This window comes from Spirillospora sp. NPDC052269 (assembly GCF_040679435.1).
Lineage (GTDB): Bacteria > Actinomycetota > Actinomycetes > Streptosporangiales > Streptosporangiaceae > Spirillospora.
This window is the reverse complement of sequence record NZ_JBFAUU010000007.1, coordinates 309,102-365,641: the sequence shown is the minus strand read 5'-3', so window position 1 is coordinate 365,641 and position 56,540 is coordinate 309,102. Positions and strand designations below refer to the sequence as shown.

At 71.1% G+C, this 56,540-nt stretch carries 54 protein-coding genes and 1 pseudogene (2 of these 55 cut by a window edge); 19 read left to right on the top strand and 36 right to left on the bottom strand.

Annotation, left to right across the window (positions count from 1 at the left end; translation table 11 throughout):
• The 11 genes from AB0L06_RS17880 to AB0L06_RS17830 form a co-directional block, all read right to left on the bottom strand.
• Positions 1-503 carry the beginning of a 4Fe-4S dicluster domain-containing protein gene (locus AB0L06_RS17880; RefSeq protein WP_500232107.1) on the bottom strand. 640 nt of this gene lie to the left of the window's left edge, so the window shows 503 of its 1,143 coding nt (coding positions 1-503); the start codon lies at positions 501-503; its stop codon lies beyond the left edge, outside the window.
• A gap of 20 nt (positions 504-523) precedes the next feature.
• Positions 524-1,012: a hydrogenase maturation protease gene (locus tag AB0L06_RS17875; protein WP_500232106.1), complete on the bottom strand. Its 489-nt coding sequence runs from the start codon at positions 1,010-1,012 to the stop codon at positions 524-526.
• The gene (locus tag AB0L06_RS17870) at positions 1,009-2,304 is read right to left on the bottom strand and encodes a Ni/Fe hydrogenase subunit alpha (protein WP_500232105.1); all 1,296 of its coding nucleotides are present in this window, start codon (positions 2,302-2,304) and stop codon (positions 1,009-1,011) included. Before AB0L06_RS17870 ends, AB0L06_RS17875 begins: the two co-directional genes overlap by 4 nt.
• Positions 2,301-3,119, bottom strand: a complete 819-nt coding sequence (locus AB0L06_RS17865) for an NADH-quinone oxidoreductase subunit B family protein (RefSeq protein WP_500232104.1) — start codon at positions 3,117-3,119, stop codon at positions 2,301-2,303. Before AB0L06_RS17865 ends, AB0L06_RS17870 begins: the two co-directional genes overlap by 4 nt.
• A 2-nt stretch (positions 3,120-3,121) precedes the next feature.
• Positions 3,122-3,994 carry an FAD/NAD(P)-binding protein gene (locus AB0L06_RS17860; protein ID WP_500232103.1) on the bottom strand — a complete coding sequence of 291 codons (873 nt, stop codon included), beginning with the start codon at positions 3,992-3,994 and terminating at the stop codon, positions 3,122-3,124.
• Complete coding sequence (locus tag AB0L06_RS17855; protein ID WP_500232102.1) at positions 3,991-4,473, bottom strand: Crp/Fnr family transcriptional regulator; 483 nt, start codon at positions 4,471-4,473, stop codon at positions 3,991-3,993. The genes AB0L06_RS17860 and AB0L06_RS17855 overlap by 4 nt, the downstream gene beginning before the upstream one ends.
• Positions 4,474-4,537: 64 nt before the next feature.
• A complete protein-coding gene (locus AB0L06_RS17850; RefSeq protein WP_500232101.1) occupies positions 4,538-5,314 on the bottom strand; it encodes a DUF6390 family protein in 777 nt (258 codons plus the stop codon).
• A complete protein-coding gene (locus AB0L06_RS17845) occupies positions 5,311-6,243 on the bottom strand; it encodes a DMT family transporter (RefSeq protein WP_500232100.1) in 933 nt (310 codons plus the stop codon). The genes AB0L06_RS17850 and AB0L06_RS17845 overlap by 4 nt, the downstream gene beginning before the upstream one ends.
• The gene (locus AB0L06_RS17840) at positions 6,240-6,521 is read right to left on the bottom strand and encodes a HypC/HybG/HupF family hydrogenase formation chaperone (protein WP_500232099.1); all 282 of its coding nucleotides are present in this window, start codon (positions 6,519-6,521) and stop codon (positions 6,240-6,242) included. The genes AB0L06_RS17845 and AB0L06_RS17840 overlap by 4 nt, the downstream gene beginning before the upstream one ends.
• Positions 6,522-6,727: 206 nt before the next feature.
• On the bottom strand, positions 6,728-7,174 hold the full coding sequence (locus AB0L06_RS17835; RefSeq protein WP_500232098.1) for a hypothetical protein: 447 nt from the start codon (positions 7,172-7,174) through the stop codon (positions 6,728-6,730).
• Between the two features lie 42 nt (positions 7,175-7,216).
• A complete protein-coding gene (locus AB0L06_RS17830) occupies positions 7,217-7,435 on the bottom strand; it encodes a hypothetical protein (RefSeq protein ID WP_500232097.1) in 219 nt (72 codons plus the stop codon).
• A gap of 127 nt (positions 7,436-7,562) precedes the next feature.
• Between AB0L06_RS17830 and AB0L06_RS17825 the strand changes: the two genes are divergently transcribed.
• From AB0L06_RS17825 to AB0L06_RS17800, 6 genes and pseudogenes are all read left to right on the top strand, one after another.
• The gene (locus tag AB0L06_RS17825) at positions 7,563-8,420 is read left to right on the top strand and encodes a helix-turn-helix domain-containing protein (RefSeq protein ID WP_500232096.1); all 858 of its coding nucleotides are present in this window, start codon (positions 7,563-7,565) and stop codon (positions 8,418-8,420) included.
• A gap of 9 nt (positions 8,421-8,429) precedes the next feature.
• Entirely contained in the window at positions 8,430-8,636 is a 207-nt protein-coding gene (locus AB0L06_RS17820; protein WP_500232095.1) for a DUF397 domain-containing protein, read from the top strand.
• A gap of 446 nt (positions 8,637-9,082) precedes the next feature.
• On the top strand, positions 9,083-9,976 hold the full coding sequence (locus AB0L06_RS17815; protein ID WP_500232094.1) for an alpha/beta fold hydrolase: 894 nt from the start codon (positions 9,083-9,085) through the stop codon (positions 9,974-9,976).
• 37 nt (positions 9,977-10,013) lie between these two features.
• Positions 10,014-10,376: pseudogene (locus AB0L06_RS17810) on the top strand (DUF7134 domain-containing protein); the annotation flags it as partial.
• Positions 10,377-10,474: 98 nt separating this feature from the next.
• Complete coding sequence (locus AB0L06_RS17805; RefSeq protein ID WP_500232093.1) at positions 10,475-11,263, top strand: sensor histidine kinase; 789 nt, start codon at positions 10,475-10,477, stop codon at positions 11,261-11,263.
• A complete protein-coding gene (locus AB0L06_RS17800) occupies positions 11,260-11,919 on the top strand; it encodes a response regulator (protein ID WP_500232092.1) in 660 nt (219 codons plus the stop codon). The genes AB0L06_RS17805 and AB0L06_RS17800 overlap by 4 nt, the downstream gene beginning before the upstream one ends.
• Positions 11,920-11,983: 64 nt before the next feature.
• Here AB0L06_RS17800 and AB0L06_RS17795 read toward each other — a convergent pair whose 3' ends face one another.
• The 5 genes from AB0L06_RS17795 to AB0L06_RS17775 form a co-directional block, all read right to left on the bottom strand.
• A complete protein-coding gene (locus tag AB0L06_RS17795; RefSeq protein ID WP_500232091.1) occupies positions 11,984-13,090 on the bottom strand; it encodes a radical SAM protein in 1,107 nt (368 codons plus the stop codon).
• Positions 13,087-13,272: a 50S ribosomal protein L32 gene (gene rpmF, locus AB0L06_RS17790; RefSeq protein WP_500232090.1), complete on the bottom strand. Its 186-nt coding sequence runs from the start codon at positions 13,270-13,272 to the stop codon at positions 13,087-13,089. Before rpmF ends, AB0L06_RS17795 begins: the two co-directional genes overlap by 4 nt.
• Positions 13,273-13,711: 439 nt before the next feature.
• Positions 13,712-14,854: a phosphodiester glycosidase family protein gene (locus AB0L06_RS17785; RefSeq protein WP_500232089.1), complete on the bottom strand. Its 1,143-nt coding sequence runs from the start codon at positions 14,852-14,854 to the stop codon at positions 13,712-13,714.
• A gap of 291 nt (positions 14,855-15,145) precedes the next feature.
• Positions 15,146-17,185, bottom strand: a complete 2,040-nt coding sequence (locus AB0L06_RS17780; protein WP_500232088.1) for a hypothetical protein — start codon at positions 17,183-17,185, stop codon at positions 15,146-15,148.
• Positions 17,186-17,607: 422 nt separating this feature from the next.
• The gene (locus AB0L06_RS17775) at positions 17,608-18,765 is read right to left on the bottom strand and encodes an ROK family protein (RefSeq protein ID WP_500232087.1); all 1,158 of its coding nucleotides are present in this window, start codon (positions 18,763-18,765) and stop codon (positions 17,608-17,610) included.
• Positions 18,766-18,881: 116 nt separating this feature from the next.
• Between AB0L06_RS17775 and AB0L06_RS17770 the strand changes: the two genes are divergently transcribed.
• From AB0L06_RS17770 to AB0L06_RS17740, 7 genes are all read left to right on the top strand, one after another.
• The gene (locus tag AB0L06_RS17770; protein WP_500232086.1) at positions 18,882-19,610 is read left to right on the top strand and encodes an amino acid ABC transporter ATP-binding protein; all 729 of its coding nucleotides are present in this window, start codon (positions 18,882-18,884) and stop codon (positions 19,608-19,610) included.
• Between the two features lie 212 nt (positions 19,611-19,822).
• On the top strand, positions 19,823-20,761 hold the full coding sequence (locus AB0L06_RS17765) for a glutamate ABC transporter substrate-binding protein (RefSeq protein ID WP_500232085.1): 939 nt from the start codon (positions 19,823-19,825) through the stop codon (positions 20,759-20,761).
• A gap of 36 nt (positions 20,762-20,797) precedes the next feature.
• The gene (locus tag AB0L06_RS17760) at positions 20,798-21,442 is read left to right on the top strand and encodes an amino acid ABC transporter permease (RefSeq protein WP_500232084.1); all 645 of its coding nucleotides are present in this window, start codon (positions 20,798-20,800) and stop codon (positions 21,440-21,442) included.
• On the top strand, positions 21,439-22,314 hold the full coding sequence (locus AB0L06_RS17755; RefSeq protein WP_500232083.1) for an amino acid ABC transporter permease: 876 nt from the start codon (positions 21,439-21,441) through the stop codon (positions 22,312-22,314). The genes AB0L06_RS17760 and AB0L06_RS17755 overlap by 4 nt, the downstream gene beginning before the upstream one ends.
• Before the next feature lie 11 nt (positions 22,315-22,325).
• The gene (locus AB0L06_RS17750; RefSeq protein ID WP_500232082.1) at positions 22,326-23,270 is read left to right on the top strand and encodes an asparaginase; all 945 of its coding nucleotides are present in this window, start codon (positions 22,326-22,328) and stop codon (positions 23,268-23,270) included.
• Positions 23,267-24,010 carry a copper homeostasis protein CutC gene (locus AB0L06_RS17745; protein ID WP_500232081.1) on the top strand — a complete coding sequence of 248 codons (744 nt, stop codon included), beginning with the start codon at positions 23,267-23,269 and terminating at the stop codon, positions 24,008-24,010. Before AB0L06_RS17750 ends, AB0L06_RS17745 begins: the two co-directional genes overlap by 4 nt.
• Positions 24,011-24,326: 316 nt before the next feature.
• Complete coding sequence (locus AB0L06_RS17740; protein WP_500232080.1) at positions 24,327-25,358, top strand: medium chain dehydrogenase/reductase family protein; 1,032 nt, start codon at positions 24,327-24,329, stop codon at positions 25,356-25,358.
• 24 nt (positions 25,359-25,382) lie between these two features.
• On the opposite strand, the gene AB0L06_RS17735 is transcribed toward AB0L06_RS17740, so the two are convergent.
• Both AB0L06_RS17735 and AB0L06_RS17730 read right to left on the bottom strand, forming a co-directional pair.
• On the bottom strand, positions 25,383-27,086 hold the full coding sequence (locus AB0L06_RS17735; RefSeq protein WP_500232079.1) for an alpha-keto acid decarboxylase family protein: 1,704 nt from the start codon (positions 27,084-27,086) through the stop codon (positions 25,383-25,385).
• 94 nt (positions 27,087-27,180) lie between these two features.
• Positions 27,181-27,663, bottom strand: a complete 483-nt coding sequence (locus AB0L06_RS17730; protein WP_500232078.1) for an Lrp/AsnC family transcriptional regulator — start codon at positions 27,661-27,663, stop codon at positions 27,181-27,183.
• Between the two features lie 94 nt (positions 27,664-27,757).
• Here AB0L06_RS17730 and AB0L06_RS17725 point away from each other — a divergent pair, with 94 nt between their 5' ends.
• Entirely contained in the window at positions 27,758-29,194 is a 1,437-nt protein-coding gene (locus AB0L06_RS17725; RefSeq protein ID WP_500232077.1) for a pyridoxal phosphate-dependent decarboxylase family protein, read from the top strand.
• Positions 29,195-29,437: 243 nt separating this feature from the next.
• Here the strand turns inward: AB0L06_RS17725 and AB0L06_RS17720 are convergent, their stop codons facing one another.
• The 6 genes from AB0L06_RS17720 to AB0L06_RS17695 all read right to left on the bottom strand — a co-directional run bounded on the left by AB0L06_RS17720 (position 29,438) and on the right by AB0L06_RS17695 (position 36,087).
• On the bottom strand, positions 29,438-30,769 hold the full coding sequence (locus AB0L06_RS17720; RefSeq protein WP_500232076.1) for a PAS domain-containing protein: 1,332 nt from the start codon (positions 30,767-30,769) through the stop codon (positions 29,438-29,440).
• 267 nt (positions 30,770-31,036) lie between these two features.
• The gene (locus AB0L06_RS17715) at positions 31,037-32,182 is read right to left on the bottom strand and encodes an alpha/beta hydrolase (protein ID WP_500232075.1); all 1,146 of its coding nucleotides are present in this window, start codon (positions 32,180-32,182) and stop codon (positions 31,037-31,039) included.
• Between the two features lie 210 nt (positions 32,183-32,392).
• Positions 32,393-33,652, bottom strand: coding sequence for a ferritin-like domain-containing protein (locus AB0L06_RS17710; RefSeq protein ID WP_500232074.1), 1,260 nt, complete (start codon positions 33,650-33,652; stop codon positions 32,393-32,395).
• Positions 33,649-34,641, bottom strand: a complete 993-nt coding sequence (locus tag AB0L06_RS17705; RefSeq protein ID WP_500232073.1) for an HvfC/BufC family peptide modification chaperone — start codon at positions 34,639-34,641, stop codon at positions 33,649-33,651. Before AB0L06_RS17705 ends, AB0L06_RS17710 begins: the two co-directional genes overlap by 4 nt.
• The gene (gene bufB / locus AB0L06_RS17700; protein ID WP_500232072.1) at positions 34,634-35,524 is read right to left on the bottom strand and encodes an MNIO family bufferin maturase; all 891 of its coding nucleotides are present in this window, start codon (positions 35,522-35,524) and stop codon (positions 34,634-34,636) included. Before bufB ends, AB0L06_RS17705 begins: the two co-directional genes overlap by 8 nt.
• A complete protein-coding gene (locus tag AB0L06_RS17695; protein WP_500232071.1) occupies positions 35,521-36,087 on the bottom strand; it encodes a hypothetical protein in 567 nt (188 codons plus the stop codon). The genes bufB and AB0L06_RS17695 overlap by 4 nt, the downstream gene beginning before the upstream one ends.
• A gap of 794 nt (positions 36,088-36,881) precedes the next feature.
• On the opposite strand from AB0L06_RS17695, the gene AB0L06_RS17690 reads away from it, so the two are divergent.
• Positions 36,882-38,522 (top strand): SulP family inorganic anion transporter, encoded by a 1,641-nt coding sequence (locus AB0L06_RS17690; protein ID WP_500232070.1) that lies wholly within the window; start codon positions 36,882-36,884, stop codon positions 38,520-38,522.
• A 74-nt stretch (positions 38,523-38,596) separates the two neighbouring features.
• Here AB0L06_RS17690 and AB0L06_RS17685 read toward each other — a convergent pair whose 3' ends face one another.
• The 5 genes from AB0L06_RS17685 to AB0L06_RS17665 all read right to left on the bottom strand — a co-directional run bounded on the left by AB0L06_RS17685 (position 38,597) and on the right by AB0L06_RS17665 (position 45,256).
• Positions 38,597-40,099, bottom strand: coding sequence for an ABC transporter substrate-binding protein (locus tag AB0L06_RS17685; RefSeq protein ID WP_500232069.1), 1,503 nt, complete (start codon positions 40,097-40,099; stop codon positions 38,597-38,599).
• Positions 40,100-40,187: 88 nt separating this feature from the next.
• On the bottom strand, positions 40,188-42,311 hold the full coding sequence (locus AB0L06_RS17680; protein WP_500232068.1) for a hypothetical protein: 2,124 nt from the start codon (positions 42,309-42,311) through the stop codon (positions 40,188-40,190).
• Positions 42,312-42,477: 166 nt separating this feature from the next.
• Entirely contained in the window at positions 42,478-43,368 is an 891-nt protein-coding gene (locus AB0L06_RS17675) for a GNAT family N-acetyltransferase (RefSeq protein ID WP_500232067.1), read from the bottom strand.
• Positions 43,365-44,762 (bottom strand): serine hydrolase domain-containing protein, encoded by a 1,398-nt coding sequence (locus AB0L06_RS17670; protein ID WP_500232066.1) that lies wholly within the window; start codon positions 44,760-44,762, stop codon positions 43,365-43,367. The genes AB0L06_RS17675 and AB0L06_RS17670 overlap by 4 nt, the downstream gene beginning before the upstream one ends.
• Before the next feature lie 104 nt (positions 44,763-44,866).
• On the bottom strand, positions 44,867-45,256 hold the full coding sequence (locus tag AB0L06_RS17665) for a RidA family protein (protein WP_500232065.1): 390 nt from the start codon (positions 45,254-45,256) through the stop codon (positions 44,867-44,869).
• A 71-nt stretch (positions 45,257-45,327) separates the two neighbouring features.
• Here AB0L06_RS17665 and AB0L06_RS17660 point away from each other — a divergent pair, with 71 nt between their 5' ends.
• Together AB0L06_RS17660 and AB0L06_RS17655 are read left to right on the top strand one after the other, a co-directional pair.
• Positions 45,328-46,230 (top strand): LysR family transcriptional regulator, encoded by a 903-nt coding sequence (locus AB0L06_RS17660; protein WP_500232064.1) that lies wholly within the window; start codon positions 45,328-45,330, stop codon positions 46,228-46,230.
• Between the two features lie 340 nt (positions 46,231-46,570).
• Positions 46,571-46,993 (top strand): hypothetical protein, encoded by a 423-nt coding sequence (locus AB0L06_RS17655; protein ID WP_500232063.1) that lies wholly within the window; start codon positions 46,571-46,573, stop codon positions 46,991-46,993.
• 172 nt (positions 46,994-47,165) lie between these two features.
• Here AB0L06_RS17655 and AB0L06_RS17650 read toward each other — a convergent pair whose 3' ends face one another.
• The gene (locus AB0L06_RS17650; protein WP_500232062.1) at positions 47,166-48,827 is read right to left on the bottom strand and encodes a M20/M25/M40 family metallo-hydrolase; all 1,662 of its coding nucleotides are present in this window, start codon (positions 48,825-48,827) and stop codon (positions 47,166-47,168) included.
• A 427-nt stretch (positions 48,828-49,254) separates the two neighbouring features.
• Here AB0L06_RS17650 and AB0L06_RS17645 point away from each other — a divergent pair, with 427 nt between their 5' ends.
• Complete coding sequence (locus tag AB0L06_RS17645) at positions 49,255-50,271, top strand: ArsR/SmtB family transcription factor (protein WP_500232061.1); 1,017 nt, start codon at positions 49,255-49,257, stop codon at positions 50,269-50,271.
• A gap of 229 nt (positions 50,272-50,500) precedes the next feature.
• The gene (locus tag AB0L06_RS17640; protein ID WP_500232060.1) at positions 50,501-52,303 is read left to right on the top strand and encodes a bifunctional metallophosphatase/5'-nucleotidase; all 1,803 of its coding nucleotides are present in this window, start codon (positions 50,501-50,503) and stop codon (positions 52,301-52,303) included.
• 53 nt (positions 52,304-52,356) lie between these two features.
• On the opposite strand, the gene AB0L06_RS17635 is transcribed toward AB0L06_RS17640, so the two are convergent.
• From AB0L06_RS17635 to AB0L06_RS17610, 6 genes are all read right to left on the bottom strand, one after another.
• Complete coding sequence (locus AB0L06_RS17635) at positions 52,357-52,800, bottom strand: S26 family signal peptidase (protein WP_500232059.1); 444 nt, start codon at positions 52,798-52,800, stop codon at positions 52,357-52,359.
• Positions 52,797-54,665: an ABC transporter ATP-binding protein gene (locus AB0L06_RS17630; protein ID WP_500232058.1), complete on the bottom strand. Its 1,869-nt coding sequence runs from the start codon at positions 54,663-54,665 to the stop codon at positions 52,797-52,799. Before AB0L06_RS17630 ends, AB0L06_RS17635 begins: the two co-directional genes overlap by 4 nt.
• Positions 54,662-55,249, bottom strand: coding sequence for a TlpA family protein disulfide reductase (locus AB0L06_RS17625; RefSeq protein WP_500232057.1), 588 nt, complete (start codon positions 55,247-55,249; stop codon positions 54,662-54,664). The genes AB0L06_RS17630 and AB0L06_RS17625 overlap by 4 nt, the downstream gene beginning before the upstream one ends.
• A gap of 25 nt (positions 55,250-55,274) precedes the next feature.
• Positions 55,275-55,817, bottom strand: coding sequence for a MauE/DoxX family redox-associated membrane protein (locus AB0L06_RS17620; RefSeq protein ID WP_500232056.1), 543 nt, complete (start codon positions 55,815-55,817; stop codon positions 55,275-55,277).
• 163 nt (positions 55,818-55,980) lie between these two features.
• Positions 55,981-56,184: a hypothetical protein gene (locus AB0L06_RS17615; RefSeq protein ID WP_500232055.1), complete on the bottom strand. Its 204-nt coding sequence runs from the start codon at positions 56,182-56,184 to the stop codon at positions 55,981-55,983.
• Between the two features lie 222 nt (positions 56,185-56,406).
• Positions 56,407-56,540, bottom strand: partial view of a TlpA disulfide reductase family protein gene (locus AB0L06_RS17610; RefSeq protein ID WP_500232054.1) — the 3' portion only. 457 nt of this gene lie beyond the right edge of the window; only the last 134 of its 591 coding nucleotides appear in the window; its start codon lies off the right edge, out of view; it ends in the stop codon at positions 56,407-56,409.

The window sequence follows — 56,540 nt, the reverse complement described above, 5'->3', positions numbered from 1 at the left end:
GTGCCCATGGAGACGCAGAAGCAGGTCTCGCCGGGTTCGGTGCAGTTGACCGCGATGATGAACGCGCCGTTCCGCCGGGCCGCATAGGAGGGGTCGACGTACCGTCCGCCCATCAGGACCCGGTCCTGGACGGCGATGGCGCGCAGGTCGCACGGCCGGACGCCGAGCAGCGCCAGCCGGGCCGGGGCGGGCGGCTGTTCCCGCACCTCGATGTCGTCGCCGGTCCGGTCCGCCTCCCAGAGCTTGACCCGCGACCGGTGCAGGAACGGCTTCCAGGACTGCGGCCCGGCCGCGTGGGCGAAGGCGGCGCCGTCCTGTCTGCGATGTATCCGGTAGCCGCCGGGCGCGAGCCGGACGCCCCACCCGTGCGGCAGCCGGTCGATCGAGTCCAGCTCGTCCAGGACGATGGCCTCGTCGCGGACGGTCGGGCCGATGACGGTGTACCCGGCGCGGCGGAGCGCGTCGTGGAGCGGGCCGAGGCCGGGCAGTTCCAGCGTGGTCATGGCGGTCGGTTCTCCTAGCGTCACGGGTGCCCTGGCGGCGGGCCGGCCTGGTCCCGGATCAGCGAGGCGACGATCCGGTCGGCGACGACGGTGACGGCGGCGGCGACCCGCGGGGTCAGCCCGCGGCCGAAGCCGAAGTCGAGCGCCTCGATGGCCAGCACGCGGAGCCGGACGGGCAGCTGCCCGACGGCCAGGCCGAGGGCGACGGCGTCGCCGAGCCCGAGGGCGTGGCCGGTGACGGGGCGCCTGGCGAGCGCCGCCGTCCGCATGCCGAGGTCATGGATCCGGCCGGGGTCGGGCGGGTCCGCGCGCACCGCGTCCACGACGATCGCGAGGTCGGCTCCGGCCCACAGGCCGATGAGCCGGGCCGGTTCGCCGTCGGTGACCGCGAGCGTCGCCCGCACCCGGCCGCGCAGGGCCTCGACGACCGCCGGGCCCGCGCCGTCGTCGCGGCGGAAGTCGTTGCCGACGCCGATGACGGTCGCCACCGGCGCGTCCTCCCGGGTCACGACCGGTCCACGGTGAGGTCGAGGAAGTGGGTGGAGCAGGAGATGCACGGGTCGTAGTTGCGGATCGCCTGCTCGCACCGGTGGGTCAGCGCGTGGTCGTCCAGATGCAGGCGGGACGAGACGAACCGGCGCAGGTCGTCCTCGATGGCGGCCTGGTTCTGCGAGGTCGGCGGAATGATCCGCGCGGCCCGGATCAGGCCGTCGGAGCCGAGGTCGTAGCGGTGGTAGAGGGTGCCGCGCGGGGCCTCGGTGGCGCCGTGGCCCGTGGCCTCACGGGCCGGGACGGGCACGGCCGGACGGCGCGGCGGCCGGTAGGCGTCGATGAGGCGCAGCGCCTCGTCCACCGCGTAGACGATCTCGACGGCGCGGACCAGGATGCTGCGGAACGGGTTGCGGCACTCGGCGCCGAGCCCGGCCCGGTCCGCGGCCTCCAGCGCCAGCGGCGAGAGCCGGTCGCGGTTGAGGGAGAACCGGGCGAGCGGCCCGGTCATGTAGGCGCCGCCATCGGTGAAGTGGGCGTGCAGCGCGGTCGAGTGAGGGACCTGCTCCTCGACGATGTGCTCCTCGAAGCGGTCGACGGGGAAGGCGCGTCCGGCGGTGCTCCGCAGCGTGCCGGCCTCCAGCGGGTACCGGTCGGCGGTCAGCGCGAGGTACTCGTGGTCGTGGGTGAAGTCGGGGAACTCGAACCCGGCCGCCCACTCCACGGTGGCGAGCGCGTCGTCGCGGGCTTGCCGCAGGGTCTCGGCGAGCGGGGCGAGTTCGGCGCGTTCGGGCGTCCGGTAAAAGCCGCCGACCCGGACGTTCACCGGATGGATGGCCCGTCCCCCGAGGACCTCCATCACCGTGTTGCCCGCCTTCTTCAGCCTCAGGCCCCGTTCGACGACCGGACGCTGGTCGCGGGCGAGTTCGACCGCGCCCGGGTAGCCGAGGAAGTCGGGCGCGTGCAGCAGGTAGACGTGCAGGGCGTGGCTCTCGATCCACTCGCCGCAGTACAGCAGCCTGCGCAGGTCGGCCAGGGCGCCGTCCACGGTCACGCCGCAGGCGTCCTCGATCGCCCGGCACGCGCTCGTCTGGTAGGCGATCGGGCAGATCCCGCAGATCCGGGACGTGATGTCGGGCGGCTCGGTGTGGTCACGGCCGCGCAGGAACGCCTCGAAGAACCGCGGCGGCTCGTAGATGTCGAGCCGCACCTCCTCGACGTCCGTGCCGCGGACCCGGACGTACATGGCTCCCTCGCCCTCGACGCGGGCGAGCGCCCCGACCTTCAGCGTCCGATCGTTGCGGTGCGTCACCGCTCGTCCCCTCCGCCCGGTTCCTCCGGCGGTTCCGGTTCCCCCGATTCGCCCGGCGTCCCCGGGGGTTCACGGAAGGCGGTGACGTTGAAGGTGGACAGCACCCGCTGTGTCTCGTCCTCGGTCATGTCCAGCCACGGCAGCAGCCCCCGGGTGTTGGGGTGGGTGCCGCTCCAGGCGGGAGAGGGGCCGAAGCAGCCGTAGCAGCCGCGTCCGTACGCTGGGCAGATCGCGCCGCAGCCCGCGTGGGTGATCGGGCCCAGGCAGGGGGTGCCATGGGCGACCATGACGCACACGTTTCCGCGGATCTTGCACTCGAAGCACACGCTGTGGGACGGGACGTCGGGCCGGCGTCCGGCGAGGTGGGCCGCCAGCACCTCCACGAGCTGGCGGCGGTCGATCGGGCAGCCGCGCAGCTCGAAGTCCACGGACACGTGCGCGGCGATGGGCGTCGAGCGGGCGAGGGTGGCGATGTACTCCGGACGCGCGTAGACGACGGAGGCGAACTCGGCGACGTCGCCGAAGTCGCGCAACGCCTGGACGCCGCCGGCGGTCGCGCACGCCCCGATCGTGATCAGTCTGCGGGACACCGCGCGCACGTGCCGGATGCGCTCCAGGTCCGCGGGCGTGGTGATCGACCCCTCCACCAGGGACACGTCGTACGGGCCGTCCCCGGCGGCGCTGGACGCCTCCAGGAAGTGGACGATCTCGACGCGTCCGGCGAGGGCGAGCAGCTCGTCCTCGCAGTCCAGGAGGGCCAGCTGGCAGCCGTCGCAGGAGGCGAACTTCCACACGGCGAGCGTGGGGCGTTCCATCGTCACAGCTCCCTGACCGTCATCAGCGGCGCGGCGCGCGCGTACGGCACGACGGGCCCGTCCCGGCAGACCAGCAGCGGGCCGAGCTGGCAGTGCCCGCACCAGCCGATGCCGCACCGCATGTTGCGCTCCAGCGACAGCCGGACGTCGGCGGCCCGCATCCCGAGCCCGGTGAGCGCCTCCGCGGTGACGCGCATCATCACCTCGGGCCCGCAGAGGAACGCGACGGCCCGTCCCGGGTCGACGTCCGCGGCGGACACCAGGGCCGTGATCAGGCCGACGTGACCCGTCCAGCCGGAGACGGGACGGTCCACGGTGACCTCGACCTGGACGCCGCGCGCCCGCCACTCGTCGAGTTCCCGGGCGAACAGCAGGTCGCCGGGGGTGCGGGCACCGATCAGGACCGCGATCCGGCCGAAGGCGCCCCGGTCCGCGAGGGCGTGCAGCACGACCGGCCTCAACGGCGCCAGCCCGATTCCGCCCGCGGCCACGACCAGGTCGCCGCCGCGCGCCGTCTCCATCCCCCAGCCGACGCCGAACGGGCCGCGCAGCCCCATGACCTGGCCCGGCCGCGTCCCGCACACGGCCCGGGTCACCGCGCCCACGGCCCGGACGGTCTGCTCCAGCACCGCCCCCTGCGCGGAGCCGGCCCCCGGGTCCGGTCCGATGCGGCTGACCGAGATCGGCACCTCGCCGACGCCGAACGCGTACATCATCGTGAACTGGCCGGGCAGCGGCGTCTGGATGGGCTCCCCCACGGGCTCCAGCGTCAGCGTGACCGTGTCGACCGTCTCCTCGTGCCGTCCCGTCACCCGGTACAGGACGGGCGCCATCGGCGTACCCGCCGGTGTCACCGGCGTGCCCGCGGATGTCATCGGCGTTCCTCGGGGTGGGCGTAGAGGTCGAGCATCCGGACCCGGGTGGCTTCCAGGCGGTCCAGCATCACCTGCGCGAACCGCAGGGCCAGGTCGCGGCCGAGTCGGGCATCGGCGTCGCACAGCTCCCGTACGGCGGCCCCGTCGAATCTGAAGGCGGTCACCGGTTCGGGGGCGACGGCGCCGAACCGCCAGCGGTGCGGTGGGAACAGCCACGACCAGCCCAGCACGGACGGGGCGGGCACGGACTCGACCACGACCGCGCCCCGTCCAGGGACCTGGAGGTCGAGAGTGACCTTTCCGGAGCGCAGCAGCCAGAACCTCTGAGCGGGTCCGCCCTCGGTGAAGAACCGGTGCCCCGCCGGGACGCCCACGGGCTCGGCGGTGGCCGCCAGCGCGGCGAGGTGCGGCTCGGGCACACCGGCGAAGAAGCGCTCCCCGGCCAGGACGCCGGACGTGACGCCGTCGGTCTCCCCCATCCGGCCCGGCCTCCTCTCGGGAAATGGGTCCGCATCGCCTTCTCAGGAAGGGTCCGCGTTGCTCTCAGGAATGGGCCCGCGTCGCTCCCGCTCGGGAACCGCGGTCGAGTACGGGTGCGGGGCACGCCGCGGTGTTGACCACGGCCAGCTGGCTCACCGTGTAGTGGCGCAACATGACCACGTCGTACGGAGTGAGCCGGTGGCAGATCCAGTCCCAGTGCAGGGCGACCGTGTCACCCGGGCCGACGGCCGGTCCGGGCCCGAGGCCCGCCGTCTCCGCCCGGGGATCACCCAGAGTCAGGGCGAGACCGTCCCACACCAGCGGACGCGACAGTACCGTCGCCGTCCCGTCCTGGACGGACGTGACACGCCCCCACCTGATACGGCAACGGTCCAGAACTCGTAACGCCTCCTCGCAGAACCCCGCCCTGAGCAGCCCCACCCACGGGTAGACGGCGAACACGTGGAAGTTGTGGTGCGGACGTCCTCCGGCCATGGCCAGCGACGCCAGGTCGGCCCGGTGACGGCCCGTCCGCCGTCCGAACCGGTCGTCCAGGTGGGCGGCCAGCAGCCGCGCCCCGACCCGTTCGAGCGGCGGCCCGCCGATCCAGTAGGCCCGCACGACCCGCGCGTCCAGCGGATCGGTGACGCGCGACGCCGCCGCGATCAGCTGGAGGTAGGGCCACGCCCCGCAGAACCGTCCGGCCAACTCGGTCAGGCCCCGGTCGGCGACCCCGGCGGCGGCGTAGTCCCGAACCGCGGTGCTGTCGTCCGGTCCGCAGTACCCGAGCGCATTGGGCGGGTACGCGAACCGGGCGAACAGCACCGGGCCCGGGGTCATGCCGCGGCGCTCTCCGGAACCCGCGCCCGTTCACGCCGCCGCGTCGCCGCCACCACCAGGGCGGCCCCCGCGAACAGCACCGCCAGCCCGCCCGCCTCGGCGGCGGACGGCGCGCTCCCGGTGTCCAGGGCCGACAGCGCCGCGGTCACCAGGGCTCCGACGCTCAACACGGCCGTCACGTCCACGGCCGGCGCCAGCGACAGCGCGACGAACCAACCGGCGACGTAGCAGGCGAGGATCGCGCCGGTCAGCGCCGCCCACCCCCAGGCCCGTCCGTCCAGGCCCGTCAGGACGCGCCACCGGCCGCTCACCGCGTCCCAGGCGACCAGGATCACCGCTCCCAGCGCCATTCGCGACGTTCCGAGCACCAGCGGTTCGACCCGCGGCAGCAGCCGTCTGGCCACGATCACCTCGACCGACCACAGCAGCGTCGCCGCGAGGATCATCAGCTCGCCCGTTCCGAACCGGAACACCGGCAGCCCACCGTCCGCGAACGCCTGCCCCGCCACCAGCAGGGCGACGGCGGCGGCCTGGAGGACCCCGGCCCGCTCGCCCAGCAGCGGCAGCGCGAGAAGCGCCACCCAGACCACCAGCGTCTTCTGCAGGAACGCCGCGTGCGTGGACGACTCGGTGGCGAGCCCCTCGTAGAACAACACGAACGGGACGCTGCCGCCGATGACCGCGATCGCGAGCATCCCCGCGGCCGTCCTCCCCCGCACCGGGAACAGCGTCCGGTCGTCCCTCCGCAGCCTTCCGGATCCGGCGAGGACGACCGTCACCAGCACCCCGGCCGCGACGAGGTTCTTCGCCGTCGTGTAGACCGTCGCGTCCCCGGCGGCCCGTACTCCCCGCGCGTTCAGGAAGATCGCCACACCGCTGATCACCGCGGTGCCGGACGCGAACGCGATCCCGCGCGCGTGCCCGGTCACGGCTCGCGTCCCCTCGTGCCGTCACGCACCGCCGCCAGCTCCGCGGCCTCTTCCGCGGAGATCCTGCGGACGGCGATACCGGTGTGCACGACCAACCAGTCACCCGTCGCCACTGAGACACCCTCCATGTCGAGGATCACCAGGGAGACCCCGGTCCGCGTCTCCCCGCGTACCACCGTGGCCGTGCCGTCACCGGTCGAGACGACCCGGCCGACCTGCTCCAAGCACATCTTCGCACCCCCTGCGGCGACCGTCCCGGCCCACACATGACCGCCCACGGACGAAGGTCCCCAGCCGGCTCCAGCCCTACGGCCAACAGCACACCAAGGCGCTCCCCAGAAACCAGAAAGCCACCGATGCCCAGCGTCCAGGACAGGGACGAGTTGAGGATCGATCGCCGCAGGGCCGGTCAGTCGCGAAGGAGGCAGGGCTGCGGCGGACGGGACCGATTCGCGTGCAGCGCAGCCCTGCTGACCTGCGGAATTCAGGGGCTGTCGATGCGCGCGGTGATGCCCTCGATCGCGTCCTGGGTCTCCGCCAGCGGTACCCGCACCAACTCGTCGTCCGCGCCGCGCCGGGTGTAGTGGGTGTTGGTGATCTCCACGCGCAGCTCCTCGACCGTCACCACCGTGGAGACACCGAGGTCGCTGATGTGCGCGGCGAACAAGCCCCGCATACACAACTCGCACAAGAGGAGACGCCCGGCCTGCCAAGGAGTGAGCACCTCGCGCGAAACCGGCCATCCGTCCGGCAGTGCCAGCGAGAACCACACCACCTTGCCGCTGACGGGGACCGGCCGCAGCCGCGACCGGCTGCGGTGCGTACCCGTCGCCTCGGCAAGCGCGGCCACGATCGCGAGCCCCTTTCCCGATTCGGCGAGGAGGTCCTCGCATACCGGCGCGGGCAACTCGCCGGGGTCGGCGTCGAACACCGATACCACCAAGGCAGGGCAAGGTGCGGTGCGCACCCACACTCACAGCTCGGCGGCCTGTCCACGGGCATGTACCAGGGCGTTCGTGCTCAGCTCCGACACCGCCAGCGTTCCGTCGTCGATCAGGCCGGCCGGAAGGCCCACCTCGCGCATCACGATCGAGAGGGCCGACCGGGCCACCGACGCGCACGTCCGGTCCTGCGGCAGCGGGAACACCCTCGCCTCCCCGGCCACCAGGACGGGCGTTTCACCGCTCAGCATGCCCCACCCCGCAGGCCCTGCGCGCTGCTCGCAGCCGTTGTGCAGCATTTGCCCGGACGTGCGGACGGCTCGGCCTGCACCCTCACCGGCTTCCGCTCCACACCCGGCGCAACGCGCCGCGGCGCGAATGGCACCAGCGTGGGCGGTCCGCCAAGAACAGTTGGCGATGTCGGTCCGGGGACGTCGGCTCGCACGAGAGCTGCGACAGCATCGAGAGCACGCCGGGCTGACCCCAGACCAGGTGGTCACCAGACTCGGGTGGAGTCGATCGAAGATCAGTCGCATCGAGAACGGGCGGACACGACCGGGCGTTGCCGACGTGACTGCGGCGCTCGACTTGTACGGCGTCAACAGCCCTGCCCGGGACGCGCTCGTCCAACTGGCCCGCGACGTGCAGAAACGCGGCTGGTGGACGAACTACGCAGACCTTTGGGACGGCTCCTATGTCGGCCTGGAGGACGAGGCGTCCCTGATCCGGTCGTACCAGGTCCAATTCGTCCCAGGCCTGCTCCAGACACCCGACTACGCCCGTGCCGTGATCTCAGCGGGCCGCCCCGACTCTCCTGAGGCCGTCGACCGCCGCGTGCAGGCTCGGATGGCCCGCAAGTCCCTACTGGCCCGCAGCGACGCACCCGCGCTGGTGGTCGTCCTGGACGAGGGGCTGCTGCGCCGTCCGCTGGGCGGCACGAAAGTGATGCGCGAACAGCTCTACGCCCTCATCGGGGCGTCCCAGGGCGGCAACGTCACGATCAGGGTGCTCTCGACGGAATCGGAGAGCCTCGCCGGAGCCGAAGGACCGTTCGTGCTGCTGTCCTTCGAGACGTCCGACCCCGATGTCGCCTATTCCGAAGGCATGACCGGTTGCATTTACGTCGAAAGCCAGGAGCAGGTCACCCGCTGTAAGGTGACATTCGAGCGTCTGCTCGAGACCGCGCTTTCCCCGGAGGAGTCGGTCGCCCTCATCGAGACCTACGCCAAGGAGTAGCGGGTGCCGATGCCTACCGCCCCTCACACGGCCCCTGTCTGGCGGAAGTCGAGCCGGTCCACCAGCAGCAACGACTGCGTTGAGGTAGCCGAGTTCGAGGACGAGGTCATCGTCGTACGCGATTCGAAGCTCGCGTCCGGGCCCGTCATCTCCCTCTCGCGTGGAGCCTTCACCGCCCTGGTCAGCACCGTCCGCGTCATCACCCGCACGGTTTGACGCGGAGGAGGCACTGCTGGACCGGGTTGCGCCCTGCCTCGTCCAGCCGGGCCTCCTGAGCGGGTTGCAAGGTTCACTCAGCCGCCCACCGCGTCCCTGAACACTTCGCGTACTCCAGCTCCGGCACCATGTGCGGGTGCGTCTCCGGCGGTCATCGAGCCGTCGCGTCCAGCAGTGAGGGACAAGGGCACGACGCGATCGGGTCATGCGGCTGACAAGAGTTCCCTGCGTGCTGGCCTCGGCCACATGTTCTCGAGCGCCACTACTCGAAGTCGGCGGGGTGTTCTTGTCCCCCGTGCGAGCTACCGGGCAATGTCCACTCAATGGTGACGATTCGCGTGCAGTGAACTCCCTAGCGTTTCCGGGGTCGCTGCAGCGCTCGAGCTGCTTTCTCGTATACCGCCGCCGTGTGCGTCACGGCGGCGATTCGCTCCCTGGAGAAGACCATGATTCGCCAGATCAAGACGGCCGCCGTCGCCGCGGTGTGCTGCACCGCCGTCGGCGCGGGCCTCGCCGGTTGTGAGGACGACTCGGCGGCGGACGGAGGCCGTTCTCGCGCGGGCAAGGCCGCCGCCGATCCATTCTCCGGAACCAAGAAGGTCGTCGTCGGTGGAAAGTCGGTGAACGTGTCGTGTTCGGGCGACCTGGCGAAGGGCAGGCCGGTCATCGTCCTGTTGCACGGAGGGGGCGACAGTCTGGACAAGATGGCCGCCGTCCAGAAGACGCTGAGCGAGGGGAACCGGGTCTGCTCCTACGACAGGCTCGGCGCAGGCAAGAGCGACCGGCCGGACGGTCCGCAGGACTTCGCCGGCAGCGGGAAGGTCCTGACCGGGGTCCTCGACCGGATCGCCGGTGACTGCCCGGCCGTCCTGGCGGGGCACTCGCTGGGCGGGCTGCTCGCCGCCCGGTACGCGCCCGGCCACCAGGACAGGGTCAAGGGGCTCGTCCTGATGGACGCGACGCCGCCGACGATGATCCACGATATTTCCACGGTGATCCCCGAGTCCGCCAAGGGGCCGGGGGCCGCGGTCCGCGCGCAGAACCTGGCCATCTTCCAGGGGCAGAATCCGGAGCGGCTCGTCATCACCGATGGACCAGTCCAGTCCGCCGGGGACATTCCGGTGGAAGTGCTCCATCACGGGAAGCAGTACCTCGCCGCCGTCCCCGAGTACGGGCCGCAACTGGAGCAGGCGTGGTCGGCCGGGCAGCGGAAGTGGCTCGCGCTGTCCAGCCGCAGCAGGCTGAGCACCGTCGCGAGGAGCGGGCACTACATCTACCTCGAGCGGCCCGACGTCGCCGTCCAGGCCATCCAGCGTGTCACCGCGCAGGCCGCCCACTAGGCGACCGGCAGCCGGCCGGTCGTCCGTGCCCGCGTCGATGCGTCCCCCATCCCCGGGCGAGCCCCGGCCGGTTCATCCTGAGGCGCGGCGGTTCCGCCGCCGGGACCGCTACCCTCGGCCGGTGATCGTTCTGCCGCGGGTCCCGGCCATGTGGCGGCGCCGGGATGTGACGGTCCGCGATCTCCCGCTCGCGGCGCTGCTCGCCGCCGTCTCGTTCCTGCCGACGTTCCGCGGCCATGAGACGCAGGTCGGCGAGCTTCCGGCCCGTCCCTTCGACGCGTTTGCGGTCGTGGCGCTCGCCCTCCTGTGCCTCCCGCTCGCCGTGCGCCGGCGGTGGCCGATGGCCTGCCTCGCCCTGGTGTCGCTCGGCTTCGTCGTCGCCCAGCTCCGCGGCTACCACATGGTCGCGGGGACGGCGCTGCCCGTCGCGTTGCTGAGCACGGGCGTCCATCTCGGGCATCACAGGCGTGCCACCGTGGTCGCCTGTCCGCGGCGTACGTGCCGCTGGCGGTCGCACTCCACCGGCTCGGCGGGACGGAGCGGCTGGACGGGTACCTGGCGTTCTACCTGGGGCTGGTCGTGGCCTGGGGCATCGGGTCCTGGCTGCGGTCCACGCGTGCCGCCGAGGCCGAGCGCCGCCTCCGGCTCGCCGAGGCCACCCGGGCCGCCGAACGCACCCGCATCGCGCGCGAGCTCCACGACGTCGTGACCCACCACGTGACGGCGATGGTCGTCCAGGCCGAGGCGGCGCGCTACCTGACCGCCGCGCCCGACCGCCTCGACGGGACCCTGAGCGTGATCGGCGACACCGGACGGCGCGCCATCGCCGACCTGCGGCACCTGCTCGACCTCCTCAACCCCGGGCACGGTGCCACGAGCGGGGACGAGGCCTGGACGCCGTCCGCAGGCGACATGGACGCGCTCGTGGGGCAGGCGCGCCAGGCCGGGCAGCCGGTGGAGTTCGTCCAGGGGGGCAGCCCGGCGGAGTCCGCCGGCAGCGCCGAGTTCGTGGCGTACCGGGTCGTCCAGGAGGCGCTGACCAACGCGCTCAAGCACGCCCGCGGCAGCCGCACCGTCACGCGGGTGCGCTACGGCGAAAAGGAGATCACCGTGCAGGTCGGCACCGACGGTCCCGGAGGACGGACCAGGTCCCCCGGCGGGAGCGGACGTGGCCTGGCCGGGCTCCGCGAACGGGTCGACGCCCTCGGCGGCGAGTTCAGCGCGGCCCCGCAGGCCGGCGGCGGCTTCGTCGTGCGGGCGCGCATCCCCACCGGGAGCCGGTCGTGAGCGCACCCGTCCGGGTGCTGGTGTGCGACGACCAGGCACTGATCCGCACCGGGTTCACGACGATCATCGACGCGCAGCCCGACCTGGAGGTGGTGGGCGAGTGCGGGGACGGGCGGTCCGCAGTCGACCTCGCCCGCCGCCTGGACCCCGACATGGTGGTGATGGACGTCCGGATGCCGGTGCTGGGAGGCATCGAGGCGACCCGGCTGCTGGCCGGCGCCGGGGTCGCCGACCCGGTCAAGGTGCTCGTGGTGACGACGTTCAACCTGGACGAGTACGTGTACGAGGCGCTGCGCGCGGGCGCGAGCGGGTTCCTGCTCAAGGACGCTCCTCCGGCGCAGCTCCTGCACGGCATCCGCACCGTCGCGACCGGCGCCGCGCTGCTGGCGCCCGAGGTGACGCGGCGGCTCGTCGGCAGGTACGCGGCCCGGATCCGTCCCGCCCCGGACGCGGCGGACGACGTCCCGCTGACCCCGCGCGAACTGGAGGTGCTCCGTCTCATCGCCGACGGCCTCTCCAACGGCGAGATCGCCTCGACGCTGGTGCTCAGCCACGAGACCGTCAAGACCTACGTGTCGCGCATCCTCACCAAACTCGACCTGCGCGACCGCGTCCAAGCCGTCGTCTACGCCTACCGCAACGGCCTCGTCTCCTGAAACCACGCGAAGGCCGTCTTGCGGCCTGGCCAAGGCCAAGCCGCAAGACGGCTGAATGCGGCTGCTATTGGGGAGTGGGATCCTCCCCTCTGACCGATCCATCCGGACCGGGGGACGCTGTGAGGTACTTGGCGTGGAGTTGGCCGCAGGCGGCGTCGATGGTCGTTCCGAGTTGGCGTCGCCTTGTCGCGTGGACGCCGCGGGAGGTGAGGCCGTCCACGAATTCGTCCACTCGGGTGGAAGACGGAGCCCGGTAGTCTGGTGAGGCACCCGACGCCTCGTTATAGCGGATGACGCTGACGTGGAACAGTTCAGGACGCGACCGTGCGCGGGCCATTTCGGCCAGAGCGGCGAGGTGGTCGTCGCTGTCGTTGACACCGGCGATCAGCAGATAGGCGAGATAGACCTTCCGGCGGCTCACGACGGCATGCCGGTCGAGGATCTCGAGGTTCTGTGCGAGCGGGAAGCGGTCCTCCAGGGGAATGATGCGGGCTCGCTGCCGCGCGAACGGGGAATGGACGGAAAGGGTGACCGTCACCTGCGGATGTTCGTCGACCAGGCGGGCCAGGTTCGGGGCGAAGCCCACGGTCGACACGGTCACCCGGCGTGCGGAGATCCCCGCGTAGCCCGCGTCCGTCAGAAGGGTGAGCGCGTTGAAGACGTGCGGGTTGGCGAGCGCCTCGCCCATCCCCATGAAGGCGACACTCGCCGGCCGGGACAGCCCCTCGCGGGTCCAGTGCGGGTGCATCACCTGGGCGACGATCTCGTCGGCGGTGAGGTTGCGGACCAGGCCGACCGCGCCGGTGGCGCAGAACGTGCAGCCCAGGCCGCAGCCGGACTGCGACGAGACGCACATGGAGTCCCATCCGGCCCGGTAGTGCGACACGACGGTCTCGATGCGGGCCCCGCTCTCCGAGGAGAACAGCACCTTCTCCACCTGTTCGTCCCGTTGGACTTCCAGAGGAGTCAGAGGGTGCAGCTGCGGACCGAATCGCTCCGTGAGGTCGGCGCGCAGAGCGGCGGGTAGTGCATGAACGTCGGCGAAGGTCTCGGCCGTCGAGCTCTGCCAGGCGGCGATGAGCTGACGGAACCGGAACGCGGGAGCACCGGTCTGTGCGAGGTGGTCGTGGATGTGTGACCAGCGGCTTCTCGTGGCCAGGACGGCGCTCACGCGTCACCGCCCGAGGGGGAACTGACCTCGCGGCCCCGGTAGAAGCCGCAGTGCTGGCAGGCCCGGTGCGGCAGGGTGGGCTTGCCGCAGGCCGGATTCGTGCAGGTGGTGAACGTCGGCGCGCTCGCCTTCCATTGGGCGCGACGGCGGCGGGTGCGGGAGCGCGATGTGCGGTGCTGCATGGCTGTGGCCTTTCGTGAATGGTTGCGAAATGTCAGCGGAACTGACGGGACAACCGACCACGGGCCATGACTAAGAAACCCATCTACGCAGAACACTCTGGACGCCGCCCGAATGCCGGACGGAAAGGTGGACGCGTAGGGGTGAGATCGAGGGCGCGCGCGTTCGCAGGCACGAACTCAAGACCGAGGTCTGCGCGGTGCGAACATGCCAGTGAGATTCACGCAGAGGTGTCAACGCTTCGAACGAGCGGACTCACGCTTCTGCGAGAGGGAACAGTCGATCACCGGTGCGGGCGTCGCCCGCCGGGTGAAGGCCACCGGCAGTTCGGTGGCTAGATTCTGTCGACCTCGATCTGCATGACATTCACAATATCAGCCGTGAGTCACTGCTGAGCCTGACCGACCGCCGCGGGCTCAGCAGGCTGCTTCTTCGGTGGAGCTATTTGTAGATGGCGAGGCCGTTGGGGACGGAGCGTTCGTGACCACCGGACGGGTTGTTGCGAACGGTGGCGGCCGGCTTTCCAGGCAGGCGGACGGCCATGGTGGACGAACCCCCGCCGTCCAGGAGCAGCGCGTCGCGGGACCCGATGCGAAGCAGCAGCTCGGCCATGCCCGCGGCCGTCTCGCCGGAGCCGGTCTCGCGACGGCCGTCCAGCACCACCACGTACATTCGGCGTCCGCCCGGAGCGAGCCCGACGGCGGTGCGGGGGCTGCGGGAGCGCGCGTCCAGGCCCAACGTCGGCTGTCCGCCGCGGAGCAGCGGCAGGCCACCGAGCGCGTGGCGGAACCGGAAGGAGCCGGTCAGCGCAGTGGAGATCTGCACCTTCTGGCCTTGACTCAGTGCGCGAAGCTCAGCCGCGCCCGCGTCCCGGCCGAGCAGCAGGCTGGTATCGGGCGGAAGCTGACCGCCGGGATCGGCGCTACCCACCACCTTGCCGTCGCGGACCAGAACGGCGGCGGTGTCGAAGGAGCAAGGCGCATTGCGCATCAGGTCGGTGCCGCAGAACGCGCGGGCGCGCGAGGCCGGACCCCAGGCCGCGGTGTAGAGGCCGACACCGTCGACCGGCAAGGCGAACTGGTTCAGGCCGCGCAACTGGATCGTCTGGGCGCCCGCACGCACCTTCCCGGTCAGGGACAGCCGGGCGATCCGTCCCGCGCCGCGCCGGTCCACACCGATGACCATGCCGGACGTCCCCGGCGGCGCGGCCGGACCGAACCGCTGACCGTCCGGGACGGCGGCACGCACCGCCTGCCCCTCGAACACCTCCGGCCCGTCCGGCGCGAAGGTGGCGGGCACACCAGGATGAGCCTTCTCAGAGATGTCGAAGAAGTCACCATTGACCCCCGCGACTGCGCGCGCCGCGTTCACCATGTCGGACACCCGAGCTCGCGAGACACCGGGCGGCGGGCGCAACAACCCGACCCGCACCCTCTTCAGGTCGATGTCCAGCAGCGTCCCGGTGACCTGCTCGTACCGCACGTCCCGAACAACGACACCGGGAGAGACCCGCACATAGGGCACAGGTGACGCAACAGGCGCCAGGGCCACCGAGAGCATGATCCGCATCAGCACCCGCCCCATGCTGACGCAAGATCACACCCCCAAGCGGCCCATTCGACCGGCCCAGAAAACGTGTCGCCCCACAAGCGCCACGCCCAGGACCTGCGCAGACACGGCCGCACCGCAACGAACCGGAACACTCGACACGTGCCCTGCTGACCGACCAGGACGGCCCGCAATGGAACCAATGGCGACACGGAAGCCGCTCCTGGAGGAGTGAGGGTAAGCAGCGAGTGCTCGTCCCGCTGGGGTTCCCCAGCGGGACGAGAACACGCTCACCCCGTCCCGGAGGCGGACTTCTGAACCACCCGCCTAGCTGACGTCGCGGGTGAGCTTGAGAATCAGGTCGGGGGCCTCCCTGAGGTCGCTCGTCGTCGTGACGAGCTTCATAATCAGCGTCGTGGCGGCGGTCTCGGACAGCGGCTGGCCGATGCCCGCGATCGCCGCGTAGGACCGCATCTGCTCGACAAGCTCGGGGATGAGCTTGGCCTGTTCGTGCAGATTGTCGATGACCGTTTCGAGCTCGATGGTGAGCCGGACCACGGCGTCGGTGGCGCTCTCCGGCGGCGGCGGAGCGGCCTCCGGGCTCTCGTAGGCCCTCATGACGATGCGTCCGCGCTTGGGCGCGACCTTCGGGAAGACGGTGTTGAACCAGTCCCGGTCCGCTTCGACGGCCTCATCGTCCGCCTCGGGCGGCACCGTGGTCCCGGCCTCGTCGACCTTCCGCGGCTGGCGGTTGCCGTCCATCGCGGCGGCGATCTCCCTCAGCAGGCCGACGGCACGGAGCCTGTCCTCGCGCATCGCGTTGAGCGAGTTGGTGACGCTCCGCCGGATGCGCAGCGAGGTCTGCTCGCCGTCCTCGTCCTCGCCGGCGGCGGCGCGGACGGTCTGCGCCCCCATCGAGCCGCGATCGGCCTCGACGATGTCATAGGCAGCCAGCCAATGCGCCGCCCGGTACATCAGGAGCTCCTCGAAGGCCGGCAGGTCGTCCTCAGCGGTGGCCAGGAGATCCGCGAGCGACCGCCCGGAGGAACGGAAGCCCTCCTTGGCGATCGACGGGGGGAGAACGTCCGCGACGCGTGGGTTCCACGGGTCCGGGTAGCTGACCGACGTGAGCGCAGACCAAGCACGCAGCCGCTGGTTGACGTGCTCCCTGGTGAGCTGCGATGGCGAGGGCTCGCTGAGCGCCGCGCGGATGGCCTTCCGCTTCTCCTTCTCACTCTCCACCGGGAAGAACTCCTCGAGAAGCCGCATCGACCGCAGGTCGCGGAGCGCCGACACGGTGGCGTCCTGGGGCACTCCGGCCAGCCGGGTGATCGGCAGTTCACCGGTGAGGACTCCGGCCGTGGTCTCGTCGAGGAGCCCGCCCTCCTGGTACGCGCCGATGATGCTGCGGCCCAGGGCCCTCGCCCGGTCGTTGGGCTTGAACTCCAGGGGCGGATGCACATGGTCGCGCCGGTTGCTGGTCTGAACGATCTGATAGAGCCGCTCGGGCGTCGGCGTGCCGACCACGAGCTGCGCCTCGACGACGGCCACCCGGTGGGCGCGGTAGGCCATGGCGCTGGTGTCGTCGTCGACGATGGCCTTCTGGAACTCGCCGTTGAGCTTCTCCGCCAGTGCCTTGAGCCAGAACGAAGGGTTCGTGGCGATGTCCGAGCCCGACCGACCGATCTTCTGCATCGGAACACCGGTGATGATCTCGCTGGACGTCAGGCCGAACAACTCCTGCCGGGCCTTGGTCCGATTGTTCCCCCTGACCGCGGGCCAGGCCCACGCCGAGCCTCCGACGGCGAAGCGGTACTCCTGGGGAACGAGCAGGCAGGGTTCGAGTTGACCGTTGAGCGCGAGATCCTCGGTGAGATCGTAGGAGCGCTGGTTCACCTGAGTCATAAGCTCGTTGCCGGCCTTCTCGACGACGAACCTCAGCTCCTCCGGATCCTTAACGAGGACGCTCAGCGCCGCGCCCGGCTGATGCTGGTCCTCGGGATCGACCCACGGGGTGAGCGGAGGGAGCGGATGCTTGTTCCTGGAGCCGGGGTCGGACGGGGCCGCCCACGCACTGCTCTGCCGCTCGTTCCGCTCCCAGACGGAACCGGCACAGCCGATCAGCTGGACGTCCAGGACGTACATCTGACCGGCGCTGGTCTTGATCTCCCGAACGGCCCGGAGCTGCGCCGGCCGGTCGGTCGTGGCCCTGGTCAGCAGATCTTTCGGCCTGACGATCAGTGGAGCGATCGCCTCCAGAGCGGACCGGGGGACGTTGACGTGGACCGACGCGAGCGCGGCCTCCACGAAGTTGTGCTGCCACTCCTTCGTCGACGGTGCGACGAACGGGTGATCGGATTCGGTCATGCGGCGGCCTGCCTTTTCATGTGGCGGCGACGCGCGTTCCGCGCGGCCCCGTGAGCCGACGGCCGCTCCGGCCGCCGGGAGGGGCTCCCGGCCATGGGGGACGGGACGCCGCCTGAACAGACGCGTTCCGCTGAGGTGCGGCAGGGTCTGGTCTGGCCGTCCGGTGCGGAGGGAGCCCCTCCAGGCCTTTTCCGCTGGGCCGCCGGAGGGCGGCACTGTGCGGTACGTCGGCTAGCCCTACCCGGGTTCCGGGCACAGGCCCAAGGGCGCTCGTCCACCAGGGACGCGCTCAAGGGCATTCCTAACAGGCGAACCCACCACCGATGGGGCGATTGAGGAAAGTGGTCCACGTTTGGCCATCACCCAACACCAAGCGGACGCACGCCAAGCTGCTCCCTGCTCGCGATCCAAGGGTCGGCGGGTCAGCGGGTTAGGGCGTGGTCGATCCATTCGTCGGACTGTTCCAGGAGGAGGTGGCCGGCGCCGAGGATGCTGGCGTCGCGGCCGGAGCGGGAGGCGCTGATCTCCAGGTTGCGGGTCGCGAGGGGGAGGCAGCGCTGGTAGATGGCGCCGCGGATGGTCGCGACCAGGGGTTCGGCGTTGGAGAGGCTGCCGCCGATGACCAGGGCGTCGGGGTTGAAGAAGTTCACCAGGGCGGTGAGGACGTCGCCGATGAGCTGTCCGGCGTTGCGGACGGCGGCGGTGGCCTGGGGGACGCCGTCGGTGACCAGGTCGACGATCTGGGACGGGGAGTCGGCGGTGAAGCCCTGGGCGGCGAGGGTCGCGGCGAGGGCGGCGCCGCTGGCGTGGGCCTCGAGGCAGTCGGGGTGACCGCAGGAGCAGTCGACGGTGGCCTCGGAGCGGATGCGGACGTGGCTGATGTCGCCCGCCGCGCCGCGGCCGCGGTGCAGGCGGCCGTCCACGATGACGCCGCAGCCGATCCCGCTGCCCAGCTTGATGACCATGATGTTGTCGAGGTCGGGCCAGGAGGCCCGGTGCTCGCCGACGGCCATGAGGTTGGCGTCGTTCTCCACCAGGACGGGGATGCCCGCCAGCTCGGCGGCGAACTCGCGGACGGGGAAGTCGTTCCAGCCCGGCATGCGCGAGGGTGAGACGACCTGGCCGGTCGCCGGGTCGACGGGGCCCGGCATCCCGATGGCGAGACCCCGGATGGGGACGTCGCGCAGGCCGTGCTCGCCGGTGAGGGCGCGGAGGCTGTCGATGACGGCCTTCAGGGTGCCCTCGGGGCCGACCGCTATGTCGAACTCCAGGTCGGCGGTCGCGCGGAGCGCGCCGCCGAGGTCGACGGCGGCGAGGCGGGCGTGGTGGGCGCCGAGGTCGGCGACCAGGAAGACCCCGGCCTCGCGCGCGAGGCGGATCCGGCGGGGGCGGCGGCCGCCGCGGGACGCGCCGGCGCCCTCCTCGACGAACAGGCCGGCCCCTATGAGCTGCTCGACCCGGAGCGAGACGCTGGAGGCGGCGAGACCGGAGAGGCGGGCGAGTTCGGCCCGCGACTCGGCCTGGCCGGTGGCGACCATGCGCACGAGCGCGGCCGGTTGGTCCTCTCTGCTGTTACGCACCCCAGATAGATAGCATGCGCCGACTTGGTACAGCAATGCGTTGACTTCCATCGATTTGTGCGGCTAATGTCCAGTTCGACTTCGATTTCGAAGGAAGTTGGATCGAGGATGACCGAATGATCGAGGTTCGCGGCCTGCACAAGCGCTTCGGCGCGCACACCGCCCTCCACGAAGTGGATCTGGACGTCGCACGCGGCGAGGTGGTCGTCGTGGTCGGCCCGTCCGGCTCCGGCAAGTCGACGCTCTGCCGCTGCCTCAACCGGCTGGAGACGCCGGACGGGGGCGCGGTCCGCATCGACGGCGACGAGCTGCCCGCCGAGGGCCGCGCGCTCGCCCGGCTACGCGCGGACGTGGGCATGGTGTTCCAGTCGTTCAACCTGTTCCAGCACAAGACCATCCTGGACAACCTGACGCTGGCGCCCGTCCGGGTGCGCGGACTGAAGCGCGACGAGGCCGAGAAGAACGCCCGCGAGCTGCTCGACCGGGTCGGCATCGGCGCCCAGGCCGAGAAGTTCCCCGCCCAGCTGTCGGGCGGCCAGCAGCAGCGCGCCGCGATCGCGCGCGCCCTGGCGATGCGGCCGAAGGCGATGCTGTTCGACGAGCCGACGTCCGCGCTGGACCCGGAGATGGTCGGCGAGGTCCTGGACGTCATGACCGACCTGGCCCGCGACGGGATGACCATGGTGGTCGTCACCCACGAGATGGGGTTCGCCCGCAAGGTGGCCGACCGCGTGGTGTTCATGGCGGACGGCGAGATCGTCGAGACCGGCACGCCGTCGGAGTTCTTCGAGGCACCCAGCTCCGACCGGGCCCGGGACTTCCTGGCGAAGGTCCTCAGCCACTAGCCGTCCCGCCTCGGGACCCGGGCCGCGAGCTCCCGGCCCCGTCACGAGGCGGAGACCTCGGCCCCGTCCGGGCCGAGACCCCCCATGGTCATGAATCTCGGCCCCGTCCCGGGGCCATGACTCCCGGCCCGGTTCCCGAGACGGGAACGCAGGGCCCGGTTCCACCCCCGGCGCGCCGTGCGCGGCGCGCCGCCCGAGAAAGGTTGTTGATCATGGTGCGTACGTCTGCGCGGAAGCGCTGGGCTGTGCCGGTCGCGATCGCCGCGCTGTCGGCCGTGGGCCTCTCGGCCTGTTCCAGCGGCGACTCCGACAAGTCCGTCCCGGGCGCCGCGGGCGGCGGCAAGCAGGACGACCTGATCGCCTCGGCGCCGGTCGCGGCGAACCTGCCGGCCGGCTCCACCATGGAGAAGATCAAGCAGCGCGGGCAGCTGGTCATCGGCGGCTCGCTGGACGCGCCGCTGCTGTCCCAGCAGAACCCGGGGACCAAGAAGGTCGAGGGCCTGGACGCCGACTTCGGCCGGCTGCTGGCCAAGTACATCATCGGCAAGCCCGAGGTGAAGATCGTCAACTCGGCCTCGGAGACCCGTGAGGCGCTGCTGTCCAACGGCACCGTCGACGTCGTCTTCCAGACCTACTCCATCACCCCGGAGCGGGCCAAGCAGGTCTCCTTCGCCGGGCCGTACTACAGCTCCGGCCTGGTCATCGCCACCAAGAAGGACACGACGGGCATCGCCTCGCCGACCGACCTCAAGGGCAAGACGGTCATCGCGGGCGCCAACACCCCGGCGATCGCGGCCATCAAGAAGGTCGCCCCCGACGCCAAGATCGTCACCTTCGGCACCGACCCCGAGTGCGTCCAGGCGCTCAAGCAGGGCCGCGGCGACGCCTACGTCCAGGACGAGGCGCTCCTGCTCGCCACCGCCAAGCAGGACCCGAGCGTCAAGATCCAGGGCAAGCCGTTCACGGCCGACCCCTACGGCATCGGCCTCAAGCACAACGACACGCAGATGAAGCAGTTCGTCAACGACTGGCTGAAGCAGATCCAGGCGTCCGGCCTGTGGGCGAAGACCTGGAAGAACTCGATCGGGACGGTCGTCGACGGCGAGGCTCCGACGCCCCCGGCGATCGGTTCCGCTCCGGGCTCCGAGTGAGCCTGACCTTCGAGTAGGAGGGGGCCTCGCCCCGCCATGAACGTCATCACCGACCATCTCTCCGAATTCGGCGACGGCCTGCTGCTGACCATCGAGCTGGCGCTGCTGTCGCTGGCCGGCGCGTTCGTCGTCGGCATCGTGGTGGCCGCGATGCGGGTCTCGCCCGTGCGCGTCCTGCGCGCCGCGGGGATGGCCTACGTCGAGGTCCTGCAGAACATCCCGCTGCTGGTCTGGCTGGTCATCGCCGTGTTCGGGCTGCCGGAGATCGGAGTGATCGCCGGACTGTTCACCACCGCGGTCGTCGTGATCGTGCTCTACCAGGGCGCGTACACGGCCGAGGCGATCCGGTCCGGGATCAACTCGGTGCCGGCGGGGCAGGGCGAGGCCGCCCGCGCGCTCGGGCTCACCTTCACCCAGTCGCTGCGGCTGGTGGTGCTGCCGCAGGCGCTGCGCACCGTCGTCCAGCCGCTCGGCAACATCGCGATCATGACGCTGCTGAACACCGCGCTGGCCGCCGCGGTCGGCGTCGTGGAACTGACCGCCGCCGCGAACCGGGTCAACCTGGCCGAGGCGAAGCCGCTCTGGATCTTCGTGGCGGCGGGCCTGATGTACATGGCGCTGTCCGGGCTGATCGGCCTGGTCACCGGCGTCCTCGAACGGAAGTGGGCGATCCTGCGATGAGCGCACCGTCCTCGCGGCTGCTGTTCGACGAGCCGGGCCCGCGCGCCCGGCGCCGCATCCGCGTCGCCACGGCGCTGTCGGTGCTCGCCGGGCTCGTCCTGGTCGCGCTCGCACTGAAGCAGTTCGCCGACAACGGGCAGATGGCCGCCGACCGCTGGCGTCCGTACGGGACGTGGCCGATGTGGCGGTACCTGCTCGAGGGCCTGTGGTCCACGCTGCAGGCGGCCGCCGTGTCGATCGCGATCTCGGCCACGGCCGGTGTGCTGCTCGCGGTCGGGCGGGTCTCCCCGTCCCGGTGGCTGCGCCTCCCGTCCGCCGCCTACGTCGAGATCGTCCGGACGATCCCGGCGCTGCTGCTGGTCTACATCGTCCTGTTCGCCCTCCCCCGCTACGGCATCGACCTCCCGCTGTTCTGGAAGCTCGTCGTCCCGCTGTCGGTGTCCAACGCCGCCCTGTTCGCCGAGGTCTTCCGCGCGGGCATCCGCTCGGTCGAGCGCGGGCAGATGGAGGCGGGCCTGGCGCTCGGCCTCACCCGCGGCCGGGCCATGCGGACGGTCGTCCTGCCCCAGGCGGCGCGGCGCGTCCTGCCGTCGCTGGTCAGCCAGTCCGCCGGACTGCTGAAGGACACCTCGCTCGGCTACGTCGTCAGCTACGCCGAGCTGCTCTACAGCGGCAAGGTGCTGGCGAACTTCAACCACCTGCTGATCCAGACCTACCTGGTGATCGCGCTGATCTACCTGGTCATCAACGCGTCGCTGGCCAAGCTCGCGCGGACGCTCGAGGCGCGGCAGCGCAACCGTCCGTCCCGCGCCGCCCGGCACGCCGTCGCCGCGGCCGTCCCGACGGCCATGACCGACGGGGGGAATTCTTGATGAGGAGTCCGATGTACGAAGTGCTGGCCGAGGTCGTCCGCAACGACTTCGTCGAGAGCCGCCATTACGGCAGCGTCGTCGGCCTCAACCCCGACCGGAGCGTCGCCTACGCGCGCGGCAACGTGGACGAGACCGTCCTGCCGCGCTCGACGACCAAGCCCTTCCAGGCCGTCGGCTGCCTGTCGGCGGGCGCGCCGCTGGCCGGCGAGCGCCTCGCGATCGCCGCGGGCAGCCACACCGGCGAGGACTTCCACGTCCGGGCGGTCGAGTCGATGCTGGCGGACGCCGGTCTCGGCGCGGACGCCCTGCAGTGCCCGCCCACCTGGCCCGAGGACGAGCCGACCAAGGCCGCGCTGATCAGGGCCGGTGAGGGCGAGTCCCGCGAGCGGATGAACTGCTCGGGCAAGCACGCCGGGATGCTCGCCGCCTGCGTCGCCAACGGCTGGCCGGTCGAGAACTACCTCGACCCAGAGCACCCGCTCCAGCTCGAGATCGCCCGGATCATGGGCGAGGCCGCGGGCGAGGCCCCGTCGCCGGTCGCGATCGACGGCTGCGGCGCCCCGCTGTTCGGCCTCACCCTGACCGGGCTCGCCCGGGCGATGGTCACCCTCGTCCAGGCGGACGGCCCGTATCGCGCGGTCGCCGACGCCATGCGCGCCCACCCCGAGTACGTCGGCGGCACCGGCCACGCCAACACCGAGTTCATGCAGCTGCTCCCCGGCTGCGTGGCCAAGGGCGGCGCCGAGGGCGTCTTCGTCGCCGCGTCCGCGGACGGCCACGCCGTCGCGGTCAAGGTCATCGACGGCAGCCCCCGCGCCACCACCGCCATCGCCCTGCACGCGCTCGCCGCGCTCGGCGTCGACACCACCCCCGCCGCCTCGCTCGGCGCCGTCCCCGTCCTCGGCGGCGGACGTCCCGTCGGCGAGATCCGCATCACCCCGGAAGGACAGCAGTGAGCCTCACCCACGAGATCTGCATCGACAGCGTCGCCGGCGCCATCGCGGCCGAGAAGGCCGGCGCCCAGCGCGTCGAGCTGTGCTCGGCGCTGTTCGACGGCGGCCTCACCCCCACCCTCGGCACCGTCCGCGCGGCGCTCGCCGCCGTCTCGGACATCCGGGTGCACGTGATCATCCGTCCGCGCGGCGGGGACTTCATCTTCGACGAGCACGAGATCGCCGCGATGGAGGACGACGTCGTCGTGGCCCGCGAGGCCGGCGCCCACGGCGTGGTGATCGGCGTGCTCACCCCGGAGGGCACGATCGACCGCGCGGTCACCGAGCGGCTCATCGAGGCCGCGGGCGACCTCTCGATCACCTTCCACCGGGCCTTCGACATGGTCGCCGACCCGTTCGCCGCCCTCGACACGCTCATCGAGCTCGGCGTGGACCGCGTCCTGACCTCCGGGCAGGACACGACCGCGCTGGAGGGCGCGCCGCTGATCGCCGACCTGATCCGGCACGCCGACGGCCGCATCGTCATCATGCCGGGCGGCGGCATCACCGACCGCAACGTGGCCCGGGTCGTCGCCGAGACCGGCGCCCAGGAGATCCACTTCGCGGCGCTCGCCCCGGAGCCGAGCCCGGCCGTCCACCGCAACCCGTACCCCTACATGGGCGGCGAGCTGCGGCGCCCGGAGTACGAGCGGCTCGTCACCAGCGGCGCCGACATCTCCGCCGTGATCAACGCCGCCGGCTGACCGGACGCGTTGCTCCCCTGAGGCGCACGCCCTCCCCGTGACGTGGTGGGGTGCCGGGGCCGGCACCGCCGGACGGGTCCGGGCGGTACAGGGGCCCGCCCGACCGCCGACTCCCCCGCCGCGGCCGCGCCTCTGAACACCCTCCCTTCGGACGCCCCGTCGAACCTGTCCCCCAGGTCCGACGGGGCGTCCGACGTTTCTGCGGGATCTCTCGCACTGTTCGGTTAGAAGGTCTCACGAACGGGATTGACCGTCACCATCCTCGGTGTTATAACTTCTAACGAACGCTATAGCTCCTACAGAGGGGAGGGTGGCCGTGAACAGCCACCCGTTCGTCCAGGTCGTCCTGCCGGGCATCGTGGAGCCCGAGGGGCTGCGGGTTCAGCACGGGACGGCGCCGGAGCCCGGTCCGGGGCAGATCGTGATCGCGATGGAGGCGACCGGGATCTCGTTCGCCGAGCAGCAGATGCGCCGCGGGCGGTACTACGACCAGCCGCCCTTCCCGTTCGTCCCCGGTTACGACCTGGTGGGCCGGGTGGCGGCGACCGGCGAGGGGGTCGACCCCGGCATGGCCGGACGGCGCGTGGCCGCGCTGGTCAAGGTCGGCGGCTGGGCCAGCCACGTGGCCGTCGACGCGCGGGACGCGGTCGAGGTGCCGGACGGCCTGACCTCGGCCGAGGCCGAGACCGTGGTGGTCAACGGCATCACCGCCTGGCAGATGCTGCACCGGACGGCCCGGGTGGGCGCCGGGCAGACCGTCCTGGTTCACGGCGCGGGCGGTGGCGTGGGATCGATCCTCGTCCAGCTCGCCCGCGCGGCCGGGGTGAAGGTGATCGGCACCGCGTCGCCACGACACCACGACGCACTACGCGAACTGGACGTCACGCCCATCGACTACCGCACCGAGAACGTCCCGGCCCGGGTTCGCGAGCTGGCCCCCGACGGAGTGGACGCCGTCTTCGACCACGTCGGCGGACGCGGCGTCATCGACTCCTGGAACATGCTCGCCTCCGGCGGCACCCTGGTCTCCTACGGCAGCGCGTCCACCCGCGACGACTCCGGCTCGAAGCAGTGGCCCGTCCTGAAGATCCTCGGCCGCACCATGCTCTGGAACGCCCTGCCGAACGGCCGCCACGCGCACTTTTACAACATCTGGGCTGGACAGAGGCTCCACGCGGCCCGCTTCCGCGCCCACCTGCGCGCGGACCTCACCGAGGTCTTCGACGCGCTGCGCCGCGGTGACATCAGCGCGCCCATCGCCGCCGAACTGCCGCTCACCCAGGCGGCCGAGGCCCTGCGCCTGGCCGAGTCCGGAACCGTCACCGGCAAGGTCGTCCTGACCGCTTGACCGGGCCCGTCCCCAGGGCCGGCCTCACCCACCCCCAGGGGCGTCGCGGTAGAGACGCTCGATGACCTGGGCGGGGACGGACGGCGGGATGTCGGCCCTGCCGAGGACGACCTCGATGTAGCTGGCGTCGTCGTGGGCCGCGGCCGTTTTCAGGGCGGCGTCCAGCTCACCGAGGGTGGTGACGCGCGCGGTGTGCCAGCCGGTGCAGCCGAACGCGTCCGGGAGCCGGTGGTAGTTCCACGGGACGAGCATGTCGTACTCGTGTCCCTGCCTCGGGCTCAGGACCTCCTCGACGCCGAACATGGAGTTGTTGAGGACGAGCACGATCGGCTTGGCTCCGTGGTGCCCCATCGCTCCGATGTCGTTGGCGGTCAGCTGGTGGGAACCGTCGCCGGTGACCAGGATGGTGCGGCGGTCCGGAGCCGCGAGGCACGCGCCGAAGGCCGCCGGGGTGGCCCAGCCGATCGAGCCCCAGAGCATCTGGTTCTGGCAGACCGCCCCGTCGGGGAACCGCAGCCCCGCCACGCCTCCGACACCCAAGCCGGTCTCGACGACCACGATGTCGCCCGTCCGCAGGAACTGCTGCAGGCGCGGATAGAGCCCCGCCGAGGACACCCGGTCGGCGTCCGATCCGGTCGGCGGTGGCGGCGTGGACGGAGTGCCGACGGCACGGACCTGGGGCGGCAGCTCGACGGTGAGCCGCGCGATGGCATCGGCAAGGCTGACCGGCGCGTAGATCTCGTCCCCGATGCGGACGTGGTCGGTGAGGACACTGACCACCTTGGACGGGTCGAGGCCGGCGGTCCAGGCACTGGTGTTGAAGTCGGACAGGACGATCCCGCCGAGGTCGAGCACGAACTCCGCGCCCTCCACCGCCTCCTTCACCCCAGGGCTGGGACTGGTGCCGGAGTTCATGCCGAGGAAGCCGGGCGTCGACTCGGACAGGACGGCCTTGTCCATCGTGGTCGTGGCGTACGGGAGCCCGATCGCGTCCAGCATCTTCACGACCGGGCCCTGGAGCCCGTACCGCGCGACGGTGTAGGCGGGGAGGACGACGTGCGAGCCGGCGGCGGTGAAGCGTTCGAGGATCGCCGCCACCGCCGCTTCGAGCTGCCCCGGGTCGCTGGACGGCTGGGCGACGTCGGCCACGCGGACCCCGGCCACCGGAGTGCCGATCACCGGGAGCCGGGCGAGGTCCTGCGGGACGCAGACGTACGCCGGGCGCCGTTCGGTCAGGGCTTCGGCGATGACCCGTTCCATCTCGGCGATCGCGTTCTGCGGGGTCAGGATCGTGGAGGCGCACACGGCGTGGGACGAGAGGTGCGCGAAACGGTCGAACGTGCCGTCCCCGAAGGTGTGGTGGGTGATGGCCCGCGCGCGCTGCAGCTTGGTGCTCGGCATGCCGACGAGGTGGAACACCGGCACCCGTTCCGCCTTGGAGCCCATGACACCGTTGAGGGCGCTCAGCTCGCCCACCGCGTAGGTGGTGGAGAGGATCGCCGCGCCGCGGATCCGCGCGTACCCGTCGGCCGCGTACGCCGCGTTGAGTTCGTTGGCGCAGCCGATCCAGGCCACGTCCGCGTTGGCCTCGATGGCGTCGTCGAACGCGAAGGCGTAGTCGCCCGGAACGCCGAACGCGTGGCCGATCCCCAGGTCTGCGAGCCTCTGGACGACATGGTCCGCGACCGTCGGCGTGGCGGACGCGCCGCGCGAGTCCGTGGTCGTCACTGACCTGCCCCCATTCGCCACCCTTTGGTTGCCGAATGTGTTATATCCCCGACGCATGGTCACCAACCCGCGTCTCGAGGACGAGGCGACCGCGCTACTCGGCCGATGCGTCCCGGGCGAGGTCGCGGGTCACCGTGCGGGCGCTGATGACGGTGGAGTAGACGACGGTCGTGGAGGTCGATCCGAAGCGGGCGAGCCCGGCGACGACCTCCTCGAGGTGGCGCATCGAGCGCGCGGCCACCTTGGCGATGAAGCGGTCGTCGCCGGTGACGTGGTGGCACTCGATGATCTCGTCGACGCCGTCGAGGCGGTGCAGGTACTCGCGGTGGTCGCTGCCGGGGAAGCGGATCATGACGAAGGCGAGGATGGGCAGCCCGACCCGCTCCAGGTTGATCCGCGCGGAGAACCCCTCCAGGACGCCGCGTTCGGTCAGGCGGCGGACGCGTTCGGCGGCGGCCGGGGCCGTCAGGGACACCCGCCGTCCGAGTTCACTGAAGCTCATGCGGGCGTCCTGCTGGAGTTCGGTCAGGATGCGCCAGTCCGTCGCGTCCAGGTCGTGCTTCGAGTCTGCGGCCACGCGGAGACCTTACGTCCAGAATCGAAAGTAGAAGCCACCGATTGCTTTGAAATGTGGCTGTAGGTCAGACATGCGCGCTCTGTACCTTCCAGACATGGACGGATCACCGGCGAACCCCGGCACGAACACGGCACTGGAGATGGACGCGGACGAGCGGCGCCGACTGTTCGCACACGTCCTCGACCTCATCGAACGACACGTCGAGGACGTGCGCGACCTGCCCGTCACCCCCGACGCCGATCCGCACGCCGTGCGCCTCCACCTGGAGCGCTACGACTTCGACGCCGCGCTGAAGCCGGACGCCGTGCTCGACGACACCGCCGCGATGCTGCGGCGCTGGACCGTCCACACCACCCATCCCGGCTACTTCGGACTCTTCAACCCCAACCCGGCGCCGATGGGCGTCCTCGGGGACCTTCTGACGGCGGCGTTCAACCCGCAGCTGGCGGCCTGGTCGCACGCTCCGGCCGCCGCCGAGATCGACCGGCACGTGGTGGGCTACCTGGGAGGACGGCTCGGCCTGCCGGGCGATCCGGTCGCCGGGCACTTCACCAGCGGCGGCGCCGAGGCCAACCTGACCGGTGTCCTGCTCGCCCTCACCCGCATGTTCCCCCAGGTCGGGGAGGACGGGGTCGCCGCCCTCCCCGGACGGCCCGTCCTGTACGCGAGCTCCGAGAGCCACCTGGCCTGGCTGAAGATCGCGCACATGTGCGGGCTGGGACGTGGCGCGGTACGGCTCGTCCCGGTCACACCCGATCTGCGGATGGACCCGCGCGCGCTGGCCGCCACCATCGCCGCCGACCGCGCGCGGGGACATCTCCCGTTCCTCATCGTCGGCACCGCGGGAACGACCAGCGCCGGTGTGATCGACCCGCTGCCCGAGTTGGCCGACCTGGCCGCCGCCGAAGGGCTGCGCTTCCACGTGGACGCGGCGTGGGCCGGTGCCGTCGCGCTGTCGGACCGGCTCCGTCCCGTCCTGGACGGAATCGAACGGGCGGACTCGGTGACCGTGGACGCCCACAAATGGCTGTCGATGCCCATGGGCGCGGGCACCTTCCTGACCTCCGACACCGAAGGCCTCCAGGAGACCTTCCGCATCTCCACGGCGTACATGCCCGAGGAGATCTCCGGGACGATCGATCCCTACGCCTCGTCCGTCCAGTGGTCCCGCCGGGCGATCGGCCTCAAGCTGTTCGTCACCCTGGCCGCGGTCGGACGCGAAGGCTACGCCCAGGCGATCGAACGCCAGACCGACCTCGGGGATCTCCTCCGCCGCCGACTCACCGAAACGGGCTGGCACGTCCTCAACGACACCCCGCTCCCGGTGGTCTGCTTCACCGACACCAGCAACGACGCCCCCGCCGATGCAGCGGCCCTCCAGTCCATCGCCGAACGCGTCCTGAAGACCGGCCGCGCCTGGATCTCCCCCACCACCCTCGCGGGAACCCCCGCCCTCCGAGCCTGCATCACCAACTTCGCCACCACCGAAGCCGACGTGGAAACCCTGGTCACCGACCTCGCGCGCCAATGAACGCCGGGGCGGTCAGAGGATCGGCTGCGAGTAGTGGGATCGTCGGAAGAATCGGAGACGTTTGCGTCCCAAGTCCCCGCGGTCAAGCTCAGCCCAACGGGCAGTTCGAGTTGTTCGGCCAGGACCGGGATCCACCGCCTCAGCAGCGCTACGTCGGGGATCACGGTCGTACCTGGCCGGCCCGGTCGCGCCTGATGAGTCTCACCCTCCCGATTCTGGCAGGGAGCGCGGAACGGATCGGCGTCAGGCGGCGGCCGGGGCGATCCTCATGCGGTTCAGGCGGGTGCGCAGGAGGTCGGCGTCGAACGGGATGACGGCGGTGCGGCACTGGTCGCCGAGTTCCCGGAGCATCTCGAGCCAGTCCCAGCTCGCGGTGATCTCGGCGTCGATCGGGTCGAGCATGCCCACCATCGAGGCCCCGGCACGGTGGCGCAGGACGAGGTTGCGCCACTGGCCGAGGAAGCGGCGGAACTCCTCCAGCAGGGTCCGCGCCTCCTCCACCAGGTCGGCGATGCCGCGCAGGCCGTCGTTGACGCGCTGCACCTGGACGGCCGTCTCCAGCGAACCCGACTGCGCGGCGTCGCAGAGCAACGGCACGGCGCCGAGGGATCCGGACGGCGCGATGTCGTCGACGACCTCGGCGGCGAAGGCCGCGACCATCGTGTTGTAGAGCCGGGCCAGGGAGATCTGGAACCGCAGCTCCGCGACGTCCGCGCGGAGCCGGTCCAGGTGCGCGCGCGTCCGCTCCAGGGCGGCGATGGCCCTGCTCATCGGCGCGTTCATCACGCGGGCCACGTTCGCCAGAACCGGCGCGGAGTCGGCGACCATCTCGGAGGCCTGCTGGGCCGCCTTCGCCGAGCGACTCGTCCGGCGGCTGATGTCGAGCACGTTCCCCGAGGTCACGGCGAGCCGCTCGCACAGCGCGTGATACGCCTCCAGGCGTCCCACGAGGTCGCCGAGCACGTCGTCCACATCCGCCGCACCGGCCAGCACCTCGCCGATGGCGCCGGACGCGCCGGGCCTGGCGTAGGACGTCGACACCAGGTGGCTCCGGGCCGAGACCTCGGCGGGCAGCGCGTCGAACATGAACGCGTCGTAGGACGCGAAGCCGTGCCGCCGCAGCGACTCCTCGATATGGCCCATGCCGTGCAGGGACGCGTCGCGGCGGTTCATCGGGAACGTCCGCTCGACCTCGGACGCCTGCGCGTACACCTGCCTGGCCAGGTCGAACAGGGGCGCGTGCGCGGCCATCCGCACCGAGAGGAAGCCGTCCTGGACGGGGCTCATCGTCGCGAACACCCAGTAGGGACGTCCGTCCCGGGCCAGGTTCTTCACGTACGCGCCGACCGACCGGCCCGCCGCCAGCCTGTCCCAGACCAGGCGGAAGGCCCCGCCGGGCATCTCGGGATGACGGACGATGTTGTGCGGCGCCCCGGCCAGCTCCTCCTGCGAGAACCCCGAGACCCGGACGAACACCGAGTTGCCCTGACGGATCACCCCGCGCCGGTCGGTGGTGGAGAAGAACAACTCCTCGACGTCCATCGTCATCTCCCGGTCGTCGCTCAACGACGACACGCGGCCTTCCACTGGCAGTCTCCGATTCACAGGCGTTGACCAACAGCCGCCGTCGCGGCGAGATGACCGACCGGCCGAGCCCGGGCCGTCGACGCACCCGGTGAGAACACCGTTGGTTCGCCGAACAGCCGCTTGAACTCGCAAGTAACAAACTACTGGGACAGGGGACGAACCGGTCAGCGGGGTACTGGTTACCCAACGCGTCCGACCGTTGGCTCACACCGGCACCCAGCCGGTTCATGTCTCGCAGCAGGACAGAAGGCCTGCCTAGGGGCGGGGTGCTTTCTCCCGTGATCTCACCCATGCGGTGAAGCCCTCGACGGCGTCGACGACCGCTTCGAAGCGGACCGAGTGGTACAGGTCGAAGGAGTGGTTGCCGCCGCGGAGTTCGGCGTAGACGACGGGGGCGGTCGAGGTCCGGCGCAGCCGGTCGGCGAAGTCCCGGGCGTCCGCCAAGGGCACCTGTGGGTCCAGGGTTCCGTGCGCCAGCAGGAACGGCGGCGCGTCCGGCGTGATGTGAGCCGACGGTGAGGACTCGGGGCCTTGGCCGAAGTAGGTGCCGTACCAGGTGTTCAGGCAGATGGCGCCGCTGACCGAGGTGTCGGCGTCCTCGAACCCCGGCTGGAAGGCGGGGTCGTTCGGGGTGAGCGCGGCCAGCGCCGCCATGTGCCCACCCGCTGAACTGCCCGCGACGAACACCGTCGAGGGGTCCGCGCCGTACTCGTGGGCATGCTCGCGAACCCAGGCGAGGATCTTCTTCAGGTCGATCAGGTGGTCCGGGTGCTGGGCTTGGGGCCGGAGCCGGTAGTTGGCGCTGACGCACACCCACCCCTGGCTCGCCAGGTGGTAGAGCAACGGAAGCGACTGGCTGTTCTTGCGGCCCCCGGAGTAGCCGCCTCCGTGCAGGTGGATCATCACCGGCGCGCCGGACGGGCGCGAGCGGTGCTGGTAGAGGTCGAGCAGGTTGCGGCGGCCCGCGTCGCCGTAGGAGAGGTTGGCCACGCGCCGGACGTCCGGGCGGCGCCGGAGGATGGGCAGGAACACGATGCGCGCCAGCGGGGGACGGCGCCGCAGCCCCCGGGCCAGGTCGGCATCGACCGCGTCGCGCCACCCTTCGCCCAGCCCGTCCGTCATGGCGCGCTCGATCCTGGCCCGCTCCCCCATCGCGCGGTAGGCGATGACCGCCAGCCCGACCGAACTCACGCCGGCCAGGACGACGATCGCCCACCCGCCCCACGAGTGGATGTCCCCCTCGGCGAACGCCAACACCGTCGGGAGCAGCAACATCCAGAAGAACGCCGCGAACGGCAGTTCGTTCGCCGCCAGCCCGAAGGGGTAGCTCACGCGCCCCAGCGGGTTTCCCCAGTACGGCACCGGCCGCAACGCGAACAGCGCGCCGATCGCGACAACCACTACAGGGAACAAGTAGCCGACGGGCACAGAACCTCCAGAAACGGCAACTGCCCGCACCACCGGCATGGCTCTTGCGATGAAAGTGGTGCCGTGCGCGAAGGCTCTCACCCTCCTACGAGAACCGGTCGTCGATCAACACCCGCCTGTGTGGTGACCAGAATCCGAGGCTCATGATGCGGAGTACGGCGCATGCCGGAGCGGCCCGAGAGATCAGATGTCGGGCATCTTGTTGAGCAGCCACAGGGTGCTGTTGTCCCCGCCGAGCTGCGGGAAGTGGGGCATCGCCTTGTTGCACAGGTCGATGAGGTGTTCCTTCTTGCCCTTGGCCGGGAGGTCGACGTATTCGAAGGTCGGGGCGATCTGCTGCGCGTCCTTCGACCGGCCCTTCGCGATGGTCTGGGCGACCATCATCTCGGCGATGTTGGCCAGGAGTCCCTGCATGGCGGCGATGAAGGTGCGTTCGAGGCCGTAGCGGGCGCTCGAGACGCCGGGTTTGACGTCCTTTCCCGAGGTCTTGTACAGGACGTCGATCATGTGGAGCACGTAGCAGTAGGCGGCGTTGAACAGGTCGTTGATGCTGGTCGCCGCGGGGTCGCCCTCGTACTGGTAGCCCTTGGGATCGGTGCCGACCAGCCAGACCGGGCCGATCGGCTCGATGCCCTCGGCGATCCGCTGGAACTTGGTGTAGTGCGGGAGTTCGTCGAGCCCCGGCTTGGGGTTGAGCGGGTCGATGGGCACCGACGGCCTCTTGGGGTCGACGCCCTCACCCTGATCGACGATCATGTGCAGCGCCTGCTGGGCGGTCTTGTCGTCCAGGACGACGAGGGGCTCCCCGCCGCCGTCCCGGTTCCAGTACGCCTCGACGTACTGGAGGTCGGGCTTGTTGTTCTTCCAGAGCTCTTTCCCCTTCTCCTTGCTCAGGCGTTCCACGCCTTTCATGATGGCCTTGTAGAAGAGGCCGACCGTGGCGTACTGCCCCTTGGGCGGTTTCCCCTCGTCCTTCGGGGCCTTGGGCCGCTCGAACTCCATGAACACCTTCCGGACGAGCTCGGTGTCGCACTTCCCGAGGTGCAGCAGGAGCGGCGGATGGCGGTGCAGCATGAACTCGGGGTAGTCGGGGATGAACCTCTCCTCGTAGAACTTCACCTCGTCGCCGTGGCCGAGGGCGACGAGGACGTTGCGGACCAGGCACAGGTGCAGCATCTCCTCGACGACGATGCTGCGGATGAGCCGCCGCGCGCCGATCCCGGCGTCCCATCGCGAGTTGCCGTGCCCGCTCAGGGAGAACATGGCGTACAGGTACATCGGGATGGTCTGCATCTCCACGGCCGCCGCCTGGAGCAGGTGGTTGACGAGCTGTTTCTCGGTCTTGATGCCCTCGGCGGCGTCGACCGGGAACGCCTCCAGGATGGTGGACAGGGTGGCGGTGGCCGGGGCGTTCCTGGCAGCCGTGCTCGTTTGGGTGGTCACTGCGTGCTCTCCTGTGGTGCCGGTGGTGTGGACGACACGGCGGGCTCGCTCGGCGTCCTCGGTGACGGTGACTCGAAGCGCGTGCGCTCGACGCGCGTGGCCTGGATGCGCGTGGCCCGGATGCGCGTGCGCTCGATGCGCGTGCGCTCGATGCGCGCGGGCTCGATGCGCGCGGGCTCGATGCGCGCGGGCTCGATGTGCGTGCGGACCCAGCCCCTGGCCGTCCATGCGCGCAGGTGTTCCGAGGCCGCGTCCGGGTCCAGGGCCGCGTCGGCGCAGGCCTCACTGAAGGCGCCGCCTGCGAGCAGGGCCTCGAGCAGGTCGTGGGCCGGTCGGGTGAGGGTGGCCACGCGGACGCGGTAGTCGCGCCGCCAGAGGGCCAGGCAGGTCGGCCGCGGGACGAGCGGCGGCGGGGTCGTCCCGCCGCGCACGGCGGCGTGGTACTCGTGGACGGCGGCGCTGACCCGCAGGGAACGGACGCTCGGGTCCATGATGACGCGGCGGGCGCCGGTGGACACCGAGGCGGAGGGCACCACATCCGGAGGCTCGGGTTCCCGTTCGATTCCGGGGCCGTCGTAGACCTCGGCGAAGACGCGTTCGTAGCGGGCGAGGTCGATGAGGATGTCGATCCACGCCTGCGGGCCGTCCGCATCGGGCCGGTTGGACGACAGGTGGTCGGCGAACGACGCGTCCAGCTGCTCCAGCGTGTAGGTGCGCGACGGGTTCGCCTCCAGATACTCGGAGGCGAAGTCGTCGAACAGGTCGTCCCCCAGCAGAGATCGAAGGGCCGGATGCAGGTGCTCCATCGCCTCCAGCCGGCGGCGTCGGCATCCGTTCCGGTAGATCTCCAGGCGCTGCGCCGCGCTCAGCTCCGCCGTTCCGGCGAACATCGCGGACGCGCTCTCCGCCGGTGGTCCAGGGGTCAGGATGGCGTGTTGCAGGCGGTGCTGGACGCCCGTGAGGTCCGGCTCGTCCGGCACCTCACCCATGGACGGCCGCCGTGACGCCGCCCGCCGCCGTGGCCCGGGGGTCGGTTCGCGCGTCGATGTAGGGACGGGCCTTGGCCAGTTCCGCGAGCAGTTCGGGGAACGCGGGGAGCTTGTCGTCCCACTCCAGGAGCGTGGCGGTCGGGCCCGCCAGCGCGATGGCCTGGCCGTACAGCTCCCAGACGGTGTCGGGAACCGGACGGTCGTGGGTGTCGATCCGATGGGTGCCGTGGTCGGCGTGGCCCGCGATGTGGATCTGCGCGATCCGGTCGTGCGGCAGCTCCCGCACGTACTCGTGCGGATCGAAGCCGTGGTTGAAGGCCGACACGGCGACGTTGTTGACGTCGAGCAGGAGCAGGCACCCGGACGCCTCGCACAGCCGTCCCAGGAACTCCCATTCGGTCATCGTCGAGTGCGCGAAGGCGGCGTAGGTGCTCGGGTTCTCCAGCACCAGCGGCCGCTCCAGGACGTCCTGGACGATCTCGACGCGGCCCGCGACGTGGCGAAGCGACTCCTCGGTGAACGGGATCGGCAGCAGCTCATGGGTGTTCACCCCGGCCACGCCCGTCCAGCACACGTGGTCGGACACCCATTCCGCCCCGATGGAGTCGGCCAGGGCGCCCAGCCGCGCCAGATAGTCGGTGTCGAGGGGGTCGCAGCTGCCGATCGACAGGGACACCCCGTGCATGACGACGGGGTACCGCTCGGCGATCCGGTCCAGCGCGTGCCGGCGGTATCCGCCGGAGTCCAGGAAGTTCTCCGAGATGATCTCGAACCAGTCGACCTGGGGCCACTCGGCGAGAACGTGAGCGAGGTGCGGGCCCCTCAGGCCCAGGCCGAGTCCCAGGTCGGGCAGGCCCGTGGCATCACCGGCCGGGCCGGTCATGAAGTGGCGCCGGACTGCCGCGGGTGCTCGTAGGACGGGACCAGATCGTCGGCGATCCCCTCACCCGGGGACGGCCCGAACGGGATCCCGGCCTCGTACATGCGCTGCTCGAACACCTTCCGGGCCCGCTTCCACACGCTCGTCCCGCGGAACGGCCCCGCCGAGTGGATCCGGCTCACGTTGATCGGGCTCGCGCAGCTTCCCGACCACCGGCAGTTCTGCGCCCCCGGGATCGCCTGCTCGGTGTCGAAGCCGCTGTAGCCGCACCCGCCCTGGCCCCGGCATTCGTTGGCGCCGTGGCACACGTGGAAGACCGTGGCGCACTCCCCCATCCCGGCCATCATCCCGGTGCCGCCCACGCCGTGGCCGGCGCAGGCGTTCAGCCCCATGCACACGTGCAGGTCGAGCGCCGCCGAGTCCGCCGCCGCGGCCGAGCGTTCGGGACCTGCCTCGTGGGCCATGAAGCGGTTGCGGACCCCGGTCTCGCCGCCCCTGATGAGCGCCTCGACGTCCTCGGCCGACAGGCGTCCGTCGTGACCGTCATGGCCTTTGTTCTTCGCCATACCAAACAACCCTCATCCGTGAATTCGAGCCTTCCGGTACTGCCCGGAACAACCGGCAGATCGACAATGTCCTTGCTTCCCGGAGCGTGTTCCGAACAAACGCCGCACGGGCCGGGGGAGCATTTTCGTCACCTTTGTGTAAGTAGCGACCATCTCCACCCAGACATAAGGGCTATTTGCTGCAATTCACCAGATATCAGGGCAGATTGCCTCACCTGCCGTGGCCTCACTCCCCCAGGTCACAGGTGTCGGGTGGAGCCCTGGCGCCGGTGCGGTCGGGCTTGGGGGCATGACCGAAGCCGGGGCCGAGGGCTTCCAGCAGTTCTTCGCGACGGAAGGTCTGCCGGAGGCCCTGGCCCCAGCTACTTGATCAGCGTTCTGACGAGCGGCTACCCGCCGAAGGCGGAAAGGCCGTTGGGTGAGCCGTGCCGGTCGGGCCGTCATACCAGGCGGCGGCGAGCCACCCCCGCTCATCGTCCGACATGGCCGACATTATGCAGAGCACCGGCGAGCATCCGCCACGACGGGAGCACGACGCGCGCGGTGGACGGACGGGCGCGTGCGAGCAAGGCCACGATCTACCGGAGATGGTCCGCGCCAGGCCGGGCGCCTTCGGACGACCCGAGGCGCCGGAATAGCGGTTCCGCGGTAATCGCGGGCAGGGACCGGTGAGGACTTTGCCGGGGGCCGGGTTATCCCTGAGCCGCGAAGTGGGATGGACCGGTCATCTACGAGCCGGTCCGGCGAAGGCGCGCCTGAGGAGCCGCCCGCGACGTCGTGAAGGGAACCTCGTCATGTCGAGACTCTTCCCGACGCTCGCCGGCTACCAGCGGTCCTGGCTGCGCGCCGACGCGGTCGCCGGGCTGGTCACGGCCGCGGTCGTCATCCCCCAGGCCATGGCGTACGCGACGGTCGCCAAACTACCGGTCCAGTTCGGGCTGTACACGTGCGTCGTCCCCTTGGCGGTCTACGCGGCCCTCGGCGGCGCACGACGGCTGAGCGTGACCACGACCTCGACCATCGCCCTCCTCACCGGCACCGTGCTGCTCTCGGCCTCCACGCACCGTCCCGACGCGGCGGACCTGGCCACGCTGGCCGTCGCGACCGGGCTGATCCTCCTGCTCGGACGCCTGCTCGACCTGGGCTTCCTGGCCGACGACATCAGCGAGCCGGTGCTCACCGGCGTGAAGGCGGCGGTCGGGCTCACCATCGCGACGTCCCAGATCCCGCGCCTGACAGGGATCACCGTGCCGGAGGACGGCGGCGGGTTCGTCTCGGAGATCGAGGCGCTCGTCCATGCCACGAGCGGTGTGCAGGCGGCGACGCTGCTCCTCTCGGCGGCGACCCTCGTCACGATCGTCCTGCTCAGGCGGTTCGCGCCCGCGCTGCCCGCGCCTCTGCTGGCTCTCGTGGCCGCGGCGGCCGGCACCACTCTCCTGGACCTGCGCGGCCACGGCGTCATGCTGGTCCCGCCGACGCCCGGCGGCCTGCCGCCTCTGTCGCCGCCGCACTGGGAGCACCTGGGGCGGCTGCTTCCCACCGCCGCCGCCATCGCCCTGTTCTCGTTCGTGGAGAGTGTCGCGGCGGCGCGGGCCCTGCGGTCCCCGGCGGACGATCCCCTGGACGAGAACCGTGAACTGCTCGCCATCGGCGTGGCCAACACCGCGGGAGGCCTCCTGTCGTCGATCCCCGTCGCGGGCGGCTTCTCGCAGTCCAGCGTCACCGCCCGCGCCGGCGCCCGAAGCCAGCTCAGCCAGGTGGTCGTCGCCGCCGTCGCCGTCGTCATCGTCACGTGGCTGACCGGGCTTCCCGGCAGGATTCCCGTCCCGGCGCTGGCGATCCTCGTCCTGTTCGCGGTGTCCGGCCTGATGAACCCGGCGGCGTTCGTCGCCCTGGGCCGGATCAGCCGGACGGACCTGGCGGTGGCGCTGGTGACGATGCTGGTCGGCCTGGTCGGCGGCCTGCTGGCGGCGGTCGGCGCGGGCATCGTGATCACGCTGTGGCTGCTGCTGCGGGAACTCGGCCGCCCGGAGCTCTACGCCGCCCGTCCCGCCGACGCCCCCGGACTGCTGCTGGTCCGCCTCGACACCTACCTCTACACGGCCAACGTCCGTGCCATGGCGGAGGACCTGGTCGACGCGGTCTGCGCCGCCCGTCCCGCCGCCCGCGTCGTCGTCCTGGGGCTCCCCGCCCAGCGCGACCTGAACGCCACGGTGCTCGACGAGCTCGACCGGCTCCGCCGCCGCCTCGCGGAGCAGGACGTCGACCTGTGGTTCGCGGACATCACCCCGGCGGCGCTGCGCGTCGCCCGGCGCGCCTCCTGGTGGCGGAACGCCGAGGCCGCGGGCGCGATCTGGCCCACCACCACGGACGCCGTGAACGCCTACCAGCACCTCCACCCCTCGTCCCCCGGCGACGACCGATCCACCGGCTAGCACCCCCGGCTCAGTCCCGCAGTCGGCGTCCAGCGGGACGGTCGGCGCAGTGGAGGCGGCGTGCCGGACGGTTCTCAGGGCGGGGGCGGGGCGGTGCAGTCCTGCGCCGGTGGGTGGCCTGTCGGCCAGGCGAGCCCGGCGAACCTGATGTGCGGTTGCCGGGAGACGAGCTGGACGACGGCGACGGCCTTGTCGTAGGCGGCGCCGTTGTTGTCGAGGCAGATCCAGCCGCTCGCGCCCCGCACCCGTCCGTCGCCGTGCATCCTGGCCCGTGCGTTGAGGACGTCGACGATCGGCGGGACGGGGGCCTGCCGCGTCACCCTGCTCCGGATCGCGGTGATGGCCGTCCACGCCGAATCGTGGGTGGTGATGGTCCGGCCGTCGCTGAGGTCGACCGGGCCGATCGGGCCGACGGGGGTCGTGGCGCCCTCGCCCGCCGCCAGCTTCCGCAGGGGCTCGAAGTCGTCCTTCGAGCCGCCGGTCGCGGGCGGCTTGAGGCTCGTCCAGGCGTCCGGGTGCGTGACGGTCGCGTACTCCACGGTGAGGCCCTTGCCGGGCTCGAGCGCGGACCAGTCGAGCTTGTCGTCCAGCGCCAGCGTCGAGGCGCCCGAGACCGTCACGACCGTGTAGCTCTTCTGCTTGCACCACCGTCCGCCCAGGGCGTTGACGAAGAGCCGGAGCTGGAGGGGACGGCCAGCGAAGTAGACGGTCTCGGCCGGGGAGTTGCACATGCTGTTGACCATCTGGGCGAAATCGTTGGCGTTGGTGCCCGGGTCGAGGGGGTCGTCGGGCGAGCGGAACTGCTCGGCCGCGCGGGGAGCGCCCTCGGTGGTCTTCTCGAACGTCTGCGCCAGCGTCGCGACGTAGTTGTCGTTCGGCCGGGTGTCCTCGACGACCAGGGTCCTCCGCACGTCGATGCCCTTGTGGAAATAGGAGAGCGCGGCGGCCTGCTCGCTGTTGGAAGGAACGATCGCGAACAGCCCGGGGATGTCGCGGAAGTCGTTGGCGGTGACGGGGCCGCCGACGACCGGGACGCCCCTGCCGGTCAGGTGGAGGATGGTGGCCCTGGTGGCCGCCGTGCTGACGTTGATCCCGAAGACCATGCGCAGGTTGTCCGCGGCGCCGACCATCCGGACGAGCTGGTCGGCGACGGGCCTCCACTGCCCGCTCTCCCGGCCGGGATCGGCGAGCACCAGCCGGATCGCGGGCAGTTCGTCGCTCAGCTCGTTCGCCCGGTACTGGGCGAGGTAGGCGCCCTGGACCTCGCGCAGGGTCTGCTGCCGCTCGACCTGGTCGCCGGGCGCCATCGGAACCATCATCGCGATGGTGACGTGCGGCCGCCTCACGGCCCTGTCGTTCTCGGCCTTGATCCGCGCGGAGACGTCCCTGAGGTCCGGGTCGAACACGTGGGAGCCGTCGGAGACACCGGTGCACTCGTGGTGCGGGCCGCGCTCCTCGACCCCGGCCCCGCAGGACGGGTCGCTGAGCCCCTTGTAGCCGACGTAGACGCCGCCCGCCACGACCACCACCGTCACCGCGAACAGAAGCGCCCTGGTCAGAGGTCCGCGGCCGCTCAACCATCTGAGGAGACCGCCCCTGTTCCGAGAGCGTCCGCGGTCGTCGGCGAGGCGGTCGCGTTCGCGGTCCCGTCGCCGGTCCCGGTCTTCACGGTCGGGCATCGTCCTTCTCCCTGATAGGCAGATCGGGGGCCTGAACCCCCCGTTCCAGTGCCTCGGGCCACTCCCATTTCGCGTGGACGAACGCGTTGCCGCGGTCGGGTGCGCGGCGCTCGAACGCCTCCTGAAGCACCTGGAGCGCGGACCTGATGGTTCCGTGGTCGAGCTCCCGGGGCCGCGGACGCACCGCGAGCGGTGCCGACGTGCGCCACACGGCGTCGAGCAGGCGGCGGATCTGGTGATGTTCGTCGGTCGAGGCGCTGTTGGCGGAGCACGCCGGGCATTGCCCGGTTCCCGGTGAAGGCGCGGAGTAGCCGGCCGGTGGCCGCGGGGCGGCGCAGACGACGTTCAGCGCGCGAAGCCAGGACCGGGAGTCGACCTCGTCGGTGGTGAAGAGCTGATGCAGGTTCCGGATGACCCGCTCCAGGTCCCCCAGCGCCAGCGTGTGGTGCAGGTCGCGGACGTCACGGACGCCGGGGCCGACCGCACCCGGTGCCAGCGGTTGCGGGAGGTACCGGTTCCTGAGGTGCTCGTGGACGGCCCGCCAGCGCTCGTGCACTTCGCGAGGGTCGCCGGGGTCGGCGGGGGTTCGGAGCCGCTCGAGGAGCACGATCCGCAGCCCGCGATCCCGGACGAAGGGCATCCCCCTCTCCCGGGGCCATGGACGGTCGTCCCAGTGCCCGGCGTCCAGCACGTCCCTTCCGAGTTCCCTGACGCGCTCCTCCGCCTCGTCCGCGCGCACGGCGTGGGTGTCCGAGCGCAGGACGCTCCACAGGCTCCTCGCCCCCGGCCGGTCGAGGGCCGCGGACAGTTCGGTCAGCGCCTCGCGGTCCTGTTCGTCGGGGACCAGGAACGTCGCCAGCCGGTCGAGGCAGTCGCGGTCCAACGGGGCGAGCCCGTTCCTCTCGGCGAAGAACCGCGCCAGTTCCAGTGCGACGCCGATCCGCCCACCGCTCATCCTGCCGATGACGGAGACCACCTCGTCGCGCGCGGGGACCTGCCCGAGCCGCTTCCGGATCATCCTGTCCGTCGCCCGGGGAAGTCCGAGGCGCAGGTGCCATTCCGCGGGCGGCACCCTGGGCATCTCGCGCCAGGGGTCCGGCGTCGTCGCCGACACGACGGGCCCGCCGTCGCCGTGCGAGGTGGCGATCACGATCGGCCGGACGACCTTGCCGAGCGCTCCCCGGCGGGCCTCCACCCGTCCGTACTCGACGGCGAGCGGCAGGAGGAACCGCTCCCGGCAGTCATCGACGTCGTCGAGGAGGACCAGCGGAGGGTAGGCCTGATCGAACCTGGCGTAGAGCCCGTACCCGCGGTCGATGTCGGCGAGGAACGCGGCGATCAGATGCCTCTCGGCCTGGATGCGGCTCTCACCTCCCTCATGGAAGCCCTCGGCGAAGTCCATGAGCCGGTTGTAGGCGTTCCCGGTGTACTCCGTCAGCCGCTCCACCCACCAGGCGAGCGCCTTCCGGTTGATCCCGCGGTCCCGCAACTGCCCGATGGCCAGGCGGAGGATCGGAACCGGGTCGGGCTGACCGGGAAGCATCGCGCCCACCGAGGGGCCGATCCCCTCACTCAGCGCCTCCAGCCAGTCCAGCTGCAGGTCGCTCGGCATCTTGCGCGCGTCACGGAGCAGGTCCTCGACCAGGCGTGTGAGGCGGGCGAGTTCGGCCCCCAGCCGAGGCGGCGGCACCTCGCCGCCGCCTTTCGCTTCACCGCCCCCCTTGGCCTCCCCCTCGGGAATCCAGGATGTGACCACGAGAAGTCCGACGGACAGGCGGGGAAACTGCAGTTCCCTGTGTCCCGCGGGTTTCTCCAGCTCGTACTGAAGTCGGTGGAGCAGATTGCTCACCGCCGAGGCGTTCCGGGAATCCGCCGGCCTGAACGTCGGCCGGTTCAGGCGCACCCTGGCCAGCGGCACGTCGTTCTTGTAGCCGTCGTACAGGGCGTCGACCAGCGTGGTCTTGCCACTCGCCCGTCCCCCGACGATCTCGACGACGGGCTCCCCCTGGGGGAACTCGCGCCTGACCCGCGGCCCTCCGTTCGCCTTCCGGCCGACCAACCCCGGAACGATCCCCTCGACCAGGATCCGCAGGTTGTAAAGTTCGTCCATCTCCGCCCCTGTCGCGAAGTATCGGAACTCCGGCTAGCAGCGTAAGACGATTCTGTCCACTACGACAGTAATTAGCCGATAGCGGCCCCGGACGGCGGCGAAGGTTTCCCGATCACCGGCGGAGAGAAGTCCGGGCTCAGCCACCGCGTCCAGCGTCCGGCGGGCTTCATCGGTGGTCTCCTTCGTCGCGTTCGACCACGTACCAGCCGTCACGGGCGAAGCCGGTGACGGCCGCGCCCTCGGCCATCAGGCCGCCGAGGGTGTCGCGGACGGCGCGCCGCCACTCCCGGGCGACGGCGGGCGCGGACGTCCGCATGGCCTCCATGTCGGACGGGATCCGGACGAGGACGGTCGCGCCGTCGAGCCGTCCCGCGGCGGGACGGCCGTCCGGCTTGGCATCGAGGCCGACGACCGGGCGCGGGCCCGCGTCCACGACGTGCGGACGCCCTTCGCAGGCGGCGGCCGCGCGCGGACTCGCCAGATCCCAGTGGACGAGGACGCGGTCGGTCTCGTCGCCCCCGTTGACCTCGTCCTGCATGGCGCCGTAGAAGTCGGTCAGGTACTCGACCGGCACCGCGCCCAGTTTCGCCAGGTTGAAGTAGGCGTTGCGGGCGATCAGCGGGTCGAAGGTCCAGCTGACCGTGGTGATGCCGCGGCGCAGTGCCCAGGCGCGCTGGTGCAGTTTGAGGGCGTGTCCGGCGCTGCGTCCGCGGACGGGGCCCTCGACCCCGGCGACGTGGGAGTGCAGGCCCTCGGTGGCGAGCAGGCCGACGCACGTCCCGACCATCCGTCCGCCCTCGTACGCGCCGACGACGTAGCCGCCGGTGTGCTCGATCACGCGGATCAGCTCGGGGGTGATGAGCGTGCTTCCAGCCGGAGGACGCCACACCCGGTCGATCAGCGCGGACGCCTCGGCCAGGTCGCCGAGCTCGGTCAGCTCCCTCACCTGGACGCCCGCGGCGTGCGCGGCCCTGTCGGCAGCGTGCCGCGCGGACTCCCGCAGGGCCTCGGCGACCTCCGTCCGCGCCACCGGGCCCGTCTCGGACCGGCCGGTCATGCCCGTCTCACCTTGGGCGTCGCGCGGATGCCCGTGTGGACGTACGGGGTTCCGTCGGCGAGTTCGTAGAACGTCACCGGGAACCAGCCGCGCGACCCGGGCCGCCGGACGACGAAGACCCCCGGCTCCAGCGGCAGCAGAGGCTCCTCCTGCCACCGCTCGGCCTCGGGGAGCATCGCGGCCAGTTCCCCCGTCGCCACCGAGCGCAGGACAAGGCCGCCGTCGCGTTCGAACACCTCCATGCGGGTGGACGCGCGCTCGTAGACGCCGACGTAGCGGGACGTGTCGTCCGGGACGGGCTCGGCGGACGGCTCGAGCGGCGCGGGCATCGCGACACCGGCCAGCTCGGCGAAGATCTCGCTGAACAGGTCCTGGTAGAGGCTCTTCGTGTCGCCGCCGTTGGTGAGCAGGCAGACCGCGAGCCCGGCGTCGGGCAGGATGCGCAGGAAGGCGTTCTGGCCGATGGTGCTGCCGTCGTGGCCGTACAGGCGGTGGCCCGACCATTCCATGAGGACCCAGCCCAGCCCCCACGCGTCGCCGAAGGTGCGGGTGTCGGGCAGGGCGACCTGGGGTGTGCGCATCGCCTGGGCGCTGTCCGCCGACAGCAGGCGTGTGCCATCCGCGGCCAGGCCGTCGTCCAGGTGGAGGCGGGCGAAGGTCAGGACGTCCCGGGGCGTCGAACAGATCAGGCCCGCGGATCCGACCGACCGCATGAGCATCCAGTGCGGCGTGACGGCCAGAGGGTCACCGATGTGGCCCGCGGCGGCGCGATGGCGCAGGACGTCCTCGGGCAGCGTCGCGGTGTGGGCGAGGCCGAGCGGCTCATAGAGACGTTCGCGCATCAGCCGGTCCCACTGCACGCCGGTGACCTTTTCGAGGACGCGGCCCGCCAGCGTGAACCCGGCATTGCAGTAGGACATCGTCGCGCCGACCGGATGATTGGCGGCGGCCTCGGTGAGGCGTTCGACGTAGCGTTCCAGGCAGTCATCACCACGCCCGGTGTCAATGAAGAAGTCACCGTCGATGCCGCTGGTGTGAGACAGCAGGTGGCGCAGGGTGACCTGCTCGGTCAGCTCCGGGGTTGCGAGCCGCAGGCCGGGCAGCACCGAAACGACCGGGGCGTCCAGGTCGAGGACGCCCTCGTCGACGAGCATCATCGCGACGGTCGTCGTCCAGACCTTGGAGATCGAACCGATCTGCCACAACGTGTCGGTCGTGGCCTCGATCCGGGCGCCGAGGTTGGCCATGCCGGTGGCCGCCTCGGCGATCTCACCGCCGGACAGGATGCCGAGGCTCGCGCCGGGCACACCGTGCTCAACGGCCAGCGCGTCCAGGCGTCCGGCCCAGTGCGCGGCGTCGGCAGTGGGGGACGCGGTGGTCGCGGTGTCGGTCATGGTCGACTCCCAGGTGTTCAGTGCTCAAGCCGACGAGGCGGCGAGGGGGCGAGGGGGCGGCCCAGCGTACGGGCTGGAAACCCTGTTCTCCAGGGGCGGCGAACTCATACGGTCGCCCGGCGCGCGTCCACCTCGATCTCGATCTTCATCCGGGGGTCGGACAGACCGCACACCATCATCGTGGCGGCCGGCCGGACGTCGCCGAAGCGGCCGCGCAGGACCGGCCAGCAGGGCTCGAATTCCTCGCGGTCGGGCAGCAGGTAGCGCACCCGTACCACGTCCGCGAAGGCGCACCCCGCCTCGGCCAGCGCGGACGCGATGTTGCGCAGGCACTGCTCCGCCTGCTCCACCACGTCGTCCGAGATCGTCATGGTGGCGTAGTCGAACCCGGTCGTCCCGGACACGTGCACCCGGTCGCCGTCCACCACGGCGCGGGCGTATCCGATCTGCTCCTCAAAGGTCGAGCCGCTGAGGACCACACGTCGCTCTGTCATGGCGGAACGCTAGGCGGCCTGCACCGATACGTCTAATACGCCCACAGGAATGACCTGATATCCCTAGGCGTATGGAGCGCCCCGAACTCCCCCTCCCGCAGGTCCACGCCTTCGTCGTGCTCGCCGAGGAACTCCACTTCGGCCATGCCGCCGCCCGCCTGGGCATCGCGCAACCACCGCTGAGCCAGCAGATCCGCCGCCTGGAGGACAAGGTCGGCCACGCGCTGTTCAACCGGGAACCGGGACGCGTCACCCTCACCCCGGCCGGTCGCGAACTGCTGCCCACCGCGCGCCGGGCCCTCACCGACCTCGAGGACGGCCTCGCCGCGGCCCGGGCCGTCGGCAGCGGCCAGGCCGGGCGCCTGCGGATCGGCTTCTCCGCCTCCCTCGCCCTGACCGTCCTGCCGAGCCTGCTGCGCACGTTCCGAGAACGGTTTCCCGGCGCGCACCTGGACATCCAGGAAATGACCACGGCGCCCCAGATCACCGCCCTGCACGACAGGACCATCGACATCGGCCTGCTGCGCGAACCCGCCCCCGAGCCGGAGCTCAGTTTCAGGACGATCCTCAGCGAGCCCTTCATGGCCGTCCTGCCGACCACCCATCCCCTGGCCGCCCAACGCTCCGTGCGACTCGGGCAACTGGCCGACTCGCCCTTCCTGCTCCTGCCGCGCGCCGTCGGCCCCCAGCTGCACGACCAGATCATCGCCCTGTGCGCCACTGCGGGCTTCACACCGCGGATCGCCCAGCACGTGGTGGAGTGGCAGACCATCTGCGCGCTCGTGGAAACCGGCCTCGGCGTCTCCCTGGCCCCCGCCAGCATCCGCCGCATCCGCCTCAAGGGCGTCGCCTTCCGCAGGATCGAGCCCGCCACGGCCCGCACCCGAGTAGCCGTGGCCTGGCGCGAATCCGACCAGAACCCCCTGGTCTCCCACTTGCTGACGACCATCAGCGCGGGTTCTGGCACCGACTGAACCTTCGTGGGTGATTCGCGGTTTCTCCGATACGGAAATGGTCGCCGCGAGGCACGCGCATTCGATGCGCGCCTGCGTCCGGCGGACGGTCGGCGGGGGAAGAGGAATTTCCGTTCACCCGAGGCCTTCCCGATCCGGCCACCGCTCTCCAGCCCAAGGTAAGCGCAACGTTTTCATCGTCCATACATGACGTTGATATGGCCCGGCCGACGGTCGTGCTCGCACCTTCCGAAAAGACAGTTCGTGTCATGTGACGCAGGTCACGCAATTAATCCTTAACCTCTTGCGCAAACGAGGCATCTAACGTCTCGTCCACAAGGAAACGAGACAGGAGTTGCTGATGCGACGCAAGCTCATCCTCACCGCGGGCGTCCTCGCGACCGCCGGGGCGGTCGCGCTGGGCACGGCCGGGGCGGCCTCCGCGAAGGAAAGCTTCACCCTGAAGGCCAACCACAAGACCGTCCACCCCCGCGGCGGCGTCACCCTCCAGCTGGCGGCGGCCTCCGACTCGGCCGGCGAGCACCTCGCTGGCCTGCGGTTCTGCCTGCAGCGCTCGGTCGGCAAGGGCAAGTTCACGACCGTGAAGTGCACCACGCAAAGCCGCTGGAACCGCAAGGAGAAGGCGCAGATCTACACCATCGGCTACAACGTGGGCACGAAGAAGGGCAACTACACCTTCCGCGGCATGGTCCAGTCCAAGGACCGCCACCACCACTGGAACCGCGCTCACGCGACGAACTCGGTCCTGGTCCACGTCAAGTAGTCGGCCTGCAAGGACGCTGATGCGCGTGCCGTAGGCCGGCAGGGGAACGCCCCTCCGACGCGCACGTCGGCAAGGCTCTGAACGGGGACGGCCCCGGCAGCGAAAGGCTGCCGGGGCCGTCTCATGTTCGGAACCGGAATGGGCGGCCCCGGACGTCGGGGCCGTCCATCGGTCAGCTGCTCGGGGCACCTCTGCTACTCGGATGGCTGGCCTTCGGGGCCATGGGTTGGACGCGCGGGTTGGCGGCCCCGCCCAGGACCTTGGTGTCGTAGGCCATGTTGACCACCATGTTCGCGAACCCCTTGGACATGAAGGTCAGGACCTTGGGGTCGTTGTTGGCGAGGTTGTCGCACCACCGGAACGGGTTGTCGACGCATCCGCCGTCGTCGCTCGGGATCTTCCCCTCGAAGTTGCCGAGGGTTCCGCCGAACATGTCGACGTCCGACTGGATCTTGCAGCAGTCCTGCCCGGTGAGCACGCCGCTCGCGGGGATTCCGGCGCGGTTGAACTGCTCCGCGTCCGTCCCGATCGGCGAGAACAGGATCTGCTTCTTCCCGATGGAGTTGAAGTAGTTGATCCCCACGTCCCGCGCGACCTTCGAGGGCTCGTACACCTGCGGCGGGAACTGCGTGCTGACGACGCGGCTGAACAGGTCGACACCCGCCGGGTCCAGCACGCCGACGACGTAGTTCGGCGTCGCGGTCACGTCCGCGTCCAGGTCGTAGCCGATCTGGTTGAACTCGGTGGGGCTGAGGTTGTTGACGTAGTACGACGAGCCGAGCTCGCCCAGCTCCTCGCCGCCGAACCAGATGAACCGCAGCCTGTTGCGCGGTGTGGCCTTGCGCATCAGCTGCGCGACGTTGAGGATCGTCGCCGAGCCGGACGCGTTGTCGAGCATCCCGGCGCCGTAGATCGCGTCGAGGTGGGCGTCCACGACCACGGTGTGGTTCGGGTCGCCGCCCTTGGAGTCGGCGATGACGTTGTAGTCGTCGGCGTTGGGGTCGACCTTCGCCTTGATGTCGATGCTCAGTTGCGGCAGCGCCGTGTTGTTCTGGACTGCCTGGTTGTACTGGTCGAGCAGGCCACTGCCCGTCTCGAACGAGGTGAACGCGACCGGGATGGTCGGCACGATCCGGTTGCCGTTGGCGTCCGAGAAGCTGCCGCTGAAGACGCTCGTCCGGCCCGGGTTGCCCTCGTTGAAGATGACCACTCCGGAGGCGCCGGCCGCCTGGGCGTTCTGAACCTTGACGCCGAAGTTGCACGTGCCGCGCTGGATGAGCGCGACCCGGCCCGCCGTGAAGCCGCTGAAGTCGGACGCTGAACAGCCGCTGGCCGAGCTGGGCGTCGGAGTCGGCGGGATGACGATGCCGCCCGCGGGCTGAAGCGCCGCGGAGGTCGTCCCGGTGCTCTGGCCCGGGTTCCACTCGCTGACGATCGTGTAGTCGTGAGGCGTCGGCGACACCGAGCGGAACGTCGGCACCCCGGTGTAGGCGAAGTAGAAGAACTTGTACTTCTGGACCGTGACGTTGTAGCCGGCCTGGCGCATCAGCTTGGCGACGTAGTCGACGGACGCCTTGTACCCGGGCTCGCCGGAGTTGCGCGACGCGTGCCCGTCGGGCCCCGGGTTGGCGTCGGCGATCGACTGGAACGCCTTCATATGGCGCCACAGGTCGTCCGTCCGGACGCACTCGACCAGCTTGCGCGCCGTGTCGTTGACCCGGTTCGCGCACGCGGCCGAGCTCGGCCCCTGACCGGCGTCAGCGACCCTGGGCGCGGCTCCGGCGGGCGCCGTGGCGATGGCCGCGGCGAGCGCGGCCCCCGCCCCCAGCACCATGAATGGACGCGACAACCAACGATGTCGACGTGACATGCGACAGCTCTCCCCTCGCACACCAATGACATTCGGCAAGAACCGAACGAGGATCACTGTGACACACGAACAGGCCCCATGAAAACCATTCAGCCATAAACTGACCTTCTCCGGCCAACAGCCCCACGCGCCATCCATTCGAGCGGCATTTAATTTCCGCTCCGAACATCCCTGGAATGCCTTTCCACTTCCGCCGGCGCGGGCGTATTCGCCGATATGGCGGGGACGGCGGGCCGCTCCTCGATGACCGATCGGCCCCGACGCGGGGCTTGTGGCCTGGTCCGGCCAGTGGAGGGGGTTTGTCCGAGCCGGATCGAGGCAATCGGTGGTCGAAGTAACGAACAGTGACAGCTGTGGACGTTCGCGTGGCTCGGCGGGGCGAGGGGTGCGGATGCTGAGGATCCATTTCACCAGTGAGGACCTGCCGCGGACGCGGCTGGCGGCGGGGCCGGACGCGATGTGGGAGGGGCTGCTCAGCCTCTACCGTCTGCGGAGGCCGCAGGGGGCGGCGGTGTTCGGGCGGTGGCGGCGGCGGGTCGCGCCGAGGGTTCCCGCTTCGACCCGCATGCTGACCGACCTGGTGCCGTCGGCCGGCTACGCGGTCGACTTCTTGACCCCCGTCACCGCTTCGGGGACGTTGCGGGACGGCGTGGAGGCCCTGCGCAGCACCGGCCGCACCCGGTTACACGGTGACCTCGCGGAGCTGGCCGTCCGGCATCCAGGTCGTTCCGTCCCGGGGTGGCTCACAGGGCTGGCCGCGGGACGCACCGAGTCGATCGGCAGGATCGCCGACGCCGTGACCGAATACGCCACGGTCTGCTTGAAACCCGAGTGGGACCGGATCGGCGCCGAGGTCCGGCATGACCTCTCGCTGCGCGGCAAGGCCCACGCCGAAGGCGGCTGGCCGAAGGTGCTGGACGGCATCCATCCCTCGGCGAGGTGGAGCTACCCGGTACTGGAAATGGACTACCCCGCCGACCACGACATCGTCCTGGACGGCCGCGGACTGGTGCTGCAGCCGTCCGTCTTCTGCTGGGGCGCGCCGGTCACCCTGCTCGATCCCGAGCTGCCGCCGGTGCTGACGTATCCCGTCGCCGACGTGACCCGCTGGTCCACGCCGTCCGGCCTGGCTCCGGGCCGGCGGGAGAAGGCGCTCGCCGCGCTGTTCGGGCGGACGAGGGCCCGCGTACTGGAGACGATCGCCCTCGGCGCGTGCAACACCACGCAGCTCGCCCGGTGCGCCTCGATCCCCCTGCCCACCGCCAGCCGTCAGGCGGCGGTGCTCCGCGAGGCCGGGCTCATCGCCACGCGGCGCGAGGGCAACCAGGTCCGCCACGCGCTCACTCCGCTGGGAGCCTCCCTGCTGAACGGCGCCCTCGTCCCGCCGGAGCCCGCCGGAGACCTGTGAGCGGCCGGGCCGCCGCCGGTGGGGACACCCATGTCCGGCCCTGCGCCCGGGGGCGGTCGTGCGGGACAAGGTGTGCCAACGAACGGCGGTGAAGATTGCGGGATACCGCCAGGTTGTCGCCGGATGCCGGACGGCTATCGTGTCGCCTTGCCCTCTGAGAGAAGGAATGTGAAGCATGGTTGATGCGGGGAACATGTCCGGTCCGACGCCGCGTTGGTGTTCGTGCCGTGTGCCGGACGACGCGGAGCAGTCGTCCGGTGTGAGCCGCAGGAAGGTCCTCGGCGGGCTGACGGCCGCCGGGGCGCTCGCGCTGGCGGGCTGGCCGGGGACGGCGAACGCCGCGGCGCCCGGCAAGGACAAGTCGGTCACCATCACCGTGATGGGGACGTCCGACCTGCACAGCCACGCGGTGAACTGGGACTACTACACCGACGCGGCGTACTCCGACAGCGCCGGGAACGTCGTCGGCCTCGCCCGGGTGTCGAGCCTGGTGGAGCAGATCCGGGCCAAGCGGGGACGCGACCACACGCTGCTGTTCGACGCGGGCGACACCATCCAGGGCACCCCGCTCGGCTACTACTACGCCACGGTCGAGCCGATCACCAAGACCGGCGACGTCCACCCGATGGCGCGGCTGATGAACGCCATCGGCTACGACGCCGTGGCGCTGGGCAACCACGAGTTCAACTACGGGCTGCCGATGCTGGAGAAGTGGATCGGCCAGATGGACGCGCCGGCGCTCGCCGCGAACGCCGTCCACGCGGGCACGACGCGTCCGGCGTTCCACCCGTACGTCATCAAGCGGATGCACGTGGACGGGCACCCGCCGATCAAGGTCGGGCTGCTGGGCCTCACCAACCCCGGCGTCGCGATCTGGGACAAGGCGAACGTCTCCGGCAAGCTCGAGTTCCTCGACCTGATCGAGACCGCCAAGCGCTGGGTGCCGGTCATCCGCGCCCAGGGGGCGGACGTCGTGATCGTCAGCGCCCACGCCGGTGACAGCGGACTGTCGTCCTACGGCACCGACCTTCCGGTGGAGAACGCCTCGGCGATGGTCGCCGAGCAGGTCCCCGGCATCGACGCGATCCTGTTCGGCCACGCGCACCTCGACATCCCCGTCCGGTACGTGACGAACAAGACCACGGGCCAGAGCGTGGTCATGAGCGAGCCCAAGTGCTGGGGCGAGCGGCTGTCGGTCTTCGACCTCACCCTCACCCATGACAAGGGCCGCTGGACGGTCACCGGCAAGTCCGCCACGACGGTGAACACCAACACCGTCCAGGAGGACCCGGCGATCGTCGGGCTGGTCAAGAAGCAGCACGACGCGGTGGTCGGCTACGTCAACCAGAAGGTGGCGACCTCCACCCAGGCGCTGTCGGCGGCCGAGTCCTGCTGGAAGGACACCGCGATCCTCGACTACGTCCAGCTCGTCCAGACCGCGAAGGTCACCGAGGCGATCGCCGGGACCGAGTACGCGTCGCTGCCGGTGCTGTCGATCGCGGCCCCCTTCAGCCGCGCCGCGACCTTCCCCGCCGGGCAGGTCACCATCAGGGACATCGCCGGGCTCTACATCTACGACAACACCCTGCTCGGCAGCGTCCTGACCGGCGCGCAGATCAAGGACTACCTGGAGTACTCGGCGCAGTACTTCAAGAAGACCGCCCCGGACGCGCCCGTCGACCCGGCGTCGTGGACGAACGAGGCCAACCGGCCCGACTACAACTACGACCAGTTCGCGGGCGTCGACTACGAGGTCGACATCTCCAAGGACGCCGGTTCCCGGATCGCGAACCTGTCCTACAAGGGCGCGCCGATCGCGGCGGACCAGAAGTTCGTCGTGGCGGTGAACAACTACCGCCAGTCCGGAGGCGGCGGCTTCCCGCACATCAGCACCGCGCCCGTGGTCTACAACGCCCAGGTCGCCATCCGTGAGGCGATCGTCGCCTACGCGTCCGCGTCCGGCACCATCGACCCCGCCGGCTTCCACACCGAGAACTGGAAGCTCACCCGCAACGGCACCCCGGTCTTCTGACCGCCCGCCCCTGTGTGCCCGCGCCCCCGTACGGGCACACAGGGGCGGCGGGGCTAGCCCTCGCGAGCCGTTCTCAGGCGGAAGAGGACGACTCCGTACATCTGGTCCGCGGGGCAGAGGCCCCATTGCCTGGAGTCCTCCGAGCGGGGGTGGTCTCCGCGCAGGACGAGCATGGACGGCGGGACGCGGTCGGGCTGCTCGCCCGCCACCCAGGACGGCGTGGGGTCGCCCGAGGCCGCGATGACCCGTTTGACGTACCAGGCGGTCCGGGACGGGGCCTCGGCCCATCCGGTGGACGGGTCGGGCCGCGGGACGACGACGATCCGGCCCGGACGGGCCCGGCGGCGGTGACGCAGGACGAGCAGGACGTCGCCGTCGTTCAGGGCGGGCGTCATGCTGCCGCCCTGGACGGTGACCGCGGAGAGAAGGGAACGGGCGGCCAGCGCCGCGGCGAACGGGAGCGCCACGACGGCGGCCCGGGCCAGGGGACCGGTCATTCGGCGGCCACCGGGGCCGGGTCTTCCAGGTAGCCCTCGGCCTGGCTGGTGAAGAGCCGGGCGTACGCGCCGTCCGGGGACGCCATGAGGCCCGCGTGGTCGCCGCTCTCCAGGATCCGGCCGTCCTCGACGACGACGATGCGGTCGGCCCGGCGGACGGCGCTGAGCCGGTGGGAGACCAGGATGCTGGTGGAGCCCGCGCGCAGTTCCCGAAGGCGGTCGTGGACGGCCGCCTCGGCCATCGCGTCCAGGCCGGAGCTGGGCTCGTCCAGGATCATCAGGTCGCGGCCCTGGCGCATCAGACCGCGCGCCAGGGCGAGGCGCTGCCACTGGCCGCCGGAGAGGTGGACGCCGGTGACCTGCTCGTCCTCCTCGTCGCCCGCCCGGAACACCCGGCTCAGCAGGGTCCGGTAGCCGGCCGGAAGGCGTTCGACGACCTCGTCGACCCCGGCGCGTTCGGCGGCGGCGCGGATCCGGTCGAGGTCGTCGATGGCGTCGAGGTCGCCGAGGCCGATGTTCTCGGCGGCGGTGAGGTCGTAGTCCATGTAGTCCTGGAACACCGCGCCGATGCGCCGGCGGAGGTCCGCGACCGGGATGTCGCGGATGTCGACACCGTCCCAGAGGACGGCGCCGCGCTGCGGGTCGTAGAAGCGGCAGAGCAGCTTGACCAGCGTGCTCTTGCCCGCGCCGTTGAGGCCGACGACGGCGAGACTGGTCCCGTGCGGGATGGTGAGGCTCAGGCCGCGCAGCACCCACGGACCGTCCTCGGCGTACCGGAACCACACGTCGCGCAGTTCGATGGCGCCGGCCAGCGGGGAGAGCCCGCGGGAGCGTTCCGACACGGGCGGGGCCAGGTCGTCCTCGGCGCCGACGACCGTCAGGTAGTGGTGGAACACCAGGGCGGACTGGTGTCCCATCGCGACGCCCTGGACGAGCATGACGAGGCCGCCTTGGAGCCCGGCGAGCGCGCCGATGAAGACCGACACGTCGCCGATGCTGATCGTCCTCTGGGCGGCGGCGTGGACGGCCCAGAGCAGTCCGCCCGCCGCGAGCAGCGCGCCCAGCGCGGCCAGGAGCACCTGGACGCGGACGACGCCGCGCTCCAGCCGGTCCTCGGCGTCGTTGGCGGCGCGCAGTTCGGTGAGCATCCGGCCGTGCAGGAATCCGCCCAGCCCGAACAGGCGGACCTCCTTGGCGGCCTGCAGGTCGCTCAGCAGCATCTGGTAGAAGAGCTTGCGCCGCATGACGGGGCTGGTGCGCCACAGCAGCCCGGCCCGGCGGCGGCTCAGCGCCAGGTGGGCGGCCATCGCGGGGACGGCGGCCAGCAGCGCCGCACCGGCCATGACCGGATTGATCACCAGCAGGGTGCCGAGGAAACCGGTGATGCCGAGCGTCCCCTGCAGGGTGGACAGGCCCATCCGGACGAGCTGGTCGGGCGCCTGCTCGGCGGACTGCTGGGCCAGCTGCAGCCGGTCGTGGAACCGCGGGTCCTCCAGGCGGGCCAGCCCGTTCATCCGGTTGACCGCGGCGAAGACGCGGTCCTGGGACAACAGGCCGACGGCCCGCCGGGCGCGTCCCTGCGCGTAGGTGGTGACGGCCGAGGCGGCGGCCATCACGATGCCGAGGGCGCCGATGCCGGACGCCGTCCACACCAGCGCGCCCATCCGGGGGTGGGACGCGGTGAGCTCGTCGAGCGCGGCCTTGGTCAGCCACGCCGTCGCGACCGGGGCCACGCCGCCGACCGCGGCCATGACGAGCTGGAGGACCAGCGTCCCGGGACAGGCCCGCCAGGCGAGCGCGTACGCCGTCCTCATCCCGCGGACGACAGAGACGTGCTGCTCCGCCGTGACGTCGGCGCCGCTCACGGCAGCGAGGGCAGCGCGGTCTGGGCCGGCTCCTCGAAGCCGAGGCCGGCGGCGGTCGCGACCCCGTCGGGCCCGTAGTAGGCGAACCCCGGGTAGAAGCGCACCCCGAACGCCGTCGCGACGGGCGCGTCAAGGAACTCGGGCACGACGTGGTCCGCGACGGCGGCGAGCCTCGCCGCCAGTTCGCTGGCGGACGCGTCGACCCCGACCACCGTCGCCAGGACGTGTCCTCCCACGTCCCTGACAAGGCGTGCCCGCTCGGCGAGCTCCGGGACGCTCTCGTCGCAGGTCGAGCAGTCCAGCGACATGAAGGCGACCAGCGTCGGACGTCCGGTCAGGTCGTCGGCGCCGATCGTCGTGCCGTCCATGGTGGTCGCGGTGAAGGCGGGCATCCGGTCGCCGGGCTCGATGCCCAGCTCCGGCTCCCGTCCGGCCCGCCCGTGATCGTGCCCGTGATCGTGGTCGTGTTCGGTCGGCGGAGCGCTCATGCGGGCGCGCCAGCGGCGCACCAGGGCCAGGGTCAGCGCGAGGTTCAGCGCGGTGAGCACCGTGGCCAGGACGAGCCCGGCGACGAGGAGTTCCACAGATGTCCTTTCCGGCTCCCGCGGCTCACCGGCCGCGGTCCCCGGCCGTGACCGGCGCCTGGAAGAGCGCGGCGATGTCGTCGACGAAGACGGTCAGAGCGGTCAGCAGGCCCGCCGTGACCACGGCCAGCAGGATCCCGGGCACCTCGCCGGGGAAGGCGCCGCCCGCGGAGAAGGCCGCGACCGAGCCCGCGACCGCCGCCGCCAGCAGCACCGCGTTGCGGGCGATGTGCCAGCCGCTCATGGGCACCTCGCTGGCGCCGAAGCAGGCGCACTTCACCTGCGCCCCGCGGGCCACGACGATGGTCGGGATCGCCGTCAGGCCGGCGCAGAACACCGCGGCCGCGACGAAGCCCACGGTGACGGTGGCGGGCAGGGCGAGCAGGAGCGTGATGAGCAGTTCGGCGGCGGGGACGAGCCAGGTCAGCGGACGGCGCGACCACGCGGGGATGAAGTCGAAGGTTTTCAGCGAGGCGGCGAAGACACCCGGTGACCGCAGCTTGGCCACCGCCGCGAGCGTCATCACCAGCGCCAGTTCGAGCCGGCAGGACAGCGATACGTACAGCACGGATGCTCCTGGGTGAGGGGACACCGGAAGTTTCACACACCCTCCCCCGTTTCGGGCAGGGCGTCCTCCACCCGGTTCGGGCGTCCTCGCCGGGCCGTGCGGCCGTCCTCGGGGTGGACGGCCGCACGGCGTTCAAGCGGGTGTCACATGAGCGGGTTCGGCATCAGCAGTGCCAGTTGGCGGTGTAGTCCCAGGGACCGCAGACCAGGGCGCACTTGGCGGTGAAGGAGCAGGTGCGGGCACAGCAGTCGCCGCCGACGATCTTGTACTCCGTGTAGGTGTCCGGCGGGCAGCCGGCGTCGGCGGTGGTCGTGGGCAGCATCGCCTCGACGGTGCGGGCGATCCGGTCGGTCATGCTCTTCAGCATGGGTCCTCCTTGCTAGGGGGTGGGTGGTTCATTTCCGCGCAGGCCGAGTACCGCCGGGTCAGGCTGAACGCGGCGGACGTGGCCCACGGGGCATTGGGGGGCGGGGGCCCGACCGTGCCAGGGCTGTGGCACGGTCGAGCACGCCCATGGAGTCCGGAAGGTCGACCGCCCCCAGGGGAAGGCGCCTCGATCGCTACCGGGATGGCTCGGTACCGCGGCCGTCTAGGGGACGGCCATCTCGGTCCGCAGGGCGGCGACGCCGACGCCGGCCGAAGTCACCCTGCCGCTGCTGTCGTACCAGGCGTAGGAGGGGTAGTTCTTGGCCCCGAACCTCCGCGACAGTTCGCCCTTCTCGT

Coding starts and splice junctions, on each gene's coding strand:
- AB0L06_RS17785 (WP_500232089.1), bottom strand. CDS start 14,854: ATGGGGCGGGTGCTGATGCGGATCATGCTCTCGGTGGCCCTGGCGCCT.
- AB0L06_RS17675 (WP_500232067.1), bottom strand. CDS start 43,368: ATGACCGGCCGGTCCGAGACGGGCCCGGTGGCGCGGACGGAGGTCGCC.
- AB0L06_RS17770 (WP_500232086.1), top strand. CDS start 18,882: ATGATCGAGGTTCGCGGCCTGCACAAGCGCTTCGGCGCGCACACCGCC.
- AB0L06_RS17765 (WP_500232085.1), top strand. CDS start 19,823: ATGGTGCGTACGTCTGCGCGGAAGCGCTGGGCTGTGCCGGTCGCGATC.
- AB0L06_RS17865 (WP_500232104.1), bottom strand. CDS start 3,119: ATGGAACGCCCCACGCTCGCCGTGTGGAAGTTCGCCTCCTGCGACGGC.
- AB0L06_RS17650 (WP_500232062.1), bottom strand. CDS start 48,827: ATGGTGCTGGGGGCGGGGGCCGCGCTCGCCGCGGCCATCGCCACGGCG.
- AB0L06_RS17690 (WP_500232070.1), top strand. CDS start 36,882: ATGTCGAGACTCTTCCCGACGCTCGCCGGCTACCAGCGGTCCTGGCTG.
- AB0L06_RS17825 (WP_500232096.1), top strand. CDS start 7,563: ATGGCACCAGCGTGGGCGGTCCGCCAAGAACAGTTGGCGATGTCGGTC.
- bufB (WP_500232072.1), bottom strand. CDS start 35,524: ATGACCGGCCCGGCCGGTGATGCCACGGGCCTGCCCGACCTGGGACTC.
- AB0L06_RS17855 (WP_500232102.1), bottom strand. CDS start 4,473: ATGGGGGAGACCGACGGCGTCACGTCCGGCGTCCTGGCCGGGGAGCGC.
- AB0L06_RS17750 (WP_500232082.1), top strand. CDS start 22,326: ATGTACGAAGTGCTGGCCGAGGTCGTCCGCAACGACTTCGTCGAGAGC.
- rpmF (WP_500232090.1), bottom strand. CDS start 13,272: ATGCAGCACCGCACATCGCGCTCCCGCACCCGCCGCCGTCGCGCCCAA.
- AB0L06_RS17660 (WP_500232064.1), top strand. CDS start 45,328: ATGGAGCGCCCCGAACTCCCCCTCCCGCAGGTCCACGCCTTCGTCGTG.
- AB0L06_RS17655 (WP_500232063.1), top strand. CDS start 46,571: ATGCGACGCAAGCTCATCCTCACCGCGGGCGTCCTCGCGACCGCCGGG.
- AB0L06_RS17665 (WP_500232065.1), bottom strand. CDS start 45,256: ATGACAGAGCGACGTGTGGTCCTCAGCGGCTCGACCTTTGAGGAGCAG.
- AB0L06_RS17815 (WP_500232094.1), top strand. CDS start 9,083: ATGATTCGCCAGATCAAGACGGCCGCCGTCGCCGCGGTGTGCTGCACC.
- AB0L06_RS17615 (WP_500232055.1), bottom strand. CDS start 56,184: ATGCTGAAGAGCATGACCGACCGGATCGCCCGCACCGTCGAGGCGATG.
- AB0L06_RS17695 (WP_500232071.1), bottom strand. CDS start 36,087: ATGGCGAAGAACAAAGGCCATGACGGTCACGACGGACGCCTGTCGGCC.
- AB0L06_RS17755 (WP_500232083.1), top strand. CDS start 21,439: ATGAGCGCACCGTCCTCGCGGCTGCTGTTCGACGAGCCGGGCCCGCGC.
- AB0L06_RS17830 (WP_500232097.1), bottom strand. CDS start 7,435: ATGCTGAGCGGTGAAACGCCCGTCCTGGTGGCCGGGGAGGCGAGGGTG.
- AB0L06_RS17680 (WP_500232068.1), bottom strand. CDS start 42,311: ATGGACGAACTTTACAACCTGCGGATCCTGGTCGAGGGGATCGTTCCG.
- AB0L06_RS17705 (WP_500232073.1), bottom strand. CDS start 34,641: ATGGGTGAGGTGCCGGACGAGCCGGACCTCACGGGCGTCCAGCACCGC.
- AB0L06_RS17780 (WP_500232088.1), bottom strand. CDS start 17,185: ATGACCGAATCCGATCACCCGTTCGTCGCACCGTCGACGAAGGAGTGG.
- AB0L06_RS17860 (WP_500232103.1), bottom strand. CDS start 3,994: ATGACATCCGCGGGCACGCCGGTGACACCGGCGGGTACGCCGATGGCG.
- AB0L06_RS17760 (WP_500232084.1), top strand. CDS start 20,798: ATGAACGTCATCACCGACCATCTCTCCGAATTCGGCGACGGCCTGCTG.
- AB0L06_RS17850 (WP_500232101.1), bottom strand. CDS start 5,314: ATGACCCCGGGCCCGGTGCTGTTCGCCCGGTTCGCGTACCCGCCCAAT.
- AB0L06_RS17820 (WP_500232095.1), top strand. CDS start 8,430: ATGCCTACCGCCCCTCACACGGCCCCTGTCTGGCGGAAGTCGAGCCGG.
- AB0L06_RS17645 (WP_500232061.1), top strand. CDS start 49,255: ATGCTGAGGATCCATTTCACCAGTGAGGACCTGCCGCGGACGCGGCTG.
- AB0L06_RS17670 (WP_500232066.1), bottom strand. CDS start 44,762: ATGACCGACACCGCGACCACCGCGTCCCCCACTGCCGACGCCGCGCAC.
- AB0L06_RS17725 (WP_500232077.1), top strand. CDS start 27,758: ATGGACGGATCACCGGCGAACCCCGGCACGAACACGGCACTGGAGATG.
- AB0L06_RS17635 (WP_500232059.1), bottom strand. CDS start 52,800: ATGACCGGTCCCCTGGCCCGGGCCGCCGTCGTGGCGCTCCCGTTCGCC.